This is a genomic window from Ruegeria sp. SAZD013, from assembly GCF_059612525.1.
Map to the genome: position 1 here is coordinate 54,265 of NZ_JBXWQT010000021.1, position 52,917 is coordinate 107,181.

Annotated in this window: 67 protein-coding genes (2 of these 67 cut by a window edge); 35 read left to right on the plus strand and 32 right to left on the minus strand. The window is 58.8% G+C overall.

Going from position 1 to position 52,917, the window contains the following annotated elements:
• From AC2FLU_RS11870 to AC2FLU_RS11880, 3 genes are all read right to left on the minus strand, one after another.
• Positions 1-388 carry the beginning of a chromosome segregation SMC family protein gene (locus AC2FLU_RS11870; protein WP_496811989.1) on the minus strand. Its footprint begins 3,068 nt before the window's first position, so only the first 388 of its 3,456 coding nucleotides appear in the window; its start codon is at positions 386-388; the stop codon falls past the left edge of the window.
• A gap of 140 nt (positions 389-528) precedes the next feature.
• Positions 529-954: a hypothetical protein gene (locus AC2FLU_RS11875; protein ID WP_496811990.1), complete on the minus strand. Its 426-nt coding sequence runs from the start codon at positions 952-954 to the stop codon at positions 529-531.
• A gap of 26 nt (positions 955-980) precedes the next feature.
• Positions 981-2,174 (minus strand): aminotransferase-like domain-containing protein, encoded by a 1,194-nt coding sequence (locus AC2FLU_RS11880; protein ID WP_480554740.1) that lies wholly within the window; start codon positions 2,172-2,174, stop codon positions 981-983.
• Between the two features lie 150 nt (positions 2,175-2,324).
• Between AC2FLU_RS11880 and AC2FLU_RS11885 the strand changes: the two genes are divergently transcribed.
• The gene (locus tag AC2FLU_RS11885; protein ID WP_267365974.1) at positions 2,325-3,095 is read left to right on the plus strand and encodes an FCD domain-containing protein; all 771 of its coding nucleotides are present in this window, start codon (positions 2,325-2,327) and stop codon (positions 3,093-3,095) included.
• A 30-nt stretch (positions 3,096-3,125) separates the two neighbouring features.
• Here the strand turns inward: AC2FLU_RS11885 and AC2FLU_RS11890 are convergent, their stop codons facing one another.
• The 7 genes from AC2FLU_RS11890 to AC2FLU_RS11920 form a co-directional block, all read right to left on the minus strand.
• On the minus strand, positions 3,126-3,959 hold the full coding sequence (locus tag AC2FLU_RS11890; protein ID WP_480494678.1) for a hypothetical protein: 834 nt from the start codon (positions 3,957-3,959) through the stop codon (positions 3,126-3,128).
• Positions 3,960-4,160: 201 nt separating this feature from the next.
• Positions 4,161-4,721: a F0F1 ATP synthase subunit B gene (locus tag AC2FLU_RS11895; RefSeq protein ID WP_480494680.1), complete on the minus strand. Its 561-nt coding sequence runs from the start codon at positions 4,719-4,721 to the stop codon at positions 4,161-4,163.
• Between the two features lie 5 nt (positions 4,722-4,726).
• Complete coding sequence (locus AC2FLU_RS11900; protein ID WP_496715544.1) at positions 4,727-5,278, minus strand: F0F1 ATP synthase subunit B'; 552 nt, start codon at positions 5,276-5,278, stop codon at positions 4,727-4,729.
• Between the two features lie 86 nt (positions 5,279-5,364).
• Entirely contained in the window at positions 5,365-5,589 is a 225-nt protein-coding gene (locus AC2FLU_RS11905) for a F0F1 ATP synthase subunit C (protein ID WP_005981269.1), read from the minus strand.
• A gap of 48 nt (positions 5,590-5,637) precedes the next feature.
• Positions 5,638-6,423 carry a F0F1 ATP synthase subunit A gene (locus tag AC2FLU_RS11910; protein ID WP_267366759.1) on the minus strand — a complete coding sequence of 262 codons (786 nt, stop codon included), beginning with the start codon at positions 6,421-6,423 and terminating at the stop codon, positions 5,638-5,640.
• 2 nt (positions 6,424-6,425) lie between these two features.
• Positions 6,426-6,758 carry an AtpZ/AtpI family protein gene (locus AC2FLU_RS11915; RefSeq protein WP_480473911.1) on the minus strand — a complete coding sequence of 111 codons (333 nt, stop codon included), beginning with the start codon at positions 6,756-6,758 and terminating at the stop codon, positions 6,426-6,428.
• Between the two features lie 184 nt (positions 6,759-6,942).
• Positions 6,943-7,854 (minus strand): DMT family transporter, encoded by a 912-nt coding sequence (locus tag AC2FLU_RS11920; RefSeq protein ID WP_496808209.1) that lies wholly within the window; start codon positions 7,852-7,854, stop codon positions 6,943-6,945.
• 84 nt (positions 7,855-7,938) lie between these two features.
• On the opposite strand from AC2FLU_RS11920, the gene AC2FLU_RS11925 reads away from it, so the two are divergent.
• Complete coding sequence (locus AC2FLU_RS11925) at positions 7,939-8,274, plus strand: ArsR/SmtB family transcription factor (protein WP_480473915.1); 336 nt, start codon at positions 7,939-7,941, stop codon at positions 8,272-8,274.
• On the opposite strand, the gene AC2FLU_RS11930 is transcribed toward AC2FLU_RS11925, so the two are convergent.
• The 3 genes from AC2FLU_RS11930 to AC2FLU_RS11940 all read right to left on the minus strand — a co-directional run bounded on the left by AC2FLU_RS11930 (position 8,271) and on the right by AC2FLU_RS11940 (position 10,599).
• The gene (locus AC2FLU_RS11930; RefSeq protein ID WP_480473917.1) at positions 8,271-8,684 is read right to left on the minus strand and encodes a universal stress protein; all 414 of its coding nucleotides are present in this window, start codon (positions 8,682-8,684) and stop codon (positions 8,271-8,273) included. The genes AC2FLU_RS11925 and AC2FLU_RS11930 overlap by 4 nt on opposite strands.
• A gap of 125 nt (positions 8,685-8,809) precedes the next feature.
• Entirely contained in the window at positions 8,810-9,724 is a 915-nt protein-coding gene (locus tag AC2FLU_RS11935; protein WP_480473918.1) for a DMT family transporter, read from the minus strand.
• Complete coding sequence (locus AC2FLU_RS11940; RefSeq protein WP_480494788.1) at positions 9,721-10,599, minus strand: LysR family transcriptional regulator; 879 nt, start codon at positions 10,597-10,599, stop codon at positions 9,721-9,723. Before AC2FLU_RS11940 ends, AC2FLU_RS11935 begins: the two co-directional genes overlap by 4 nt.
• 119 nt (positions 10,600-10,718) lie before the next feature.
• Between AC2FLU_RS11940 and AC2FLU_RS11945 the strand changes: the two genes are divergently transcribed.
• Entirely contained in the window at positions 10,719-11,300 is a 582-nt protein-coding gene (locus tag AC2FLU_RS11945; protein ID WP_480605942.1) for an FMN-dependent NADH-azoreductase, read from the plus strand.
• Positions 11,301-11,372: 72 nt separating this feature from the next.
• Positions 11,373-12,110 (plus strand): aspartate/glutamate racemase family protein, encoded by a 738-nt coding sequence (locus tag AC2FLU_RS11950; RefSeq protein ID WP_496808208.1) that lies wholly within the window; start codon positions 11,373-11,375, stop codon positions 12,108-12,110.
• Here the strand turns inward: AC2FLU_RS11950 and AC2FLU_RS11955 are convergent, their stop codons facing one another.
• The gene (locus AC2FLU_RS11955; RefSeq protein WP_496808207.1) at positions 12,111-12,641 is read right to left on the minus strand and encodes a prolyl-tRNA synthetase associated domain-containing protein; all 531 of its coding nucleotides are present in this window, start codon (positions 12,639-12,641) and stop codon (positions 12,111-12,113) included.
• An 87-nt stretch (positions 12,642-12,728) separates the two neighbouring features.
• On the opposite strand from AC2FLU_RS11955, the gene AC2FLU_RS11960 reads away from it, so the two are divergent.
• Positions 12,729-13,244: a hypothetical protein gene (locus AC2FLU_RS11960; protein WP_480624153.1), complete on the plus strand. Its 516-nt coding sequence runs from the start codon at positions 12,729-12,731 to the stop codon at positions 13,242-13,244.
• Between the two features lie 3 nt (positions 13,245-13,247).
• On the opposite strand, the gene AC2FLU_RS11965 is transcribed toward AC2FLU_RS11960, so the two are convergent.
• On the minus strand, positions 13,248-14,135 hold the full coding sequence (locus AC2FLU_RS11965; RefSeq protein WP_496808206.1) for a sulfotransferase domain-containing protein: 888 nt from the start codon (positions 14,133-14,135) through the stop codon (positions 13,248-13,250).
• A gap of 258 nt (positions 14,136-14,393) precedes the next feature.
• Between AC2FLU_RS11965 and ffh the strand changes: the two genes are divergently transcribed.
• From ffh to AC2FLU_RS12020, 11 genes are all read left to right on the plus strand, one after another.
• A complete protein-coding gene (gene ffh, locus AC2FLU_RS11970) occupies positions 14,394-15,902 on the plus strand; it encodes a signal recognition particle protein (protein WP_209506127.1) in 1,509 nt (502 codons plus the stop codon).
• A complete protein-coding gene (locus AC2FLU_RS11975) occupies positions 15,902-16,456 on the plus strand; it encodes a GNAT family N-acetyltransferase (protein ID WP_496808205.1) in 555 nt (184 codons plus the stop codon). The genes ffh and AC2FLU_RS11975 overlap by 1 nt, the downstream gene beginning before the upstream one ends.
• Entirely contained in the window at positions 16,453-16,995 is a 543-nt protein-coding gene (locus tag AC2FLU_RS11980) for a GNAT family N-acetyltransferase (RefSeq protein WP_496808204.1), read from the plus strand. Before AC2FLU_RS11975 ends, AC2FLU_RS11980 begins: the two co-directional genes overlap by 4 nt.
• Entirely contained in the window at positions 16,992-17,288 is a 297-nt protein-coding gene (locus AC2FLU_RS11985; RefSeq protein ID WP_209506121.1) for a chorismate mutase, read from the plus strand. Before AC2FLU_RS11980 ends, AC2FLU_RS11985 begins: the two co-directional genes overlap by 4 nt.
• Positions 17,289-17,410: 122 nt before the next feature.
• Complete coding sequence (rpsP, locus tag AC2FLU_RS11990) at positions 17,411-17,800, plus strand: 30S ribosomal protein S16 (protein WP_496808203.1); 390 nt, start codon at positions 17,411-17,413, stop codon at positions 17,798-17,800.
• Between the two features lie 12 nt (positions 17,801-17,812).
• On the plus strand, positions 17,813-18,448 hold the full coding sequence (bluB, locus tag AC2FLU_RS11995; RefSeq protein WP_496808202.1) for a 5,6-dimethylbenzimidazole synthase: 636 nt from the start codon (positions 17,813-17,815) through the stop codon (positions 18,446-18,448).
• Between the two features lie 6 nt (positions 18,449-18,454).
• A complete protein-coding gene (locus tag AC2FLU_RS12000) occupies positions 18,455-18,604 on the plus strand; it encodes a hypothetical protein (protein ID WP_209506115.1) in 150 nt (49 codons plus the stop codon).
• Positions 18,597-19,100, plus strand: a complete 504-nt coding sequence (gene rimM / locus AC2FLU_RS12005; protein ID WP_496715097.1) for a ribosome maturation factor RimM — start codon at positions 18,597-18,599, stop codon at positions 19,098-19,100. The genes AC2FLU_RS12000 and rimM overlap by 8 nt, the downstream gene beginning before the upstream one ends.
• Positions 19,100-19,915 carry a hypothetical protein gene (locus tag AC2FLU_RS12010; RefSeq protein ID WP_480519413.1) on the plus strand — a complete coding sequence of 272 codons (816 nt, stop codon included), beginning with the start codon at positions 19,100-19,102 and terminating at the stop codon, positions 19,913-19,915. Before rimM ends, AC2FLU_RS12010 begins: the two co-directional genes overlap by 1 nt.
• Complete coding sequence (trmD, locus tag AC2FLU_RS12015; RefSeq protein WP_496808201.1) at positions 19,912-20,721, plus strand: tRNA (guanosine(37)-N1)-methyltransferase TrmD; 810 nt, start codon at positions 19,912-19,914, stop codon at positions 20,719-20,721. Before AC2FLU_RS12010 ends, trmD begins: the two co-directional genes overlap by 4 nt.
• 134 nt (positions 20,722-20,855) lie before the next feature.
• Positions 20,856-21,281 (plus strand): hypothetical protein, encoded by a 426-nt coding sequence (locus tag AC2FLU_RS12020; protein WP_496808200.1) that lies wholly within the window; start codon positions 20,856-20,858, stop codon positions 21,279-21,281.
• Here AC2FLU_RS12020 and AC2FLU_RS12025 read toward each other — a convergent pair.
• Positions 21,278-22,078: a glycoside hydrolase family 25 protein gene (locus AC2FLU_RS12025; protein WP_480473934.1), complete on the minus strand. Its 801-nt coding sequence runs from the start codon at positions 22,076-22,078 to the stop codon at positions 21,278-21,280. The two genes, AC2FLU_RS12020 and AC2FLU_RS12025, sit on opposite strands and share 4 nt — an antisense overlap.
• A 379-nt stretch (positions 22,079-22,457) precedes the next feature.
• On the opposite strand from AC2FLU_RS12025, the gene rplS reads away from it, so the two are divergent.
• Positions 22,458-22,841 (plus strand): 50S ribosomal protein L19, encoded by a 384-nt coding sequence (gene rplS, locus AC2FLU_RS12030; RefSeq protein WP_480473935.1) that lies wholly within the window; start codon positions 22,458-22,460, stop codon positions 22,839-22,841.
• Between the two features lie 11 nt (positions 22,842-22,852).
• On the plus strand, positions 22,853-23,074 hold the full coding sequence (rpmE, locus tag AC2FLU_RS12035; RefSeq protein ID WP_480473936.1) for a 50S ribosomal protein L31: 222 nt from the start codon (positions 22,853-22,855) through the stop codon (positions 23,072-23,074).
• Positions 23,075-23,128: 54 nt separating this feature from the next.
• Here the strand turns inward: rpmE and AC2FLU_RS12040 are convergent, their stop codons facing one another.
• The gene (locus AC2FLU_RS12040; protein WP_496808199.1) at positions 23,129-24,739 is read right to left on the minus strand and encodes an MFS transporter; all 1,611 of its coding nucleotides are present in this window, start codon (positions 24,737-24,739) and stop codon (positions 23,129-23,131) included.
• 486 nt (positions 24,740-25,225) lie between these two features.
• Between AC2FLU_RS12040 and AC2FLU_RS12045 the strand changes: the two genes are divergently transcribed.
• Complete coding sequence (locus AC2FLU_RS12045; RefSeq protein WP_267367261.1) at positions 25,226-26,035, plus strand: division plane positioning ATPase MipZ; 810 nt, start codon at positions 25,226-25,228, stop codon at positions 26,033-26,035.
• A 73-nt stretch (positions 26,036-26,108) separates the two neighbouring features.
• Here the strand turns inward: AC2FLU_RS12045 and AC2FLU_RS12050 are convergent, their stop codons facing one another.
• From AC2FLU_RS12050 to AC2FLU_RS12060, 3 genes are all read right to left on the minus strand, one after another.
• Positions 26,109-26,714, minus strand: coding sequence for a PIN domain-containing protein (locus tag AC2FLU_RS12050; RefSeq protein WP_480483796.1), 606 nt, complete (start codon positions 26,712-26,714; stop codon positions 26,109-26,111).
• A gap of 237 nt (positions 26,715-26,951) precedes the next feature.
• Complete coding sequence (locus AC2FLU_RS12055; protein ID WP_496811991.1) at positions 26,952-28,202, minus strand: adenylate/guanylate cyclase domain-containing protein; 1,251 nt, start codon at positions 28,200-28,202, stop codon at positions 26,952-26,954.
• 60 nt (positions 28,203-28,262) lie between these two features.
• Positions 28,263-28,715 carry a MarR family winged helix-turn-helix transcriptional regulator gene (locus AC2FLU_RS12060; RefSeq protein WP_480554755.1) on the minus strand — a complete coding sequence of 151 codons (453 nt, stop codon included), beginning with the start codon at positions 28,713-28,715 and terminating at the stop codon, positions 28,263-28,265.
• A gap of 57 nt (positions 28,716-28,772) precedes the next feature.
• Between AC2FLU_RS12060 and hmgA the strand changes: the two genes are divergently transcribed.
• The 8 genes from hmgA (at position 28,773) to AC2FLU_RS12100 (ending at position 35,658) form a co-directional block, all read left to right on the plus strand.
• A complete protein-coding gene (gene hmgA, locus AC2FLU_RS12065) occupies positions 28,773-30,128 on the plus strand; it encodes a homogentisate 1,2-dioxygenase (RefSeq protein ID WP_267365046.1) in 1,356 nt (451 codons plus the stop codon).
• Positions 30,129-30,164: 36 nt separating this feature from the next.
• Complete coding sequence (locus AC2FLU_RS12070; RefSeq protein ID WP_480473942.1) at positions 30,165-30,299, plus strand: hypothetical protein; 135 nt, start codon at positions 30,165-30,167, stop codon at positions 30,297-30,299.
• Between the two features lie 44 nt (positions 30,300-30,343).
• Positions 30,344-31,600 (plus strand): fumarylacetoacetase, encoded by a 1,257-nt coding sequence (fahA, locus tag AC2FLU_RS12075; RefSeq protein ID WP_496808197.1) that lies wholly within the window; start codon positions 30,344-30,346, stop codon positions 31,598-31,600.
• Between the two features lie 87 nt (positions 31,601-31,687).
• Positions 31,688-32,638, plus strand: coding sequence for an MBL fold metallo-hydrolase (locus AC2FLU_RS12080; protein ID WP_480554757.1), 951 nt, complete (start codon positions 31,688-31,690; stop codon positions 32,636-32,638).
• A gap of 134 nt (positions 32,639-32,772) precedes the next feature.
• Positions 32,773-34,383, plus strand: coding sequence for an FAD-dependent oxidoreductase (locus tag AC2FLU_RS12085; RefSeq protein WP_496715106.1), 1,611 nt, complete (start codon positions 32,773-32,775; stop codon positions 34,381-34,383).
• 5 nt (positions 34,384-34,388) lie between these two features.
• Positions 34,389-34,586, plus strand: coding sequence for a DUF2783 domain-containing protein (locus AC2FLU_RS12090; RefSeq protein WP_480519396.1), 198 nt, complete (start codon positions 34,389-34,391; stop codon positions 34,584-34,586).
• An 11-nt stretch (positions 34,587-34,597) separates the two neighbouring features.
• On the plus strand, positions 34,598-35,236 hold the full coding sequence (gene maiA / locus AC2FLU_RS12095; protein WP_480519394.1) for a maleylacetoacetate isomerase: 639 nt from the start codon (positions 34,598-34,600) through the stop codon (positions 35,234-35,236).
• A gap of 86 nt (positions 35,237-35,322) precedes the next feature.
• The gene (locus AC2FLU_RS12100) at positions 35,323-35,658 is read left to right on the plus strand and encodes a DOPA 4,5-dioxygenase family protein (protein WP_480519392.1); all 336 of its coding nucleotides are present in this window, start codon (positions 35,323-35,325) and stop codon (positions 35,656-35,658) included.
• On the opposite strand, the gene AC2FLU_RS12105 is transcribed toward AC2FLU_RS12100, so the two are convergent.
• Positions 35,655-37,283 (minus strand): acyl-CoA synthetase, encoded by a 1,629-nt coding sequence (locus tag AC2FLU_RS12105; RefSeq protein ID WP_496808196.1) that lies wholly within the window; start codon positions 37,281-37,283, stop codon positions 35,655-35,657. The genes AC2FLU_RS12100 and AC2FLU_RS12105 overlap by 4 nt on opposite strands.
• 221 nt (positions 37,284-37,504) lie before the next feature.
• Between AC2FLU_RS12105 and AC2FLU_RS12110 the strand changes: the two genes are divergently transcribed.
• Complete coding sequence (locus tag AC2FLU_RS12110; protein ID WP_209506068.1) at positions 37,505-38,896, plus strand: aminotransferase family protein; 1,392 nt, start codon at positions 37,505-37,507, stop codon at positions 38,894-38,896.
• An 89-nt stretch (positions 38,897-38,985) separates the two neighbouring features.
• On the opposite strand, the gene AC2FLU_RS12115 is transcribed toward AC2FLU_RS12110, so the two are convergent.
• The 5 genes from AC2FLU_RS12115 to AC2FLU_RS12135 form a co-directional block, all read right to left on the minus strand.
• The gene (locus AC2FLU_RS12115; RefSeq protein WP_480623529.1) at positions 38,986-39,795 is read right to left on the minus strand and encodes a hypothetical protein; all 810 of its coding nucleotides are present in this window, start codon (positions 39,793-39,795) and stop codon (positions 38,986-38,988) included.
• Positions 39,796-39,863: 68 nt separating this feature from the next.
• A complete protein-coding gene (rplT, locus tag AC2FLU_RS12120; RefSeq protein ID WP_039523695.1) occupies positions 39,864-40,229 on the minus strand; it encodes a 50S ribosomal protein L20 in 366 nt (121 codons plus the stop codon).
• A gap of 15 nt (positions 40,230-40,244) precedes the next feature.
• A complete protein-coding gene (gene rpmI / locus AC2FLU_RS12125; protein WP_010443552.1) occupies positions 40,245-40,445 on the minus strand; it encodes a 50S ribosomal protein L35 in 201 nt (66 codons plus the stop codon).
• 183 nt (positions 40,446-40,628) lie between these two features.
• Positions 40,629-42,179 carry an alanine/glycine:cation symporter family protein gene (locus AC2FLU_RS12130; protein ID WP_480519384.1) on the minus strand — a complete coding sequence of 517 codons (1,551 nt, stop codon included), beginning with the start codon at positions 42,177-42,179 and terminating at the stop codon, positions 40,629-40,631.
• Between the two features lie 13 nt (positions 42,180-42,192).
• Positions 42,193-42,630: a universal stress protein gene (locus AC2FLU_RS12135; RefSeq protein WP_480473950.1), complete on the minus strand. Its 438-nt coding sequence runs from the start codon at positions 42,628-42,630 to the stop codon at positions 42,193-42,195.
• A gap of 208 nt (positions 42,631-42,838) precedes the next feature.
• Between AC2FLU_RS12135 and AC2FLU_RS12140 the strand changes: the two genes are divergently transcribed.
• Positions 42,839-43,273: an Lrp/AsnC ligand binding domain-containing protein gene (locus tag AC2FLU_RS12140; RefSeq protein WP_480476823.1), complete on the plus strand. Its 435-nt coding sequence runs from the start codon at positions 42,839-42,841 to the stop codon at positions 43,271-43,273.
• 32 nt (positions 43,274-43,305) lie between these two features.
• On the opposite strand, the gene pyk is transcribed toward AC2FLU_RS12140, so the two are convergent.
• Positions 43,306-44,751: a pyruvate kinase gene (gene pyk / locus AC2FLU_RS12145; protein ID WP_480623530.1), complete on the minus strand. Its 1,446-nt coding sequence runs from the start codon at positions 44,749-44,751 to the stop codon at positions 43,306-43,308.
• A gap of 143 nt (positions 44,752-44,894) precedes the next feature.
• Here pyk and AC2FLU_RS12150 point away from each other — a divergent pair, with 143 nt between their 5' ends.
• From AC2FLU_RS12150 to AC2FLU_RS12160, 3 genes are all read left to right on the plus strand, one after another.
• Complete coding sequence (locus tag AC2FLU_RS12150; RefSeq protein WP_480554762.1) at positions 44,895-45,632, plus strand: N-formylglutamate amidohydrolase; 738 nt, start codon at positions 44,895-44,897, stop codon at positions 45,630-45,632.
• Positions 45,633-45,718: 86 nt separating this feature from the next.
• Complete coding sequence (locus AC2FLU_RS12155) at positions 45,719-45,958, plus strand: DUF6868 family protein (protein WP_480554763.1); 240 nt, start codon at positions 45,719-45,721, stop codon at positions 45,956-45,958.
• An 88-nt stretch (positions 45,959-46,046) separates the two neighbouring features.
• Positions 46,047-46,361, plus strand: coding sequence for a DUF1244 domain-containing protein (locus AC2FLU_RS12160; RefSeq protein ID WP_267365127.1), 315 nt, complete (start codon positions 46,047-46,049; stop codon positions 46,359-46,361).
• Between the two features lie 43 nt (positions 46,362-46,404).
• Here AC2FLU_RS12160 and AC2FLU_RS12165 read toward each other — a convergent pair whose 3' ends face one another.
• The 3 genes from AC2FLU_RS12165 to dgcN form a co-directional block, all read right to left on the minus strand.
• Positions 46,405-47,265: a D-amino-acid transaminase gene (locus AC2FLU_RS12165; protein WP_480559591.1), complete on the minus strand. Its 861-nt coding sequence runs from the start codon at positions 47,263-47,265 to the stop codon at positions 46,405-46,407.
• A 10-nt stretch (positions 47,266-47,275) separates the two neighbouring features.
• The gene (gene dgcA / locus AC2FLU_RS12170) at positions 47,276-48,241 is read right to left on the minus strand and encodes an N-acetyl-D-Glu racemase DgcA (RefSeq protein ID WP_480623533.1); all 966 of its coding nucleotides are present in this window, start codon (positions 48,239-48,241) and stop codon (positions 47,276-47,278) included.
• 74 nt (positions 48,242-48,315) lie between these two features.
• Positions 48,316-49,317 (minus strand): N-acetyltransferase DgcN, encoded by a 1,002-nt coding sequence (dgcN, locus tag AC2FLU_RS12175; RefSeq protein ID WP_480473957.1) that lies wholly within the window; start codon positions 49,315-49,317, stop codon positions 48,316-48,318.
• A 295-nt stretch (positions 49,318-49,612) separates the two neighbouring features.
• Here dgcN and AC2FLU_RS12180 point away from each other — a divergent pair, with 295 nt between their 5' ends.
• Positions 49,613-50,575, plus strand: coding sequence for an L-malyl-CoA/beta-methylmalyl-CoA lyase (locus tag AC2FLU_RS12180; RefSeq protein ID WP_496808195.1), 963 nt, complete (start codon positions 49,613-49,615; stop codon positions 50,573-50,575).
• Positions 50,576-50,629: 54 nt separating this feature from the next.
• On the opposite strand, the gene AC2FLU_RS12185 is transcribed toward AC2FLU_RS12180, so the two are convergent.
• Together AC2FLU_RS12185 and AC2FLU_RS12190 are read right to left on the minus strand one after the other, a co-directional pair.
• Positions 50,630-51,208: a PA14 domain-containing protein gene (locus AC2FLU_RS12185; RefSeq protein WP_480473959.1), complete on the minus strand. Its 579-nt coding sequence runs from the start codon at positions 51,206-51,208 to the stop codon at positions 50,630-50,632.
• A gap of 119 nt (positions 51,209-51,327) precedes the next feature.
• A complete protein-coding gene (locus AC2FLU_RS12190; protein ID WP_480473960.1) occupies positions 51,328-51,780 on the minus strand; it encodes an Lrp/AsnC family transcriptional regulator in 453 nt (150 codons plus the stop codon).
• A gap of 73 nt (positions 51,781-51,853) precedes the next feature.
• Between AC2FLU_RS12190 and AC2FLU_RS12195 the strand changes: the two genes are divergently transcribed.
• Together AC2FLU_RS12195 and AC2FLU_RS12200 are read left to right on the plus strand one after the other, a co-directional pair.
• The gene (locus tag AC2FLU_RS12195) at positions 51,854-52,450 is read left to right on the plus strand and encodes a LysE family translocator (protein ID WP_496811992.1); all 597 of its coding nucleotides are present in this window, start codon (positions 51,854-51,856) and stop codon (positions 52,448-52,450) included.
• A 185-nt stretch (positions 52,451-52,635) separates the two neighbouring features.
• Positions 52,636-52,917 carry the 5' portion of an acetyl-CoA carboxylase carboxyltransferase subunit alpha gene (locus tag AC2FLU_RS12200; protein ID WP_480473962.1) on the plus strand. Its footprint extends 681 nt past the window's final position, so the window shows 282 of its 963 coding nt (coding positions 1-282); its start codon is at positions 52,636-52,638; the stop codon falls past the right edge of the window.

Below are 52,917 nucleotides of genomic sequence, written 5' to 3' on the forward strand. Positions count from 1 at the left end.
GCATCTGCACATCGCGCGCGCGCACATCCTTGCCGTTGGTCTTGTAGGCGCTGCCGACATCGCGGGTGATCCGGCGCACGATTTCAAGCTGGTCGGTGTCATTGAACCCCGCGGGTGCCAGACGTTCGGAATTGTCCATGGTCAGGACAACTTCGGCGAAATTGCGGGCGGGCCGTGTGGCGGCACCGGCAAAGATCACATCCTCCATCGCGCCGCCGCGCATGGATTTGGGGCGGTTTTCCCCCATCACCCAGCGCAAGGCTTCAAGAAGGTTGGACTTGCCACAGCCATTCGGACCCACCACACCGGTCAATCCGTCCGCGATGATCAGATCGGTCGGATCAACAAAGCTTTTGAAGCCGGTCAGTTTGAGCTTGCTGAAACGCAATGGCCGCGTGTCCCGTGATTCCTATGAATTGAAAGTCTGCGCAAGGGATGGGGTCCGAGTCAACGCAGTTGCGCAGGATATGGGATATCAGTGCAAGTTATCCACAACATCTTGCCGAAATGCGCAGGAACACGCGTATGTCAGTATGGGCTGCATTCAAAGACCTGATAGCCGCTGTCGCCTCCGACATTTTCGTAGATACCATAGTCGATACATTCATATCTGGGCGTCGAGACGGCAGTCAGCAGCAGCCGTTCCCCCGCCTCGCGGTCACAACCCAGAACACCAACCGTGACAGCCGCGTCGCCCAGCACGTCGAGGATCGGGCAGCCCGAAATCTGCGCCATGGCCAGCGCGGCGCGATCCCGAACAGGGCCAAGCCGCGGGGCGTATTGCGCGTTGATCCGCACCGCCTCGGCCAGATCGCCGCGCACGCGCACGTCGAACACACTGCCGTTCACCGCCACGCGGGTGGCAGGAACCTCGCGGAAATGCGGGGTTCCGGCGGCGCAGGCGGCCAGCAGAAGAGGTGCGAGAAACCGGATCATGCCGCAGAGTTGCAGCATATTGGTTAACAGAACATTTCCGGACGTCAGGCGCGCAGAACCTCGCCCAACCGGCGGATGCCTTCGCGGATCGTCGCCTCGTCCGAGTTCGAGAAGCTGAGCCGGATCGTGTTTGCCCCGCTGCCGTCTGGGAAAAACGCCTGCCCCGGCACAAAGGCCACTTTCACCGTATCCAGCGCATGCGCCAGCAGGTCAGACCCGCTGATCCCCGCCGGGAGTGTCACCCAGACGAACATACCGCCTTCGGGGCGCGTCCACGCCACCCCGTCGGGCATGTGCTGTTGCAGCGCATCCAGCATCGCATCACGGCGCGCGCGGTAAGTGTCGCGCACTTTCGGGATATGGGTGTCAAAGCACGCTTCCGCGACCTGATGCACGGCCATCTGGTTGATGGTCGCCGAATGCAGATCCGCCGCCTGTTTCAGCAGAACCATCTGCGAGATGATCGGCTTGGCCGCAACGACCCACCCCATGCGCAGACCCGGTGACAGGGTTTTCGAGAAGCTGCCACAGTATATCGTCCGGCAGTTTTCGATCGACCCCTTGCGCGCCTGTTCCAGAGCCAGGATCGGCGGGATCGGATCACCGTCATAGCGCAGCGCCTGATAGGCACCGTCTTCGATCAACGCGCAGTCCAGTTCGTCTGTCAGGTCCAGCAAGGCCTCACGGCCCGGGCGGGTCAGGGTTTCGCCTGTCGGGTTGGCAAAATCGGGCGACAGATAGGCGAATTTCACGGCGCCATTCCCTGCCGCAGCCCTGAATTCATCGGCCCCCTTGTTGCCATTGAGCCGGTCAAAGCGCGGCTCATATGCGTTGAACGCGGCAAGAGCGCCCAGATAGGTGGGCCACCCGACCAAGGCCGTGTCGCCGGGGGACAAGAACAGCTTGCCCAGATAATCCAGCGCCTGCTGCGAGCCCGAGGTGATCAGGACGTTATCCATGTCACATTCCACCCCGATCTCGCGCATGTGCTGCACCAGCCACCGGCGCAGGGGCGCATAGCCTTCGCTGACCGAATACTGCAGCGCCTGCGCCTGCATGTCCGGCCCCAATGCCTGCTGAAACGCCTGCGCGAAAGCCTCAGCCGGGAAAAGCGCGGGGTCCGGAATGCCACCGGCAAACGAAATGATACCGGGCTGATCGAGCAGTTTCAGCAGCTCGCGGATTTCTGACGCCTTCATCCGGGAGGCCCGGGTGGCAAACAATGGGTGTTGGGACATGAGGCTCCTCCGATCTCATTTCGGCGCAGCCTATGCTTTATCAAATTAAAGTCAACACTTCTGACCTAATATTTCAGCGGATTTGACCGGGTATTCTTGAACAGCCCCCCTGTCCATGGTCAAATGAGTTGACCAATTTCGGAACGAACCATGCCTTTTCAGAAAGTTCAGACGGAAAAACTGTCGCTTGCGGTCGTTCGCCAGATCGAGCTGTTGATCCTGCGCGGCATCCTGCGCCCCGGTGAGCGTCTGCCGCCCGAGCGTGAGTTGGCCGAACGGATGGGCGTGTCGCGCCCGTCCCTGCGCGATGCGGTGTCCGAGCTTCAGGAACAGGGGTTGCTGACAACAAAAGCCGGGTCCGGGATCTATGTGGCCGAGGTTTTGGGGTCGGCCTTTTCGCCAGCGCTGATCCGGTTATTCAGCAGCCATGACGAGGCCGTATTCGATTACCTGTCCTTTCGCCGCGACATGGAGGGGCTGGCGGCAGAACGGGCCGCGCGGCTGGGATCAGAGAGCGACCTGAAGGTTGTTCAGGCGATCTATGACAAGATGCGGGCGGCCCATGACCGGAACGCCGCGGACCAAGAGGCGCAGCTGGATGCCGAGTTTCACATGGCCATCATCGAAGCCAGCCACAATGTGGTGATGCTGCACATGATGCGGTCAATGTATGACCTGCTGGTGCAGGGAGTGTTCTATAACCGACGGACAATGTTCCGGCAGCGCGCGACCCGCGAGGCCATTCTGGACCAGCACAGCACTATCAACGCAGCCCTTCAGGCCCGCGATCCGGCAGCCGCACGTCAGGCCGTCGAAACGCATTTGAGCTTTGTCGAGCGCTGCATGATCGATCAGCAGAAGGCAGAGCGGAACGAGGCCGTTGCGCAGCAAAGGTTGCAGCACGAAACCCGTCAGGCCTAGCGCTTTCCGAAGGCCTTCCGGGAGCGGAGCTCAGGCGGCCCCGGTCTCGGCCTGGATCAGGTGTGACGGGAAGGGTGTGCCACTGCCTTCGCCCAGATCGTCATTCGGGGCGATGGTTGTCAGGGCCGGGTCGATGAACAGCCGCGCGCCCCGGTCCCTGAGGTGTTTATGCAGCATCACATGTTCGCACACGAGGTCGCCCTTTTCATCCCGGCAGGAATAGCGCAGGCCACGCAGGGCGCGTGTCTTGTACAATCCTGCGCCGCCAAAGGCGCTATCGACCGGTATCAGGGGCATATCGGACGGAATGTGATACTGGCGGTCGAAAACCGCTGATTTCAGCAGAACTTTCCGCCATTTGCGGCGCCCGAACAGGGGCTTGCGCGTTGTCCGAATTCTTTGCCAGACGTCTTCGTCGCACCAGCCTGCGCAGCGCAGGGCATAGATATCGTAATAGGCCGGTTTGGAATTGGCGAAGACACCTTCCCAGCGTGGTACGGAACGTTGTGCGGCCGTCAGAACCGTCTGAGCGTCCAGACAGACATTCGGCCCGTTCAGATCCAGCACCAAGGTCAGGTCGTGACCGCTGTCGCGTTCTTCCAGCCTGTTGAGGACAGCGTTTCTGGCCGCCGTGATGCGCTCGACCCGGTCTGGCAGTCTGGACGCCAGACCGTCCATGCGGACAAGGTCCACATTCGGGTCGCGGCGCGCGAATTCGGACAGAACCCGATCCGTACGATCGGTGTTGTCGTTTGTCGCAATGGTCACGGAATAGCGGTGCAAGCGGGTGGTCAGGTCTTCGATCCTGTTGATGCTTTCGATCAGCGCGGCCCCGCCGTTCCTGACCACTCCAACAATATTCATCGAAACGTCTTCGCCTGCCACGGCCCGTCTTTCCCTGTTCTTTTTGCACCCGTCGATCCCGAAGGGGACCTTCAGACCCTCAGAAGGGTACAGAATCCGGGTGATGTTGCGGTCAATACAATCAGCCCCGCCCCCAAAACAAAAGACCCGACAGCGCAATGCTCTCGGGTCATCTGCGTTTTTTACCTGTCGGTGTCCCCGTCAGTGCAGCTTGGCGCCCACATCTGCGATCGAGACCTCGATCAGCTTGTTCGCCTGCGCGGCTGTCATCTGCTTGGCCAGAACCGAGCCGGCAGCGGCAATCGCAACCGAAACGGCCTGATCGCGCACGTCTTTCACAGCCGAGGCTTCGGCCGAGGCAATCTGGTCCTGCGCAGCAGCCAGACGGCGTTCGATCGACTTTTCGAGATCGACCTTCGCCTGGTCCGCAGCCAGAGCCGCGTCCTGTTTGGCCGCCTCGACAATCGCGTCGGCCTGTGCCTGCACTTCACGCTGCTTGCGCTCGTACGAGGCCAGCAGGCTGCGTGCTTCTTCATGCAGGGCGCGGGCTTCGTCCAGCTCGGCCTTGATGCCTTCGGCACGGTTGTCCAGCGCACCGCCGATCATGCCCGGCACCTTGAAGTAGAACAGGACCGCGATGAAAACGATGAAGCCCAGAAGGACCACAAAGTCGGTGTTGCCAAGCGAGAAGAACGGGCCGCTTGCAGCCAGCGCGGGGCTGGCGGCACCAACGATCAGGATAAGGGCAAGAGTGTTCCGCATGTCACTTATCCTTTCATCTGCGTGTCAATGGCACTGTCGATGGCTTTGGCATCCGCCTCGCCGCCCAGCGCGGTGACCAGTTCAGCCGCCGTATCCTTGGCGACCACTTGAATGCTTTCCAGCGCACCGGCACGGATTTCGGCAATTGCCTTTTCCGATTCAGCCGCCTTTGCAGCGATTTCCGCATCCGCCCTGGCAATCGCGTCATCCAGACCAGCCTGGATTTCAGCACGGGCTTCGGCCGCGATACGCTGCGCTTCGGCACGGGCTTCGGCCAGCGCCTTGTTATAGGCCTCTTCGGCCTCGACCGCTTTGGCCTTCAGATCTTCGGCCGCAGCCAGGTCATTTGTAATGGTCCCCCGGCGCTCGGCCAGGATCGCCGCGATGCGGGGCAGAGCCACGCGAGACAGGACCAGAAAGATGACGACCAGCGTAATGACCAGCCAGAAAATCTGGTTGGGGAACCAATCGAAGCAGAGCTGCGGCATCCCGATGGCAGAGCCATGCGAGTCGACGCACGCGCCAACTACTTCTTCGCTAATGGGTTCAGTCGCCATGATGTCCTCCGTCGGAACGTTGTCTTTACAACAGGTGGGCCGCTATGGCTTGGACCCACCTGCGCGTAAGGATCAGGTTCCGCAGATTAGACGGCGAACATCAGCAGCAGCGAGACCAGGAATGCGAAGATCCCCAGGGCTTCTGCGAATGCGATACCGATGAACAGGGTTGCGGTCTGCGAAGCAGCCGCCGAAGGGTTGCGCAGGGCGCCGGCAAGGAAGTTGCCTGCAACGTTGCCCACCCCGATTGCGGCTGCGCCGGAACCGATTGCTGCCAGGCCTGCGCCGATGTGTGCGAGATCGCCTTCCATGATGTTTCTCCTTACGAATTGGAAGTTTCGATGTTGGGTTGTCGGACCTTAGTGCGAAGGATGCAGCGCATCTTTCAGATAAACACAGGTCAGAATGGTGAATACGTAGGCCTGAATGAAGGCCACAAGGACCTCGAGACCATACATTGCGGTGATCGCCAGAACTGACACAGGCGAAATCAGGGAAATTGCGGCAAAGCCTGCAAACACCTTGATCACCGCGTGGCCTGCCATGACGTTACCGGCAAGACGAATGGAGTGGCTGACGGGGCGTACGAAGTACGAGATCAGCTCGATGATCGCCAGGATCGGGCGCAGCGCCAGCGGCGCGCTGGAGACCCAGAACAGGCCCAGGAACGCGGCACCGTTCTTGACGAAACCCAGAATGGTCACGGTCAGGAACACGGCCAGCGCCAGCGGGATTGTCACGGCGAAATGCGATGTGGTGGTGAACGAGGTTGGGATCAGACCCAGGAAGTTCGCGGTCACAATGAACATGAACAGGGTCATGACATAGGGGAAGAACTTGACGCCGTCCTTGCCGCAGATGTCTTCCAGCATCTTGTAGATGAAGCCATAGGCCAGTTCCGCAATCGACTGCATCCGGGTCGGGACGATGGCGCGCTTTGACGTGCTGAGAACCAGCAGGCCAAAGATCGCCACGATGGCCAGGAACAGCCACAGGGTCACGTTGGTGGGCGTGTACCAGGCAATCTCGCCACCGAACAGCGGCTTGACGATGAACTGGTCCATCGGGTGAAACACCAGGCTGCTGGCTTCTGCTGCGTGGTCTGCGCCTTCGGCGCCGTGTGCTGCGGTGGTCTCGCTTGCCACGTTCAGTCCCTCTCGTCCTTTTCGGCCTGCATATCGGCCGCTTGTTTATCTTGAACCTCTTGCGCGCTGCGGAGCATAACCTTCACGCCCGCGACAAGGCCCAGCAATGTGAACAGCACCAGAAAGATCGGGATCGTCCCGAGCAGGCTGTCCAGCCCGTATCCGATGCCAAATCCGATCCCAAGACCGGAAACCATTTCGATGACCATCCTCCAGGCAAGCTCGCCCCCGGATATGTCACTGTCAGCGCGGGCAGCCGGTTTTCTGGCCTTTTTCGCCGCCTCGATCTTGGCCTCTAGCTGCGCCATACGCTGCTTTTGGTCGTCATCGGTCACGGACGGAATCCTCGCGCTGTCTTGCGCATGGTGCTAAGGCGCGAAACGCGCAGAGTCAACGGCGTTGATGGTGTGAAATGATGCAGGCTAATAAATTGTTTTTAAACAGTTATTTTTGGCTTGCTCGCCCGATCGAATTGCCTGCCTTTGGCCTGAGCGGCAGTAATCGCCCCAAAACCCATATTCAACCTTTTGGTTGATCTTTGCGCGCTAGCTGCGGCCACAGGCGTCGAACGAGGCGTCCGTCGATCAGCAAGAGCCCGGCAAAAATCGCCGCCATGCCCATCAAATGTTCGGGTTGCAGAGTTTCCCCCAAAACCCAGGTTCCAAGTATCAGGGCGGAAACCGGTGCGATCAGCGTGACGGTCGAAATGTTGGTTGGCCCGACTCTGGGCAGCAACCAGTAGAAGGCAATGAAAGCGGCCGAGGTCAGCACAAATCCGATCATCAACAACGAAAGCCATGTTTCAGTGCGCTCGATCACCGGCAGGCCTTCACGCCAAAGTGACAAGGGTAAAATTGCCAAGGCCGCCCCGGTCAGGGCCAGGGCGACCAGCACCACCGGCTGCATGTCGCGGAAGGCCCGCGCAATGTTGACAGAAAACGCGTAACAGATGGGTGCGCACAGGGTCAGCAGAACCGCCCAGAACTGAGATGTTTCGCCATTGTGCAAAATGGGGACGGACAACACGACAATCCCAATGAAGCCGCACACGACGCCAAGGGATTTCAACAGCGTCGCACGCTCGCTTCCCGGCCAGAAATGCGAAACGATAACGGCAAAGGCCGGTGTTGTCGCATTCACGATCCCTGCCACGCCGGACGCGATATGCTGCTGCCCAAGCGCATAGAACGCAAATGGTGCAGCATAGCTGAGCGCCCCGAACCCCAGCAGTCCAATGGCGCGCCCGAGTGTCAGGTGAACCGGCATACGGGCGGCAATCACATAGATCCAACAGCCCAGAGCCCCAAATGCAACCCGTCCCAACGATACGGATAACGGCCCAAGTTCGCGCAGCAATATGGCGTTGAACATGAAAGACATGCCCCACCCGATGCCAAGGACGCAGATCACCAGCCAGTATTTCAGCGCCATTGCCGCCCCCTTTGTGCATCACCGCTGCACAGTGACGTGATAGGGTAAATTGTCAAACGGGTTCTCGCCCATTAGGAAAGACCCATGTCCAACGATCTCGACACCGTGTTCGCGGCCCTTGCCGACCCCACCCGCCGCGCCATTCTGGCGATGCTGCTGGAGGACGATATGGCCGTGACGGATGTCGCCGAGCCGTTCGAGATGTCGCTGGCGGCGATCTCGAAACATCTGGTCATCCTGACTAAAGCCGGGCTGATATCACAGGAAAAGCGCGGCCGGGTGAAGTGGTGCAAGCTGGAACCCGACGCGTTGCGCACTGCTTCGGTCTGGATGCAGGGGTTCGGCCAGTTCGAACCCATCAACCTGGATGCGTTCGAACGGTTTCTGGAAGTCGAGCTTCCGATCTCGGATGAGGCCTAGCGCACGACGAAAACCGACATGCTGGCATGTTTGGCCAGATATCCGGCGTGGCTGGAAAAGATGTAGTCGGTGATCCGGGGCGCGTGGGTGCCCACGATGATCAGGTCTGCACCAATCTCTTCCGCCGCGCGGGTCAGGTCGCTGTCCACTTCGGCAGCAACATCAACCGAGTGTATCTTGCGCACCGCGACCTCGCCCGCGCCTTCTGATACAAGCTGTTCGGTGAAGTCGGCCAGTTGCTTGTCTATCTCGGCCTCGGTTTCCGAGGATGCACCCATATGGGCCCCGCTGACACTGACCAGAGTGATCTTGGCGCCTTGCCATTTTGCCACCTGCGCGGCGACATCTGCGGCCTTGCGAACCTCGGGCGGCAGGTGGCGGTCAATCGGCAGCATGATATGTTTGAACATAATCTCCTCCTTTTGTCCGCCTTCCAAGGTAGTCCTGAGACCAAGGGCCTGCCTTGATCTGGCTCAACAGATTCTGCTTTTGGAATTCGTGGGCAATCTGTACCGGTTTCAGACCGGGAGCGGCGTTACTCAGCTGCCCGGCGTTGGGGAATGGAGCGCGGGGCCTCTTCTTTCAGCAGCATCAGCAGCGCAATGACCGTCAGCGCCACACCGCCCAGGATCAATCCCGTCGGGACAGGTTTGCCCAGCGCGATTTCCCACAGGATCACCCAGCTTGGCACCAGATAGGTATAGGCCATGACCTTGGCCGACGGCAGCCGGAGCGAGGAGAATTGCACCAGAACGAAACTGGCCGCTGTTGCGAAGAACGAGATATAGAACAACCCGATCCAGACGATGGCGGGAAGAGCTGCCCAATCGGTTGCCTTCAGGTCAGACCAGCCGAACAGGACCAATAACAGGCACCCGGCAACCAGCGTACCGAACGTAAACACGACGGCAGGTTCTCCGCGGTTCAGTCTGCGGATCATGGGGGTGTAAATCGCGTGCGCGACGCATCCCCAGAAATAGATGACCTCGCCCTCGCCGATCTGGAAGGCGCGGAACATCTGCCAGTCGGCCCGAAAGATCACCCACAGCGCCCCAATCGCACCGATGGACAGGGCTATTGCCATGCGCGGCGTGGTGATCTGGCGCAGCAGGACCCAGCCCGCAATGGCCGAGACAACGGGGGTCAGGGTGAAAACCGCGGCAGCGCTGACCGGCGGGGCGGTTTGCAGCCCGTAAAACATCAGGACAAAGTAGGTGGCGAACAACCCGCCCAGCACCAGATACCGCCAGGGCGCCTGCGCGGCACTGCGGGGCAGACCGGTTGTTGCCAAGGCCGCCACACCAATCACCACAGCCGCGAAGGCAAAGCGCACCGCATTCAAGGCAGCAGGGGCAATTTCGTTGGCAATCATCGACCCAAGCGAGAAACTGCCTGCAACAAGTGCCGAAAAAGTCAGCATGGCCAGATGGCCGCGCATCTGCGGATTCATGGGCACCAGCCTTTGGAGGCCTCTTTCAGAAAACTCAGGAACGTTTGCACCTTGGTGGTTCGGTGCAGGTCCACATGGGTCACCAGCCACAGGTTGCCGAACCATTCCGGAAGCGGGTCGATCACTTCGACCAGACTTTCATGACGGGCGGCCTCCCAACGGGCCATGAAGCCGATACCGGCCCCAGCCAGAACGGCCTCGCGCATACAGAAATTGTTGGTGCAGCGAAAGGTAATGCGGTCGGCGGATACCGTGTTGCGCAGCCACCGGGTGAACGGCGCTCGGCTGCCTTCATCGTCAGAGCTGACGAAGTGGTGGTTCCCGAAATCCTCGATGCCCGAAGGTTTGCCGTGCCGTTCGATATAAGAGGTGCTGGCATAGAGGCCGACTTCTTCCTGCCGGAAGGGTTGCACAACGTTGTCGGGCTGATCCGGGGCTGATCCCGCGCGGATTGCAACATGCGCCTCGCCATATTCCAACCGGAACAGGCGGTCTCCGGTCAGGTAGCGCACGATCAGCTCGGGGTGCATCTTTTGAAACTCGGTCAGCGTCGGCACCACCAAAGGCGCGATGGAGCCCAGCGACGTCACCACCAGTTCACCCGATACATCGTCACCGCGCCCCTTCATCCGGCCGACAAGCTGGTTGAACTGGTCTTCGGTGGCCTGCGCCACGCGCAGCAAATCGTCGCCCGCTTCGGTCGGGGTATATCCCCGCGCGTGGCGCTGGAACAGTTTGACACCCAACCGGGCCTCGATCGCGTCGATGTGGCGGATCACTGTGGCGTGGTGCACGCCCAGAACCTCGGCCGCGCCGCTGACGGTTCCCATGCGCGCCACCTGATAGGCGGTCCGCACCTCATCCCAATTGTCCATCGTCACACCGTTCTGTGCAATTTCTAACAATAGCTGTTGATGTATCCGAGTTTTGTTCGCAAACGCAACAGCCATATTGGGATCAGAACAAGATTTCCCTGACCTAAAGGACCCGAAAAATGGCTAAAACCATCCTGCATATAGACGCCTCTGCCCGCCGCGCGGGTTCGACCACCCGCGACCTGTCTGACCGCATTGTCCGGCAGTTGGGTGCCGCCCGCATCGTCCGCCGAGATCTGGCCACCCCCCTGCCCCTGCTGACCGAAGACTGGATCGCCGCCAACTTTACTCCGGCCGAGCAGCGCGACGACCTGCAACGCGACCGGCTGGCCCTTTCGGACGCGCTGGTGACCGAATTGCAAGAGGCTGATACCATCGTTATCGGCCTGCCGATCTACAACTTCTCGGTCCCCGCTGCATTCAAGGCCTGGGTCGACCTGGTCGCCCGCGCGGGCCTGACCTTTTCCTATTCGGAGAACGGCCCAAAAGGGTTGCTGGAGGGTAAACGCGCCATTCTGGCAATCGCGTCGGGCGGTACTGCTGTCGGATCCGAAATCGACTTTGCCACCAACTATGTGCGTCACGTTCTGGGCTTTATCGGCATCCATGATGTAGCGGTCATCGCCGCGGATCAGATGGCGGTGAACCCCGAAGCCGCGCTGGAAAGCGCCAAAAAGGCGGTAACAGAACTGGCGGCCTGATCGCCACTGGTCAATGATCTCTGAAACGTCCAGTCTGCTGGTCAGATGGAACTGGCGGACCGGATGGCGCGCATGAAGAAGATCGGAATTCTGGGCGGTGTGGGCTGGGCCTCGACCGTGGACTATTACAGGGCCATTGCCGAGGGTGCCGGGCGTTACTTTGCGGCGCGCGGCCACGGCGCGCCCCTGCCGATCCCTGCCTTGACCATCGAATCTGTCACACAGGCCAGGACCCGCGCCCTGCGGGGTGTCGCAGGGGACGAAGCCAGCTGGGCGGCGTTTGATGCGGTGTTTCGCGACGCGCTGCTGACGCTGGAGCGCGCAGGCTGCGATTTTGGCATCATAGCGTCCAACACCCCGCACGCGCGGTTGCACGCGATCAGACAGGGTGTTTCCATGCCCATTCTCAGCATTTTCGACGCGACGGCAGAGGCCACGGCCAACACAGGCGTGTCAAACGCATTGGTGCTGGGAACAACCGTGACGATGCAGGCCACCAACTATGCGGATCGTCTGGCGGCCGAGGGCATCACCGCGAATGCGCGGCTGCCCGACCCCGAGATTTCCGAGATGCAGGCCATGATCGACAGTGATTTCTACGGTGGTGCCTCTGATGCGGCCCGTGCAAGACTGCTGGCCTTTTGCGACAAACACGCCCGTCCCGGAACCGCCATTCTGCTGGCCTGTACCGAGTTGCCGCTTGCCTTTCCAAACCATCTGGATGACCCGGTATTCGAGGCCGACGGGCACCTGTTCATCAACCCGTCCGCCGCGCATGTCGCCGCCGCGCTGAAACTGGCGCTTGAGTGATCAGGGCAGCCACGTAATGGTGCAACCGACGCGATCGAAGAACGCCATCACGTCGGATTGTTTCATCACAACGGTACGGTCATTGACCAACGGGTGCATATAAATCACCTCGGCCCCTTGGGCAGCGGCGTCCATGAAGAACTGGACATCGTTCTGCACACCGTTGATCATCGCCAGCGGGCTGACCGCGCCGGGGCGAATACCAAGGTTCTGCAACAGCCGGTCTGCCGAACCGAAAGACAGGGTGCCGACACCCAGTTCTGCGCCCAGCGCCTTGAGGTCAATCTCGCGGCTTTGTTCCAGCGTCACCAGGTAGTTGCGCTTTTTCTTGTCGCGCAGGTACAGGTTCTTGACCCGCAACGCGTTCTCGCCCGGCACCATGAACTGGCCTTCTACGGCCTTGGAGTCCTCGACCGTGCGCAAGGGAACATGGGTATGCAGGCGGTAGGGCAGCCCCCAATCATCCAGCTGCGCCAACAGCGCGTCAGAACTGAGCGGCAATGTATCCTGAAATGTGGATGATGCGTCCATGGGGCCCTCCTGTTTGTAGCGCTCATCGCGCAACATGGCGGCGAATTCAAGCTGGGGCAGAGCAGAAAACGGTGCTAGCGTGCCGCCATGAAAGTCACTCGAAACACTCCGACCCAACTGATCCTTGCCGACACGCCCTGGTTCATCGGGATCATGCTGGTCTTTTTCATACTGGCCTTTGTCGGCGCAGGGCTGGTCATGGTCAGTGACGGCGGCGAGAATATCTGGTTCGGGCTGTTCTTTGCTCTAATCGGCGGCGGGCTAGGTGTCGGGGCGTTCTGCGTTTTCGTGCGGCGGGTTCAGGTCATTCTGGACCGCACAAAGAACCGCATTCTGATCCGCAGGCAGTCTGTCTTTGGCTATGAAGCGGTCGAGCATCAGCTGTCCAGCCTGTCCCATGCCGAAGTTGAAAGCTCGACTTTCCACAGCGACAGCAGCAGTTCGACGCTGTATCGCCCGGTTCTGGTGCTGGACAAGGGAATGAGCGAAGGGCGTCATCCGATTGTCGATGCGTTCTCGAACGGGCGCGGCGCGCATAAACTGGTTGACGCGGTCAACGCATGGCTGCCCGCGCAGCAGGAAGACACGAAGGAACAGGCCTGACGATTACAGGACTTGTCCATGCTCCAGCCAGGCTCGATCGGCCGGTGTCACCATTTCGGACAGGCGCGCGTCGTATCGGGCCATGTCATCGGTGGTCAGCTTGCCCTCCCATTTGTTGCTGGTCCCGGACGAGAAGAACTGCGCGTAATCCTGAAATGCGCTTTTGAAACCGGGCTGCTGCGAAGCGCGCCGGGCGTTTTCCTTCATTGAACCAAAGCTTGCGGCCTCAGCGATATCGTCGATCATTTCTGGTGCGATCTCGGTCCCCAAGATGTTTGCGATCCGCGCCACCTGCCCCGGCAAATCGCGGCTGAGTTCGGCGTAATGCAGGAAATGGATGTTTGGCAGATGCCGGAACGCGCAGAATGAACGGTAATGGTGGACGTATGAGGCCAGCGTCAGATCGTCGGTGCCCTTTGACGAGGCGGGCCGGTCCAGAAACATCGCGAAGGCTTCGGAAAGATCATCGGGAAACAGGTAGTCCAGCCAGTCGTCTTTCATGTTTTCCACATGGCGGCGCAGCGAGAAATGCACGTCAACCGGATGACGATGCACCACCAGATAGGTCGCATCCGGGGAATAGGTGATCCCGTCCAAAGGTGTGTGGGTCTTGATGCACCGTCTGTGCGTCTGTGCGGCAAGTATTCTGTCCTGCTCCTCACGATCTCTGAACCCGCAATCGAGCCAGGGTGAGACCGCGTTGTTGTACACGGCTGGATCCGCGGTTTTGGTGATCAGCATTCGTACCAGCGTCTGCGTCCACGTGGTGCCGCATTTGGGAGGCGTGCAGACAAAGATGTCATCGGGACGGATTACGAAGTCGGACCAGATATCGGTATTTGTGACTTCACCGACATAATCCTTGGTGCGCTGCGGCAATGGTTGACTCATGACCAAACTCCAAAACTGACCCCGACCTTTGGACGCTACACCAAGTGGCCAGATGCTCAAAGCGTTTGCCTTGACTCGCAGCGCCCAGAGGCGTAGATGACCGCCAAACATCCGGAAGCGTCTTGATCTTCCGGTCCCTTGAGTCGTTCAGGGATCGCCCCCCACCAGCGAGTTTCGCCCGTGGGGGCGTTTGTGCATTTAACCGACGCATCCTATCTAGGGCGCGCCATCAGATAACCGGCTAAGGAGGCCGAAGGCATGTTTGAAAATCTATCCGAACGCCTTTCCGGCGTCTTTGACCGGCTGACCAAACAGGGTGCCCTGTCTGAAGAAGACGTCAAGACCGCCCTGCGCGAGGTCCGTGTTGCCCTGCTTGAGGCCGACGTCTCGCTGCCGGTGGCGCGTGAATTTGTCAAGAAGGTGCAGGACCAGGCGACCGGTCAGGCGGTGACCAAGTCGATCACCCCTGGTCAGCAGGTCGTCAAGATCGTGCATGACGCGCTGGTCGATACCCTGCGCGGCGAGGAAGACCCCGGCAAGCTGAAGATCGACAACCCGCCTGCCCCGATCCTGATGGTCGGTTTGCAGGGTTCGGGTAAGACCACCACCACCGGTAAGCTTGCCAAGCGCCTGAAAGAGAAAGAGGGCAAGAAGGTCCTGATGGCCTCTCTCGACGTTTATCGCCCGGCGGCGATGGACCAGCTGGCGGTTCTGGGCGCGCAGGTCGGCGTTGATACGCTGCCGATTGTACCGGGCCAGAAACCCGTCGACATCGCCAAGCGCGCCAAGCAGCAAGCCACTTTGGGCGGCTATGACGTCTATATGCTGGATACCGCCGGTCGCCTGCATATCGACGAAGTGCTGATGGACGAGGTCGAGCAGGTCCGCAATGCGGTTGACCCGCGCGAGACCCTGCTGGTGGTTGACGGCCTGACCGGTCAGGTCGCCGTTGAAGTGGCCGAAGAATTCGACGCCAAGGTCGGCATCTCGGGCGTGGTCCTGACCCGGATGGACGGGGATGGGCGCGGTGGTGCGGCGCTGTCGATGCGCGCAGTGACTGGCAAGCCTATTCGCTTTGTCGGTCTGGGCGAGAAGATGGACGCGCTGGAGACCTTCGAGCCGGACCGGATCGCCGGACGTATTCTGGGCATGGGCGACATCGTTGCCCTGGTCGAAAAGGCCCAGGAAACGATGGAGATGGAACAGACCGAGCGCATGATGAAGCGCATGGTCAAAGGTCAGTTCAATATGAACGACCTGAAGATGCAGCTGGAACAGATGATCCAGATGGGTGGCATGCAGGGCATGATGGGCATGATGCCGGGCATGGGTAAAATGGCCAAGCAGATGGATCAGGCGGGTCTGGACGACAAGATCCTGCGCCAGCAGATCGCCTTGATCCAGTCCATGACCAAACGCGAGCGCGCCAACCCGCAGCTGCTGCAAGCCAGCCGCAAGAAACGGATTGCAGCCGGTTCGGGGATGGAGGTCAGCGACCTCAACAAGCTGCTCAAGATGCACCGGCAGATGTCGGACATGATGAAAAAGATGGGCAAGATGGGCAAGGGCAAGATGCTGAAACAGGCCATGAAAGGCATGTTCGGCAAAGGCGGCCCCAGCCCCGAAGACATGGCAGCCGGCATGGACCCCAAGGCACTGGAACAGGCGGCCAAGGCGATGGGCGGCAAGATGCCAGGCGGTCTGCCCGGCCTGGGCGGCGGCATGGGGCTGCCTCAGGGCCTGAGCGGGTTTGGCAAGAAGAAGTAATGAACGCCATCGCCCAACATATCCCCCGGCTTGAAACCGAGCGCCTGATCCTGCGCGCGCCGTCCGAGGCTGATCTGGACGCCGATACCGCGTTTTTCGCCAGCGATGCGGCGAAGTTCGTCGGCGGGCCACTGCGCCGGGATGAGGTCTGGCGACTGATCGCTTCGCTGCTGGGCCACTGGTCCCTGCGCGGTTACGGGTTCTGGAGCGCCGAGGAAAAAGCCTCAGGCACTTATGTCGGGCGGATCGGGCTTTGGTGCCCCGAAGGCTGGCCCGAACCCGAGATCGGCTGGACCCTGATGAACCACGCGACCGGCAAGGGTTACGCGACCGAGGCGGCACTGGCCGCACGGTCTTATGCGTATGATGTTCTGGGGTGGGAAACGGCGATCTCGCTGATTGATCTGGACAATCATGCCAGCAAGGCCGTGGCGAAACGGCTGGGCGCGCAGCTCGAGTATCACTATGAGCACCCCAAATTCGGCAAGTCCGAGATTTGGCGGCACCCCGCGCCTGCGGATCTGGTGAATGGCGGGATGGAGGCCTACGCATGACCGCGTTCACCATCCCCACCGTTGAAACCGAACGTCTGATCCTGCGCGCGCCGCATCTGGATGATCTGCCTGCGCTGACCGCATTCTTTGCAACCGAGCGCAGCCATATGGTAGGCGGACCCCGGGACGCGCTGGAAAGCTGGGGCATGTTGGCCAGACGCCTTGGGCACTGGGCGTTGAAAGGATTTGGCCTTTGGCACCTGACCGAGAAATCCAGCGGTCGGTTCGCAGGCAACGTCGGCCTGATTGACGCCCCCGGCTGGGACGAGCCTGAACTGGGCTGGACCGTGATGGAAGATTTCGAAGGCAAAGGCTTTGCCTACGAGGCGGCGCATGCCGCCCGGTCCTATGCGGCGCGGCATCAGGGCCTGAACGGGGTGATTTCGTATATCGCCCACGAAAACGACCGTTCGCGCGCTTTGGCCGAGCGGTTGGGTGCAACGCTGGAGCGTGACAATGCCGAACTGCTGGGCCAGCCCTGCCAGGTGTGGCGGCACCCCAAGATTGACGTTTCGACAGCCGAAAGGACCGGCCAATGAACAACCCCGTGACACGCGCGGCTGCATTGCTGAAAGAGCATCGCGAAAGCATCGACCGGCTGGACGCGATCCTTGTCTATACGCTGGGCGAGCGGTTCAAACACACACAGGCCGTTGGCAAGCTCAAGGCCGAACACAACCTTCCCCCGTCCGATCCCTCGCGTGAGGCCACGCAGATCGCACGGCTTGAAGACCTGGCGAAAGAGGCCGATCTGGACCCCGATTTCGCCAAGGCTTTTCTGAATTTCATCATTCAGGAAGTCATCCGACACCACAGGAAACACCAAGGGTGAACCAGAGGTTCAGCAAGTTAATAGTGAACCAGAGGTTCAACAAACACCAGAATTAACCGGAAAAGACACCGGCCAATCAAATACACGCCTCCGGCGTGATGCCATTCAAAGGAGATACCACCATGGCAATGAAAATTCGTCTCGCCCGCGCAGGCTCGAAAAAACGTCCGTTTTACCGCATCGTAGCGGCTGACAGCCGGATGCCGCGCGACGGCCGTTTCATCGAGAAACTGGGCACCTACAACCCGCTGCTGCCGAAAGACAGCGAAGAGCGTGTGAAAATGGACATGGAACGCGTTCAGCACTGGCTGGATCAGGGCGCCCAGCCCACCGACCGTATCGCACGTATGCTGGAAGCAGCCGGCACCCGTGACAAAGCCGAGCGCAACAACCCCAACAAGGGTACCCCGGGCAAGAAAGCTCAGGAACGAGCGGAAGAGAAAGCTGCAAAGGCTGCGGAAGCTGCCGAAGCGGCTGCTGCACCGGCTGAAGAAGCGGCTGTAGAAGAATAAGCAGGCCGAAGCGTGCGGGATCAGACCTTTACTGACGCATTTCGCACGCAGTTCGATCTGTTGTTGCGGCTCCGGCGCGATGTGCGACGGTTCCGCGGCGACGCGGTAGACGAGGCAGTGCTTGCGCGCTGCCTCGACGCGTTTCGGCTGGCCCCCTCCGTGGGGCTAAGCGAGCCGTGGCGCGTGATCCGCGTCGAAAGCGCGGCGGCCCGGGCTGCGGCGCTAAGGAATTTCCAAACCGCCAATGATGACGCCCTGGCGGGATATTCCGGCGACAGGGCGCAGCTTTACAGCCGCCTGAAACTGTCGGGAATGCAGGAAGCGCCGGTGCAACTGGCCGTCTTCTGCGACGACAGCACCGACAAGGGGATGGGTCTTGGCGCGGGCTCGATGCCCGAGATGCGGCGTTATTCCGTGGTCTCTGCGATCACCCTGTTCTGGCTGGCCCTGCGGGCCGAGGGGCTGGGGCTGGGCTGGGTATCCATTCTGGACCCCGAACAGATGGCGCGCGATCTGGATGTGCCGGGCAACTGGCGTCTGATCGGGTATTTCTGTGTCGGATGGCCGGAACAGATATCTGACACCCCCGAACTTGAGCAGGTTGGCTGGGAAAACCGGGCCGACAGCCTGAAGATCGAAACAAGGTAGGGCCGCATGTTCGGATTGATACGCCTTCCCATTCTGCTGCTGATCGCCTTTATTGTGGGCGTGTTCTTTGAGCGCAACAATCAGCGCGAAGCCTGCGAAGGGCTTGGCGAATGGAGAAACGGGATCTGCTTGACGACGGGGGCTGCCAATGAGTGATCTGATCTGCGTCGGCAGCGTCTCTGGGTCTTATGGTGTACGCGGTGAAGTGCGCCTGAAAAGCTTCTGCGCCGTTCCCGAAGATATCGAGGCGTATTCGCCACTGACGGATGAAACCGGCAAGGAACGCTATCCGGTGGTTCTGACGCGTACGATCAAGAACGGTTTTGCCGCCCGTCTTGGCGGGGTTGAAACCAAAGAACAGGCGGATGCGCTGAACGGTTTGCGCCTGTTTGCGCGGCGCGATCAGTTGCCCTCGTTGCCCGACGACGAATTCTATCACACAGACCTGATCGGGCTTGAGGTCTATGACACCGGCGGCACCCTGCTGGGCAAGGTCAAATCCGTGCAGAACCACGGGGCCACGGACCTGCTGGAACTACACGGGCCGGGCCTGAAGGCGACGGTTCTGCTGCCGTTCACGATGCAGGTGGTGCCAACCGTCGATCTGGAACAGGGCCGCATCGTGGCCGACCCGCCCGAAGGCCTGATCTGATGCGACGTGTTCTGCTGCATCTGGGTTTTCACAAGACCGGTATGACGGCAGCACAGTCCTTTCTGCACGAAAACCGCGAGCTGATCTGGCCGCATTTCGCTCTGGTTCTTCCCTATAAGACCCGCAAGGCCGGGTTGAACGAAGCGGCCACGCGCCATTCGATCTATCGTCTGGATGACACGCTGGCAGGGTTTGGCGGTCAGCTGCACACGTTTTTCGACGGTCTGGATTTCGGAGCACGCCGGGGATTGATCCTGAGCGAAGAGAATTTTCTGGGCCTGCGCCCCAGCAGGAACAAAAGCGAAGGATACGGAGCCGCACCCGAACTGGCGGAAACGGTTGTCAGCGTGCTGCGCCGCCGTCTGGTGGGCGAAGAAACCGACATCACCGTCTACCTGTCGTTGCGCAATCGCGATGCGTGGTTGCGCAGCCTTTGGGCCCACGATCTTCACCTGTCGCGCATGGTTCAGGACCTGGACGGCTTTTGCGCCGATCTTGCGCATCTGCCATCGCTACAGGACACGGCGGACCGGATTATGGACCGGTTGCCAACTGTCACGGTACGGACCGCGTGGATGGAAGCGCTGAAAGGTCACCACCTTGGACTGGGCGCACCGTTTGCCGAATTTCTTGGCCTGCCACACGCGAAATCGGCGCGGCTAGTGAAGCCCGCGCATGAAAGCCCTCAGCTTTCCGACGACGTTCTGAGGGAACTGCTGGCCCTGAACCGATCATCGCTGGACGAAACGGCGTTGATCACTCAGAAAAAGGCCCTGATTCGAACCGCCCAATATGAACTGGCCCGCCAGAAATGACTGACAAACCCGGCAAATCCCATGGTCGCAAGGCGATCCGGCCCACGCTGAAACCGCGTGAGTTGATAACACCCACCCCGGACTTGCACGGCGTCTGGAAAGCCAAGATCATCACCCTGTTTCCAACCGCCTTTCCAGGCGTTCTGGGAGAAAGCCTGACCGGCAAGGCCCTGCAGGAGGGGTTGTGGCAGCTGGAAACCATAGACTTGCGGCAATTCGGCGTCGGCAGGCATCGCAACGTGGATGACACGCCTGCCGGGGGCGGCGCGGGTATGGTTTTGCGGCCCGATGTGTTGGGCGAAGCCATCGAGCACACCATGGCGGGCATTCAGGGCAACTGGCCGCTGATTTACCTCAGCCCGCGCGGGCGGCGCATGGACCAGCGCATGATGCAGAACCTTGCGCGCTGCGATGGCATGACCCTGCTGTGTGGCCGGTTCGAAGGCGTGGATGAGCGCGTGCTGGAGCATTACGGTGTGCAGGAGGTCTCGTTGGGGGATTTCGTGATGACCGGCGGTGAGATTGCGGCGCAGGCCCTGATCGATGCCACGGTGCGCCTGATCCCCGGCGTTCTGGGCAATCAGGCCTCGACCGAAGAGGAAAGCTTTTCCTCGGGCCTGCTGGAACATCCGCAATACACCCGCCCGGCAGATTGGAAAGGCCGCCCGATACCCGAGGTTCTGATGTCGGGCCACCACGGCCGCATCGCCGAATGGCGTCACAAGATGGCTGAGGATATAACCCGCGAGCGGCGCCCGGATATCTGGGCCGACTATGCAAAATCCCGGTCGGATTCGTCTGAGTGACAGACCGAATTGTTGCAGACATGCCGCAGGTTCTGTGTTTGCCAGAATTCTATTTACAGTTGATCATCTTCCAAAATATGCACGTTTGAAAGCCCTGCGTTTTCAGGGCCTTAAAACGAAAGACTAATTGCATTATGAAGAAGTTTTTGCTTGGCGCTTTTCTGGTTGCCTCTGCCTGTACGACCAAACCACTGGGGATGTCCGTTCCAACGCAAGCCGGTCACAATCTGCATTCGGCGCGGGTAGCGGTCGATTCCTGTTCTCTGGAAGCTGACGAAGGCGGAAACAGCGCCGTCATCGGGGGATATGCAACGAATATCCTTTTATGGGGTATCCTCATCGGCCCTGCGATTACCGCCCCGATCCAGGACGAACTGCGCACGCAGGGCGAAATCGATCAGGTGGACCGCTGCCTGCAAGAGCGCGGTTTCGAACGCCGGGAACTGAGCGCAGGTGAATCGTTCTGGGTGCGCAACGCCTTTGGGGAAGAGCGTGAGCGCCGGTTGGACCATCTGGTTAGCGGCGGCACCATTGAAACCTACGGCGCACCAAAGACCTAACCCCCGGCCTTCCATCTGGCCCAGACGTCTGGCGTGCCATTGAAAGTGTTGATGTCCACCCGGCCCTGAACGCCCGGCACCAGACCAGTGCCGGTATATTGCCAGAATCGCCAGACCGCGCGGGGATAGACAGTGCGTGGGTGGCCTGCGACCGATCTCAGCCAGAACTCGGTCTTGGGCAGGCGCCCGATATCGGTGTCTTCATAGAAATCCACCGTGGTATAGACGATCGGGCGGCGGCCATAATGTCGTTCGAGAATGTCCAGAAAATGCTGCGCCTCGGCCCGGACGGTTCTGCCATCGGGGCGCAGCGTGCAGGTCTTGGAATGCGGCGTCCATTCCATATCCAGCACATGCGGCAGGTCTGCCCCTTTGGGCACGTTCTGGATGAACCAGCGGGCCTGTTCCCGGGCCGAACGGCAGAAATAATAATAGTGGTAGGCGCCCCAAGGCACACCGGCCGACTGCGCGCCGCGGCGGTGATCGTCGAACAGGGGATCTGCCACGTCGCCGCCTTCGGTCGCTTTCAGAAACACAAAGCTGACACCTGATGCCCGGGCCGTGCGCCAGTCAATCGGCCCCTGCCAGCGTGACACGTCAAGGCCATGGATCGGGTATTGTCCGGGGTGGCTCCCTTCCCAGTCATGGGGATCCGCGTCGCCAAAATCGGGGTAGATCACAAGCGGTGCTGTCCTGTCCACGCCCGGAACGGGTTCGACTGCCTGAGGTTTCGGGCCGCCTCGACCGCAAGACATCAGCGCAACGGCCGTTATGGCCAGCATGAATGCCAATCGCATCATAGGGTCCTGTCTGAAATATCTGCTCATATTATTTGCCTCAGAATGCCTGATCTGGCCCGCTTGGCAACGCCTTAGTTTCAGGCTGGCGGATTCCTACCGGCCTGTTGGGCAAGTCAGGGCGTTTTTCCCTTGATCCCTGCCTGCAATACCCTTAAACGACCGCAATCCGGTGCCGCGTTCTGCGACGCCGGTGTTTTGGTTTGCACCATGGCGTGACGTCCCGTTTTCTTCGGCAGGGATGCGCCGGGTCAGGCCAGACCAAAGGAACATTCGATCTGACCTCTGGCGGGCTGTACGCAGGACCCGGTGAAGACCAAGAGCTCTCAGGCCGTGCCCAACTTCGTGGACCAACCACGAGCAGATAGGAGAAACTGCGATGGACCTGATCGCACAGCTTGAGGCGGAACAGATTGCCGCCCTGGGGAAAGACATCCCTGATTTCAAAGCCGGTGACACTATCCGTGTCGGCTATAAGGTGACCGAAGGGTCGCGCACCCGTGTGCAGAACTACGAAGGCGTCTGCATCGCGCGCAACAACGGCAGCGGCATTGCCGGTTCGTTCACCGTTCGCAAGATTTCGTTTGGCGAAGGCGTGGAGCGTGTATTCCCGCTGTATTCGACCAATATCGACAGCATCACCGTTGTCCGCCGCGGCCGCGTTCGTCGCGCCAAACTGTACTATCTGCGCACCCGTCGCGGTAAATCCGCGCGTATCGCAGAGGTTTCCAACTACAAGCCCAAAGCTGGCGCCGAAGCGTAAGGAGCGGAAAGATGAAAAAAGACATCCATCCCGATTATCACGTCATCGACGTCAAGATGACCGATGGCACCATCGTTCAGATGAAATCCACCTGGGGCAGCGAAGGCGACCAGCTGGCACTGGAGATCGACCCTTCGGTACACCCTGCATGGACCGGTGGTTCGTCGCGCCTGTTGGACGCTGGCGGCCGCGTGTCGAAGTTCAAGAAGAAATACGAAGGTCTGGGTTTCTAAACCTTTGCCAAAGTCTTTCAAAGGAAGGTCGCCAACGGGCGGCCTTCTTTCGTTTCAGGCCCCTTTTTTCCCCGGTTTCTGATCCTTTGGTTTTGTAAGTTCAGCCGCGTCGTGCAATGGCGGAACCGGACCGCGCAACAGCAGCAGCGCGATCACCAGCCCTATACCGGCGGCGATCGCGGCCATGAGCATCGCCGCATCAAAGGCATTATCCCGCAGATCACGCAGCGCCCCGGCCAGCGCTGAACCAGTTGACGGGTCAAGCCCGGCAATCAGCTGTTCCACCTGTGTTGCCGTGCCATGTGTCAGGGCGCGCGCAAGGTCGTCGCGCTGCGTCGATCCGGCGGGCAGCGCGGTGATGACTTCTGACAGGCCCGAGCGGATGGTCAGAGCTTCGGCCAGACCGCCGACAACCGATCCCATCGTGGCCCCGAAATACAGGAATGCGTTGATCACCCCGGACCCCTGTCCGACATGTTCGTCGGGCAGCAAGCGAAGCCCAAGACGGGGCAGCAACGAAAAACAGATGCCGATGCCAACCCCCACAATGATCAGTTTCCACCAGATTTCAGCATAGCTGTCGATATTCGAGGTTGTTGTCAAAAGCAGGAAGCCGCAGGCCATCAACCCCATTGCAGCACTCACCGGCCATTGGAAACTGTATGGCGCAAGCAGGCGCGGCGCGGTGACAGAAATGACAAACATGCTCAGGCTCAGGGGCAGGATTGCCACGCCCGCCTCAACCGGTGAATAGCCGAACGCATCCGGGGACTGGACGAACACGTTGAAGTAGACAAAGAAACAGAACAACGCAAATCCCGCAAAGAACATCCCCGTTGCCGCCATAAGATAGCGCGGGTGCCGGAAGTACCGGAACTCGACCAGCGGATCGTCGCTGCGCCGCGAGGTGTAGACCAGACCGACAACTGCCAAAGCGGCGACACCCAAAGGAACGATGGTCAGGGCATTGTCCCATCCGTGTGCCTCACCGTTGCTGAGCGCGAAAGACAATGGGCCCAGCAGCAAGACAATGGCAATCGCCCCTGCGGTATCGAATTTTGCACCCTGAAGGCGCGTATCCGGGACATAGTTTTTCCTGCTGACCTGCAGGCCGATCACAAACGCAATGGCAAGCAGCACAAGGTCTGTGGCGAATACCCCGCGCCAGCTTAGAAAGTTGGCAAAGCTTCCTCCGACTATGGGCCCGACGCCTATCGCAAGGCCCACGATTGCGCCCCACACACCGGTCACACTGGCCCGTTGTTCCTCGGGCGTTGCGGCGGTCAGCAGGGACAATGAGGTGCCGAACAGGGCCGCAGCCCCTGCCCCTTGCGCGCCACGCCCGATCAGCAGCATCGCCGCGTTCTGTGAAAACAGCACCGAAGCCGAGCCACAGGCAAACACGATCATGCCAAAGAAAAAGACACCCATCTTGCCCGTGATATCCCCAAGCCGGCTTACAATCGTCACAAGGGCCGCACTGGCCACCGTATAGATCGCCATCACCCATTGCAGACCCGAGGGCGTCAGATCGAACTCGGCCTTCAGATATGGAAGGATGGTCGCAACAGCAGTTGTGTTGAAGCCAACGACCATCATGCAAATGGCCGTCATTGCAAGAACAACGCGTGAACCGCCTGAACTGTCCGCAGCAGTGTCCGGCATGCCTATGCCCCTTTCACCTGCTTTGAAGATGAACCGAAGAGGACCCGTGCAAAGCCTGCAAGGTTATTCGGTGTAAATCTGTTTGGTATTTAACCAAATTTTCCGCCCCCCGCATAGTTTTCACGATCCGGACCAAGCGGCGTCACCGCGAAAGGACCCTTTGGGAGCGCGATCTGTACATGTGTGAATCAGGCAAACGGCGCGATTGATTCCAGTGCGGATCGTTGCAGGCAGCGGTTGTTCAAGATGTTCGGGACTAGGCGCCGACACGGCGATATCGCTGCCAAGACCGTGATCGGATAGCCGATCAAGGCAGATCACCAGACTGGTGCCTTCCCGTAACCCGCGCACTGCGCTGTGTTTTCCAAAATAGAGTCCGATAATGCCCAAAAGCGCCGCTTGAGGTTCTTTTCATCGCAGGCGACACAACATATAGTGGGTGCCAACAACGTGTAGTCAAACACGGCAAGACTTGGGAATACAAGCATGGCACATATCATTGTGGTCGGGAACGAAAAAGGCGGCGCTGGCAAATCGACCGTGTCGATGCATGTGGCAACCGCATTGGCCCGACTGGGTCACAAGGTCAGCACGCTTGATCTGGACCTGCGGCAACGCAGCCTTGGACGGTATTTCGAGAACCGGAACAACTTTCTGAAAAGCGCGGGCCTGACGCTGCCCGGCCCCCGCCATCACGACCTGCCCGAGATCGATGCCAGCACGCTGAAGCCGGGCGAGAATATCTACGACCACCGCCTGTCTGCTGCCGTGTCGCAACTGGAAAGCGACAGTGACTTTATCCTGATCGACTGCCCCGGCTCCCATACTCGCCTGAGCCAAGTGGCCCATTCGCTGGCCGACACGCTGATCACCCCTTTGAACGACAGTTTCATCGATTTTGACCTGCTGGCGCGGATTGATTCAAAGGGTGAGAAAATCCTCGGCCCGTCCGTCTATTCCGAGATGGTCTGGAATGCCCGGCAATTGCGGGCGCAGGCCGGGCTGAAGCCCATCGACTGGGTCGTTGTGCGCAACCGCGTCGGTACCCAGCGCATGGTCAACAAGGAAAAGATGCAGCGCGCGATCGAAATGCTGTCGCAGCGCATCGGCTTCCGCGTCGCTTCGGGCTTTTCCGAACGGGTGATCTTTCGCGAACTGTTTCCGCGCGGCCTGACCCTGCTGGATCTCAAGGATATTGGCGTCAAACAGCTGAATATCTCGAACATCGCAGCACGGCAGGAACTGCGCGACATGATGCGAGAGCTGAACCTGCCGGGTGTCGAAATCGATTTCTGATCAGCTGTATTGGAGGCTGGTCTGCGCGGCAAACGGGCAATTCAAAACGCGAAATTCTCAGCCCCTAAGCCAGTCAGTGCTGGGTAATGTCGGGGCCATAACTGACTGATTGATCCGAAAAGACTACGTGACCACGTCTTTTCAACTCATCAACCAGCCTTTCCAGCTCTTCCTGCTCCAAGGTCTTTAAAAAAAGGGCGTTCATCGTTCCCTTAAGGGTTTTGATCTTCCTAGGACGCGAAGTTCCTCTAGACTTCAAGCTGTCAACAATCGCATCAATTTTTTGATCCAGCGAGCTTGCATTCGAGATTTTGACGAATGGGATCTCGGATAGGTCTGCATGACGGAAAGCGGGGAGCTTCCTTTGTCGCAGATGTGCAATCAATGGGTCGAAGCCTTTGTCACGAGAAATAACATGAAAACACGCATTGGCGTCTTTGGTAGAGAGTTCTCCTAAGTAGAACGCAATATGAAAGTCCAAGGCGTTCGAGCCATTCCCTGCTATCTTCTGATAAACAGCATTTTCTCCCAAGCTTTGCAGTGCTTGTGCAAAGTCATAGGGTATGCTTTTTTGATTGGCTCCTACGAAAACAATCAAGGTGCAAACATGTCCCCGAAGGAGTTCGAGGTTCTTGGGTTGAACATTTTCAAAGTCGATTAGTATGTAGTTGTTTTTCAAAGGCCGCACTCCAATTCGAGCTCAATGCAAATACAGGACGCCGGATCAGGTCAATATGAAGGTTTCCCTGATTACCCTGCTTAAAACCGCATTGTCGGCAATGGCCTCAAACCCGCCATTCGTACAAATCCTCACCATTCTCGAACATTCGCTCCAACCCGCCGCTCGTACCCAGCTAAACAAAGGTGTTCCTTCACGACTTTCAGTTTCGGAATCGCTGAAGGAATAGCCTCGGTTTCACTTGGAATCTGATGGCCCGCCGGGACTGTATACCGTGAACAGCTCTTTGGGTTCGTTCACCCCGCGCAGCATGTAGCGCCCGACCGAGATGAGGTCTTGTGCGCAGGGGCGTGCCGCGACCGCGACGTCGTCCGAGATCAGGATTCGCTGACCCAGCGACCGGTGCATTCCCGAAATCCGGGCGGCCTGATTGACGGCGGGGCCGATCACTGTGAAATCCAGCCGTGTTTCGGAGCCGATATTGCCATACAGGATTTCGCCGGAATGCAGGGCCAGCGTGAAATTCGCAACCGGCAGCCCCTGCGCCTGACGTCTGGCGTTCAATTCATCCATACGGGCTTGCAGCAAGGGCACCGCGCTGAGCGCGGCACGGGCGTCCTCGTCGATTTCGCCGACATCGAACATGGCCATCAGCCCATCGCCCATGAATTTCAGGATATTCCCACCCTTGTCGTGCACAACGCCCACGGCCACGGCCAGGTAATCATTGAGCATGTCGATGATCTCGTGACCCGGCAGATCTTCAGACAGGTTGGTGAACCCTTCCAGATCGAAATTCCAGATCACCGCATCGATCTGCTGCAATGATCCGCGACGAATCTCACCCGACAGGACGCGGCGCCCGGCATCACGACCCAGATAGACCCGCATCAGGTCTTCGGTCAGGTTCTGGTTCTTGGCGGATTTAAGCGCCAGCCCCAAATGCGGCAATACCGCATGAATGTGCCTGAGATCGCTGTCATCAAACCCGGACGGCGCATCGCTGGCCCAGGACATAAGGACGCCATCACTGACTTTTTTGGTACCGTCGGGGCGCATCTTCCCCGACCCCTCATACGAGATGCCGGTGGCATAATAATCGGTCGCCCCAACCTCTCTCAGGTCGTTCAACAATGGAAAGCGGCTGGGTTCATTATGGTCGACAAGTTTGACCCGGATTTCATCCAGATCCTCGTTTAGCAGCGCATAAAGCGGGCTTTGTTGCCACATTTCGCTGGGCGTATCCGTGTTTTCAAACTTCTCGGATTCACCGCCGGTGCTTTTGTACCAGCTATATCCGGTTCCGCCATAAACCGGGTGCAAGGTTGACTGCGCCGCATGAAACCGCATCAGCGGAATGCCCATATCGACCAGACTGGTGCAGAACCCTTCCAGCAACTCTTCCTGCCCGGCACCCTCAAGCCCCTTTTGGACCAACCAGTCGATCAGGGTGTGTGTGGATACCTTGGCAGGTTCAAATGACGTCATTTCAAATTCCGTATCAAGCATGACACACATCTGGGGACGGCAGGCGCCAATTACCAGTGGTCAATCCACGCCAGCCAACCGTCGCAACATCTGGCGCAGCAAGGCGGCATCTTTTTCGCTGAACAGACCCGACAGCCTGGCGTCATAGCTTGCGGCCACCCCGTACAAGTCGCGATACACGGCTTGCCCGGCTGGTGTCAGCGTCAGCCATTCCGCCCGCCGATCAGCCTCGTCCCGTGTGCGTTTCAGGTACCGGCGCTCCTCGAGCTTGGCAACTGCACGGCTGATCTTGGTTTTGTGCATTCCGGCCCGTTCACCAATTTCCTTGGCGGTCATTTCGCCAAACAGCCCCAGATGGAACAGCACCCGCCATTCGGTTCTGAGCATTCCGTACCGTCCCTTGTAGACAGCCTGAAATTCCAACGAGGCGCGCTCGGCTGCCTGGTTCAGCAGAAACGGCAGAAAATTCTGCAGGAAAAAGTCATCATTTTTTTCAGATTCGTCGTGTGTCATGCTTGTTAGTTACAAAATCAACTATTAACCGACAAGCAGCAAACGGAGGAATACGTAATGAACCGTCCGACGGATCCGCATTCATTGACGCAAGCAGCAACGCCTGTTGGTACCCATGCCGGTTACATGCCCGGCTTTGGCAACGACTTTGAAACCGAGGCGCTGCCCGATGCGCTGCCGCAGGGGATGAACAGCCCGCAAAGGTGCAACTACGGACTTTACGGTGAACAGCTGAGCGGCACGGCCTTTACCGCCAACCCGCCTGAACGCACCTGGTGCTATCGTATTCGCCCGTCGGTAAAGCATTCGCACCGTTACGAAAAGATCGACTTGCCCTATTGGAAATCGGCCCCGTGCATCGACCCGGACGTGATCAGCCTGGGCCAGTATCGCTGGGACCCGGTGCCGCATTCCGATGAAGGTCTGAACTGGATGACCGGGATGCGGACCATGACGACGGCCGGGGATGTGAACACCCAGGTTGGCATGGCCTGCCACATTTATCTGGTTACCGAATCCATGGTCGACGACTATTTCTTCTCGGCTGATTCCGAGTTGCTGGTGGTGCCACAGGAAGGGCGACTGCGCTTTGCGACTGAACTGGGAATCATTGACCTTGAGCCCAAGGAAATCGCGATCATCCCGCGTGGACTGCTGTACCGGGTTGAAGTTCTGGAAGGCCCGGCACGTGGCTTTGTGTGCGAGAATTACGGCCAGAAGTTTGAACTGCCGGGTCGCGGCCCGATCGGGGCCAACTGCATGGCCAACCCGCGCGATTTCAAAGCTCCGGTCGCTGCCTATGAGGATCGTGAAACCCCTTCGACCGTGACGATCAAATGGTGCGGCCAGTTTCACACCACGAAAATCGGACACAGCCCGCTGGATGTGGTGGCGTGGCACGGCAATTATGCACCCTACAAATACGATCTGCGCAATTATTGCCCGGTCGGCGCCATCCTGTTTGACCATCCCGACCCGTCGATCTTTACCGTTCTGACGGCGCCTTCCGGCCAGCCTGGTACTGCAAATATTGACTTTGTCCTGTTCCGCGAACGCTGGATGGTGATGGAAGACACGTTCCGCCCACCGTGGTATCACAAGAACATCATGTCGGAACTGATGGGCAACATCTACGGTCAATATGATGCGAAACCGCAGGGCTTCGTTCCCGGTGGCACCAGTCTGCACAACATGATGATCCCGCATGGCCCCGACAGGGAAGCCTTTGACAAAGCATCCTATTCCAATCTGGGGCCGGAAAAGCTGGACCAGACGATGTCGTTCATGTTCGAAACCCGGTTCCCCCAGCACCTGACGCCGTTTGCCGCCAATGAGGCACCGTTGCAGGACGACTATATCGATTGCTGGACATCGCTAGAGAAGAAGTTCGACGGCACACCGGGCAAGAAGTGACCCTCAGACTGGGTTACCCGGACAGCACCCGTCCTGATGGCGATGAACATACCTATTCCGGTTGCAGGCGTACTGTCGCTGCAACCGGAAAACAAAGACGGGGCCTTGGCAGCCGACCTGCCGCAACCGCGCCCGTTCTGGGCTTTGGCGCCTGTCTTTCAGGGGTTATGATCGTTTCGAACCACGTACCAAGTACAACAAAATAGGGGCAAAATATGCCTTTGATGAAATCCTGGGTGGCCTCGGCCAACGACGCGGCGCATCCGTTTCCACTGAACAACCTGCCTTACGGTGTCTTCTCGACTGAAGGCGATGATCCACGCTGCGGTGTGGCCATTGGCGACATGATCCTGGACGTTACCGCCGCCGAAGCCGAAGGCCTGATCACCCTGACCGATGAACCGCTGTTCGATCTGCCGTTCTGGAACCCCCTGATGGAGGAAGGCCCCGCTGTCTGGACCGCCCTGCGTGAGCGGCTGATCAGCCTTCTGGCGGACGGCTCGGACGAACAAAGCAAGGTCGAACCGCTGCTTGTACCACAGGCCGAAGCCGAGATGCACTTGCCCTTCGCGGTCAGCGAATACACCGATTTCTATGCCGGGCGGAACCATGCCTTCAACGTGGGCACCATGTTTCGTGGCCCGGAAAACGCGCTGCCGCCGAACTGGTTGCACATTCCGATTGGTTATAACGGACGGGCGTCCTCGGTCGTGGTGTCCGGCACGGATATCCGCCGCCCTTGGGGACAGCTGAAATCCCCCGATCAGGACCTGCCCGCCTTCCTGCCCAGCCGCCGCTTTGATATCGAGTTGGAGATGGGCGCGATTGTCGGCACGCCCTCGGATGGCCCGATCACGGTTCAGGAAGCTGACGACCACATCTTCGGCTACGTTCTGCTGAACGACTGGTCGGCACGTGATATACAGGCCTGGGAATACCAGCCGCTGGGTCCGTTTCAGGCCAAGGCAACCGCAACCTCGATCAGCCCTTGGATCGTGACCAAGGCAGCCCTCGAGCCGTTCCGCTGTGATACGCCAGCCCGCGAGTTCGCGCTGCTGGACCACCTCAAGGATTGCGGCCCGATGCTTTATGACATCGATCTGGCCGTCACCATGGCACCCGAAGGCAAAGACGCCACGACCATCGCGCGGACCAACTACAACCAGATGTATTATTCCGCCGCGCAACAATTGGCCCACCACACCACATCGGGATGCCCGATGAACACCGGCGACCTGCTGGGGTCAGGCACCATATCCGGACCAACCAAGCCCGAACGCGGATCGTTGCTGGAACTCAGCTGGGGTGCGAAAGAGCCGCTGACGCTGAACACAGGTGAAACCCGCAGCTTCATCGAAGACGGCGACACGATGACCCTGACCGGCGCGGCCAGGGGCGACGGCTATACGATCGGGTTCGGCGACTGCACCGGCACCGTTCTGCCTGCACTCAATTCCCCATTCGAGCGATGACGCACTGAGCTTCATCTTTTCCCAAATACTCCCGCCGGAGGCATCCAATCCCTGCCTTCCGCGCAACCGCAAAAGGACAAAACCAAGATGGCCAAAGCATTCGCGTCCCAGGGGGACATGTCGGAAAAGAGAATCTCGTTCACCGAAGTGGGCGAGGGGCTCTATGCTTTCACCGCCGAGGGTGACCCGAACTCGGGCGTGATCATCGGCGATGACAGCGTGATGATCGTCGAGGCGCAGGCGACCCCGCGCCTGGCCAACAAGGTGATCGAATGCGTGCGGTCTGTGACCGACAAGCCGATCACCCACGTGGCGCTGACCCATTATCACGCGGTGCGGGTTTTGGGTGCCAGCGCTTTTGGCGCACAACAGATCCTGATGTCCGACATGGCCCGCGCCATGGTGGTTGAACGCGGTCAGGAAGACTGGGACAGCGAATTCCAGCGCTTCCCGCGCCTGTTCGAAGGGCATGAAAGCATCCCCGGTCTGACCTGGCCCACAACCACATTCAGCGACACGATGACCGTTTATCTGGGCAACCGCCGGATCGACCTGATGCATCTGGGGCGCGCCCATACCGCCGGTGATATCGTCATCCATGTGCCTGACCAGAACGTGATGTTCACCGGCGACATCGTCGAATATCACTCGGCCTGCTATTGCGGCGACGGGCATTTCAGCGACTGGGGCGACACGCTGGACGAGATCAAGTGGTTCGATGTCGACGCCATCGCACCGGGACGCGGCGACGCGCTGGTTGGCAAGGACATGGTCAATGCCGCCATCGAAAACACCCGCGATTTCGTCGAAAGCACCTACCGCCCCGCAGCCAAGGTTGCGGCGCGCGGTGGCAGCCTGAAAGAGGCTTGGGACGCAGTCCGCGCCGAATGTGACCCTAAATTCGCCAGTTACGCGATCTACGAACACTGCCTGCCGTTCAACGTCGCCCGCGCCTATGACGAAGCCCGCGGTATCGACACGCCTCGCATCTGGACCGCCCAACGCGATCTTGAGATGTGGGAGGCCCTGCAGGGGTAAGGAAAAACGGCCCAGTTTGATCCAGATCGTTTTAGGCGGCGGGATTCAGTGAAACCATATGCCAAAGGCTTCGGCACGTGCTGCCGGGGCACAGGACATGCAGCACTTTGGCGCATCTGCTTGGGGGGAAGCCCATGAACAAGATCTTTGAAACTCCGCTTTACGGCTATGAACGCAGCCCCGATCAGGACAGCCCGACGCCGGTTCGGCACAAGGTTATCGTGATCGGCGCGGGTCCGGTTGGTCTGGCCGCCGCGATTGATCTGGCGCAGCAAGGGGTCGACGTCGTGGTTCTGGACGAGAATGACAAGGTCAGTTTCGGCAGCCGCGCCATCTGTTTCTCGCAACGCACGCTGGAAATTGCCGACCGGCTGGGATGCGGACGCCGACTGGTCGACAAGGGCGTCCTGTGGGATCGGGGCAAGGTGTTCTTCGATGACCGACAGGTCTATGACTTCAACCTGCAACCGGAACAAGGTTATGCCAACCCTGCCTTCATCAACCTTCAGCAATACCATTTTGAGAACTATTTCGTTGAACGGGTCCGCGAGTTGCAGGCAGAAGGCGCACCGATTGAGATACGCGGGCGCAACAAGGTCGAGGCGATTGGCACGCATGACGATCACGTGCGGCTGGAGGTCGGGACGCCCGAAGGACCTTACACAATCGAAGCCGATTGGCTGATTGCCTGTGATGGCGCGACCTCCCCCGCCCGGCGGATGTTGGGCATTGATTTCGAAGGACGGATTTTCGAAGACAACTTCCTGATTGCAGACGTGATCATGGATGCCGATTTTCCGTCTGAACGCTGGTTCTGGTTCGATCCGCCGTTCAATCGCGGGCAATCCGCATTGTTGCATAAACAGCCCGACAATGTATGGCGCATCGACTTGCAGCTGGGTTGGGATATCGACAAGGAACGCGAAAAGCGCCCCGAGAACGTGATCCCCCGCCTCAAGGCGATGCTGGGCGATGATGTCGAGTTTGAGCTAGAATGGGTCTCGATCTATACGTTCCAGTGCCGTCGCATGGAAAGCTTCCGCAAGGGCCGTGTCCTGTTTGCGGGCGACAGCGCGCATCAGGTCAGCCCCTTTGGCGCGCGCGGGGCCAATTCCGGCCTTCAGGACACCGACAACCTGTGTTGGAAACTGAAGCTGGTTCTGGACGGGAAAGCACCTGAAACTCTGCTGGACAGCTACAACGCCGAACGCGTGTACGGGGCCGACGAGAACATCCTGAATTCCAGCCGGTCGACCGATTTCATCACCCCGAAATCCCAGATGTCGCGGATCCTGCGCGATGCGGTACTGGACCTGAGCGAGCATTATGACTTCGCGCGCCCGCTGGTGAATTCTGGCCGCCTGAGCCAGCCCTGCACCTATGATGGATCTTCGCTGAATTCTGCGGACGCGCTGAACGGCCCCGCCGGAACGCGACCGGGCTCGGCCTGTCCCGACGCTCCGCTTGGTGACGAGTTTCTGCTGCCCAAGCTTGCAGGCAAGTTCACGCTTCTGACCGTCGATGCAGACGCCCCTGATGCCCTGGAAGAAGACGGGATCGAGGTCACGCGACTGGCGCTGTCGGTCAAGGATGACATGACGCTGGCCCTCAAACGCCGCTATCTGGGCGACGCGACCAGCGCAGTCTATCTGATCCGCCCGGACCAGCATGTGGCCGCCCGGCGTGACAGTTACGAAGAAAACACCTTCCGGCACGCGATCCGCAGAGCCTGCGGTAAGGAGTAAGCCCTATGTCAGACCTGATCCTAACCCCGAACATCAAAGACGCCGATGACTTCTATGCCGAACTTCTGGCCGCACATGAGGGCCTGGAAAAAGCCGATAGCGACGCGCTGAATGCGCGGCTGGTGCTGGTGCTGGCCAACCACATCGGTGACAGTGCAGTGCTGACGGACGCCCTTCGCGCTGCCGCTTTGACTGACAATTGACAGGCCCGGACGTGAGCGACGTCGTCCTTTATGACTATTGGCGGTCCTCGGCCAGTTACCGGGTGCGGATCGCCCTGAATCTGGCCGGGATCGCGTATCGCCCGGTTGTTGTCGATCTGGTCGGCGGCGCACAAAAGAGCGATGAACATATCGCTCGAAACCCGCAGGGCTTTGTGCCGGTTCTGGATATTGACGGGCTGCGGTTGACGCAATCGCTGGCCATCCTCGACTATCTGGACCGGACCCGGCAGTTGAACCTTCTGCCTGATGATCCGGCGGAACGTGCGCGTGTTCAGGCACTGGCTTATGCGATTGCGGTCGACATCCACCCAGTCTGCAACCTGTCGGTTGCGCGCTATGCTACGACCCTAAGCCATAATGCCCCCGACATGCCCGGCGACTGGATGCGGCATTTCATCAAACCCGGGTTGCAGGCGTTTGAAACCATGCTGGGGGATTTCGAACAGGCCCCCTACTGTGTTGGGTCAAAGCCCGGTCTCGCCGACCTCTGCCTGATCCCGCAGATCTATAACGCGCGCCGGTGGCAGGTTGATCTGTCGGATATGCCCCGCCTGCTGCGGGTTGAAGAGGCCTGCGCCAATCACCCGGCCTTTGTCGCGGCACATCCCGACGCACATGCGCAGGGTTAACATTGCACAGACCCTGTGTGCATGCGCAGCTAGGTTTTTTTCCTTTTAGGCCTTAGCTTTGAGCCAACAAAGCAGACGAGGTTCCTATGCCCGAGATCACCGGCTATCACGCCCATGTCTATTTCGACGCCGACACGCAGGACACCGCGCGACAGGTCTGTGAAGAGGCGGCCCGCCTGTTCCCTGTTCAAATGGGCCGGATGCACGCCCGAAACGTCGGCCCCCATTCGCGCTGGAGCTGCCAGCTGGGCTTTGCTGCCAGCGCATTCGACCAAGTCATCCCATGGCTGATGCTGAACCGGCAGGGCCTGACGGTCTTCACGCACCCGGAAACCGGTGAACATCTGGAGGATCACCGCGACCGCGCGATCTGGATGGGTGAGATGCTGGCGTTGGACCTGTCGATCTTCGACAACCTTTAACCCAGCGCCCGTGCCTGATCCCGCAGAACGAATTTCTGCACCTTGCCGGTTGATGTCTTGGGCAGGGTGCCGAACACAACCGTTTTGGGTGCCTTGAAATGGGCCATCCGGTCGCGACAGAAGGCGATAAGCTCTGCCTCGGTTGCGGCTGCGCCGGGTTTCAACTCGACAAAGGCGCAGGGCGTTTCGCCCCATTTCTCATCGGGACGGGCCACCACTGCAGCCTCCATCACCGCCGGATGCTTGTAGAGGATACCTTCGACCTCGACAGATGAGATATTCTCGCCGCCCGAGATGATGATGTCCTTTGAACGGTCCTTGAGCGCGATATAGCCATCGGGGTGCATGACGCCCAGATCACCGGACGCGAACCAGCCACCGTGAAAGGCCTTGTCGGTAGCGTCGGGATTCTTGAGGTATCCTTTCATCACCACGTTGCCCTGCATGAATATCTCACCCATGGTTTCGCCATCAGCCGGAACCGGTTCCAGCGTTTCCGGGTCGGCCACCATCAGGCCAGACAACGCGGTATAGCGCACCCCTTGCCGAACCTTGAGGGCCGCGCGGTCTTCAGGCCCTTTGCTGTTCCATTCGTCTTTCCATGCGCAGACAACCGAAGGCCCATAGGTTTCGGTCAGGCCATAGACATGCGTGACCTCGACACCCATCGCCTCCATCGCTTCGATCACGGCCGCAGGCGGTGGGGCACCTGCCGTCATCACCTTGATCTGGTGGTCAAAGTCCTTCAACTCATCCGGAGCGTGGGCCAGCATATTCAGAACGATCGGCGCACCGCAGAAGTGGGTCACTTTCTCGTCCCGGAAAGCAGCATAGATCGGTTCGGCCCGCACCGCGCGCAAGCAAACGGAAACACCTGCATTGGCTGCCATGGCCCACGGGAAGCACCAGCCGTTGCAGTGGAACATCGGCAGAGTCCACAAATAGACCGAATGCTTGGGCATATCCCAGTCCAGCAAATCCGACTGCGCATTCAGGGTCGCGCCGCGGTGATGGTAGACCACGCCCTTGGGGTTGCCCGTGGTGCCCGAGGTATAATTCAGTGTGATCGCGTCCCATTCGTCCGCTGGCAGTGACCAGTCAAACGCGGGGTCACCTTCGGCCAGCAGGTCTTCATAGGTCAGGCGGCCCAGCTTTTCACCGCCGTCGAAGGTGGGGTCTTCGATATCGATGACCAGAATGTCATGATCGACCTGTTGCAGCGCATCTTTCACCACATCCGAAAACTCGGGGTCGACCAGCAGCGCCTTGGCTTCGGCATGGTTCAGGATGAATGCGACAATCGGCGCATCCAGCCGCGTGTTGATTGCGTTCAGAACAGCGCCCGTCATGGGCACGCCAAAATGCGCCTCGTACATTTCCGGGATGTTGGCCGCGATTATCGAAACGGTATCGCCCCGTCCAATCCCACGCGCTGTCAACGCACTCGCCAGACGCCGGCAACGGGCATAGGTTTCAGCCCAGGAATACCGGCGATCCCCATAAACCACGGATGGATAATCCGGGTAGACCTGCGCCGTCCGTTCAATGAACGTAAGGGGCGACAGGGGTGTGTAATTTGCCCGGCATTTGTCCAAATGACGCTCGTAGATATGTGTCGCTGCCATCCGCTGTCCTCCCGAAACGCAGTTTGGGCGAATTGAGCACAAAGTTCGCGTTCTGACAAACCCGTAGAAATACGGCGGCAAAACTGACTGGCGATACGGGATGATACGATCTGGCCCTATCTACATCCGGGCTTTCGCGGTGATCTGAAGCATCTTAAACACATGCCGGGATGAGGCATTTCCATATCCCGTGCACCGCTTCCTCACTGAAAGGACATGTCATGGACGGCACGTTCAACGAAAACGATCTTTCCCGCGTGGTCGAGGCCGACCGCGCCCATATCTGGCACCATCTGATCCAGCATAAACCCTTTGAAACCAATGACCCACGCATCATTGTCGAGGGCAAGGGCATGCGTGTCTGGGACCAGAAAGGCAAAGAGCATCTGGATGCGGTTTCCGGCGGCGTCTGGACCGTCAACGTCGGCTATGGCCGCGAATCGATCTGCAAGGCGGTTTACGACCAGCTGATGAAGCTGTGCTATTTCGCCAATTCGGCCGGTTCGATCCCGGGTGCGCTGTTTGCCGAGCAACTGATCGACAAGATGCCGGGCATGAGCCGCGTCTATTACACCAACTCAGGTTCCGAGGCGAACGAGAAGGCGTTCAAGATGGTGCGCCAGATCGCGCACAAGAAATACGGCGGCAAGAAAACCAAGATCCTGTACCGCGACCGGGACTATCACGGCTCGACGCTGGCGACCATGTCGGCAGGCGGTCAGGACGAGCGCACAGCGCAATACGGCCCCTTCGCCCCTGATTTCGTGCGCGTGCCGCATTGCATGGAATATCGCAAACACGAGCTAGACGGCGCACCCGAAGAGAATTTTGGCGAATGGGCCGCAGATCAGATTGAAGCCGTCATTCTGCGCGAAGGCCCCGATACAGTAGGTGCCCTGTGCCTTGAGCCTGTGACAGCAGGCGGCGGTGTGATCGAAGCGCCCGAGGGTTACTGGCAGCGCGTGCAGGAGATCTGCAAGAAATACGACGTGCTGCTGCATATCGACGAGGTTGTCTGTGGCGTGGGCCGCACCGGCACGTGGTTCGGGTACCAGCAATACGGTATCAAGCCCGATTTCGTGACCATGGCCAAGGGCGTTGCATCGGGCTATGCCGCGATTGCCTGCATGGTCACCACCGAGGAAGTCTTTGACTTGTTCAAAGACGATGCCGCGGACCCAATGAACTATTTCCGCGATATCTCGACCTTTGGTGGGTGCACCGCTGGTCCGGCAGCGGCCATCGAGAACATGCGCATCATTCAGGATGAAAACCTGTTGCAGAACTGCACGGACATGGGCGCGCGCATGACGAACAACCTTCTGGCGCTGATGGACAAGCACAAGGTCATCGGCGATGTGCGCGGCAAGGGCCTGTTCCTGGGGGCCGAACTGGTTGTGGATCGCGGCACCAAAGAGCCGGTGGACGAGAAACTGGCGCAGGCCGTTACTGCCGACTGTATGGCACAGGGCGTGATCATCGGCGTGACCAACCGCTCGATCCCCGGTCGCAACAACACACTGTGCTTCTCGCCTGCGCTGATTGCTACGGCCGATGACATCGACCAGATCACCGACGCGGTTGACGGCGCGCTGGGGCGTGTTTTTGGATGATCCAAGCCGACTAACCGCTGATCTTAGAATCTCCAATTCTCTGAACCGGCGCGCTCTGCGCCGGTTCATTCAAGCGCAGAAGTCCAGTCTCAGTTCACCCTCTTGATTTCGACTTCGTCAAATTCAAACCTGCCGGTTCCGAATGCTGCGAGGCCAATTCCCGCGCGACCGTCCGCGCCCGAGGACGTTCGTTTTGAAAACAGCGTTTGAATGACCTTTGTTCCGTTGACATAGAAGACAACATGCGCGCCTCGCACCTTAAAGGACAACTTGTTCGGAGACTCGAGCAAAATCGCGTCATGAGTGCCCGCATGCACGACGCGCAACTGACGTCCGTCTTTTTGCAGAACGTGGAAGCGCCCCTTGCCGTCCACGGCAAATACCACATATTTTCCCGCTTTCCCGCTGCCAACCAGAATGCCAACCCCGCTTTTTCCGGAAAACTCTCCGCCCACAACGGCAGATATCACCATGTCTTGCGTACTCTCCAACGAGTCCGATCCTGGAAAATTTACCCATGCCACATCGTTGAACTGAAGACTGCGGGTATCCTGCCTATTTTCCATCACAAGCTTGCCATCGGCCACATAAAACGCCCACGGCGACTTGACCGACTGAAAGTCAATCTGCCCGCCCAGCATGAGCGTCTGGTCTTCTCCGTCAAAGGTTTCAACCAACACGTCCGGAGTATCGGGCTCTGTGATAGCGTCCTGCGACCGCGCTTCATCAGAGTAACCGACTAACGTGGCAGTCAGAACAATAAGAGCTTGTATTAATTTTAGGCAAAAAGGCATTCTGGTAATTCCATTCAATCTAAAAGAGAAGTTGATTATATAATTACAGCAATTACGTGCATTATCCAGAATGGAATACCATACTTGGTTGATGCGGAAATCCACGGGTTTCTGCCAAAGAAAAAGACCGCCCCAAGGGGACGGCCTTTCTTTCACTGTCTCTTTTCAGAGGTTCAGGCAGCCAGAGCAGCCTGAGCTTTGGCGACGATCGCGCCGAACGCTTCCGGTTCGTGCACGGCCAGGTCGGCCAGAACTTTGCGGTCCACTTCGATACCGGCCAGGTTGAGACCGTTGATGAAGCGGGAATATGTCAGAGCCTCGTCATGGCTGCGCACAGCAGCGTTGATCCGCTGGATCCACAGCGCGCGGAAGTTGCGCTTGCGGTTCTTGCGGTCACGGGTCGCGTACTGGTTGGCCTTGTCGACGGCCTGAGTTGCGACTTTGAAGTTGCTCTTGCGACGACCATAATAGCCTTTTGCGGCCTTGATGATCTTCTTGTGACGGGCGTGAGTTACGGTTCCACCTTTAACGCGGGACATCTCTTACATCTCCTCTTAGCGGTCGTAGGGCATGTAGCCCTTGACGATCTTTGCGTCGGGGGCGGACAGGGTGGTGTTGCCACGGGCATCGCGGATGAATTTCTTGGTCCGCTTGATCATGCCGTGCCGTTTGCCGGCCTGGCCAGCAAGGACCTTACCGGTCGCAGTCACCTTGAAGCGCTTCTTGGCGCTTGATTTGGTCTTCATCTTAGGCATTTCCGTCTCCTTTTTCGGGTTCGGTTTCAGACGCGACTCGGCATGCCATCTCGGCCGGTCACGCGATCAGAAGCGCCGTTTACGCAAGTTCGGTCATACTGGCAAGGGGGTTTGGACCAGAATCTACGCTTTTTGCAGGCTGGTCAGGCACCGGGGCGACACAGGCCGCCCCGGTGATTGGATTTAGTGTTCGAATTTGCGGATTTCACCGCTTTTCAGCCTTGCGGAGTAGGACGCCAGTTCCTGCCGCACCACTTTCATCAGGAAGTAGAGGGCAAAGACGTTCACAACCGCCATCGCAAAGATCGCCGCATCCGAGAAGTCGATAACCGGACCGAGGTTGGCTGCAGCGCCGATCACCACGAAGACGCAGAAGATGATCTTGAAGATCAGCTCTTTTGTGTGACCTTCTCCGAACAGGTAGGTCCAGGCCTTCAGGCCATAGTAGGACCAGCTGATCATTGTCGAGAAGGCAAACAGGATCACCGCGATCGCAAGGATGTACGGGAACCAGCTGAACGCGCTGGCAAAGGCGGCAGAGGTCAGGCTGACGCCGGAATTGCCATCCACTGTTGCGATGGCGGAACCCGCCTCGTTCAGCATGTAGTTGCCGGTTTCAGGGTCGATGATCAGCTGTTGCGTGATGATGATCACCAGTGCCGTCATGGTACAGATCACGACGGTATCGATGAACGGTTCAAGCAGCGATACAAAACCCTCGGTTATCGGTTCCTTGGTCCGAACCGCCGAGTGCGCAATCGCCGCCGAGCCAACGCCCGCCTCGTTCGAGAATGCCGCGCGCTTGAAGCCCTGGATCAGCGCGCCGACCATGCCCCCTGCTACGCCCAGCCCCGTGAAGGCACCGGCAAAGATCTGACCAAAGGCCCAGCCGATCATGTCCGCATTCATCGCGATGATGACCAGTGCGGTGGCGACATACAGCACACCCATGAACGGCACGACCTTTTCAGTCACCCGAGCGATGGATTTCAGACCGCCAACAATGACCATGAACACGACCGCGGCAAAAACAATACCGGTAATCCAGCCCGGATAGTCGCCAACGATACCGGCGATCTGCTGATGCGCCTGGTTAGCCTGGAACATGTTCCCGCCGCCCAACGCGCCCAGAATACAGAAGATCGAGAACAGCACCGCCAGGATCTTACCACCGGGCAGGCCCAGCTCGTCGAAGCCCTTGGACATGTAATACATCGGGCCACCTGAAACGGTGCCGTCTTCGTATTCATTGCGGTATTTCACGCCCAGCGTACATTCGGTGAACTTCGATGCCATGCCCAGAAGACCCGCAAGGATCATCCAGAAGGTTGCGCCTGGCCCACCGATGCCAATGGCAACGGCCACGCCCGCGATGTTCCCCAGGCCCACAGTGCCGGACAGCGCCGTGGCCAATGCCTGAAAGTGGCTGACCTCGCCCGCGTCGTTGGGATCGGAATAGTCACCTTTGACAAGGCTGATCGCGTGACCAAAAAACCGCAACTGCACAAGCGCGAAATACAGCGTGAAAACCGATGCAGCGATGACCAGCCACATAACGATCCACGGAAAGCTGGTTCCGGGCAGCGGTGCAAATATGAAGCTGACAAACGGCCCGGTCAGGTTTGCAAAGGCCTGATTGATTTTTTCGTCCAGTCCCGGCGCCTCTTGCGCAAGGGCAGGGCTGGCGGCAATGGTGGCGGCCGTTACGGCGCCAAGTGTTTTTAGCGTTCTCATTTTAGCCCTCCCCTCAGTTCACGACCGTAACCGGAACGTCGGCATGCATCACCAGATATTGCGTCGAACTGCCGAACAGGCGTTTCTTGATCCCGTCCGCAGATGCCCGGCCCACGACGATTTGCGAGCCTCCGTTTTCGACAGTGATGGCGTTCAGCGTTTCCGCCACATCGCCATGGCGCACAATGCCCTGCGCCTCGAAACCCGCTGCCCTGAGGGCCTCTACGGCTGGTGTCACGACACGCGACAACGCCAGATCAACCTCTTCTTCGCGGCGCTTGTGGCGCTGGGCGTTTTCTTCAGGTGTCTGGAATGTGTAAGGTGACCATTCGATCACATAAGCGACCAGCAAATCGCACGTTCCGATCAGCTTTGCCAAATCCTTGGCAAAGGCAATCGCACGCTCGCCGGTTTCAGTCCCGTCGAGTCCTATGACAATCTTTGTTGTCATTTCGTTCCTCCGTTTTTGTTGTTAAGGCCGGGGCCCACGCCCCCGGCAGGGCGGCCGGAACTTGGAACTTTTCAACAAGACCGCCCTTTGGTAAGTATTAGGAAATTTCACTAGGAATTGGAGATTTTTTTGGGCCATTTTCAGTGTAATTTATCGAATTGCGCCAAAAATACAGGGAATTTTACTGATTAGCAGAGATTTAGACAATATCGATCAACGCATCCTGTACGAGCTGGAGGCCAATGGCCGGCTCTCGATAGTTGAGTTGGCGGCGCGCGTAAACCTTACCAATACGCCCTGTTCCGAGCGTGTAAAACGACTTGAGAAGAATGGTTATATCAAAGGGTACAGAGCCGTCGTCGACAAGGAAAGGATGGGGCTGGCGCTGCTGACCGTGGTGCAGGTATCCTTGGTCGCAACTGCGGAACAATCCCTTGTGAAATTCAATGAGGCTGTTCGGAATGTGTCGGAAATCGAAAGCTGCCTGATGGTGGCGGGATCGTTTGATTATCTCTTGACCGTTCGAACGCGCGATATTGCACATTTCCGGCTGGTTCTGGGCGAGAAGATCAACAAGCTACCGGGGATACATCAGACCAGCTCTTTTACAGTTATGGAGATTGTAAAAGAGCCGGTTGGCTGACATGACACTCGGGCCCGAGTGTCGGAGTGCGGTTATTCCGGATCCGTGCTGTAGATCAGCCGTTCATCACAAGGGGCCACCCGCAAAATGTTGGTGGTGCCAGGAACGTTGAAGGGGACACCGGCCGTAACCACGATCTGGTCGGTTTCGGTTGCAAACCCCCCTGCCCGCGCCGCGCGGGCCGCGTTGACCACGGCGCTTTTGAACCGCTGAAGTTCGGGTGTCATGACGCAGTTGCACCCCCAGCTCAGGCAAAGCCTGCGCGCGGTCCCCATCAACGATGTCATCGCGATGATCGGAACACCGGGACGTTCGCGGGCTGTCAATGAGGCGGTCGTTCCGCTTTGCGTAAAGCAGCAGATGGCTTTGATATCGGTCTTTTCAGCAATCTCGCGGGCAGCCGCGACGATGGCATCGGCCACAGTGCTTCCTTTTGCCGTCCGGGACGCAGCGATGATCTGGGAATAGGTCGGGTCGGCCTCGACCTCGATGGCGACCTCATTCATGGTCTGCACAGCCTCAACCGGATAAGCACCTGCCGCCGATTCCGCACTGAGCATAATGGCGTCCGTGCCCTCATAGATCGCGGTGGCCACATCCGACACTTCGGCACGGGTGGGCATCGGGCTTTCGATCATGCTTTCCAGCATCTGGGTGGCGACAATGACCGGCTTGGCGGCACTACGGCACTTGCGGACCAGCCTTTTTTGAATGGGCGGCACCGCGGATACCGGCAGTTCCACACCCAGATCGCCCCGTGCCACCATGATACCGTCCGAGGCATCAAGGATGTCGTCGAACGCCTCGACCGCGGCGGGTTTTTCGATCTTCGACAGGATCGCGGCGCGTCCATCAGCCAGCGCGCGGGCCTCGAACACATCTTTCGCACGCTGAACAAAGCTCAACGCCAGCCAATCGACACCCAGTTGGCACACAAACTCCAGATCATCACGGTCCTTCGCCGACAAGGCCGCCAGCGGCAGCACCACATCCGGGACGTTCACGCCCTTGCGGTTCGAGATCGTACCGCCGACTTCGACCGTGCAATTGGCAAAGTCTTGGCCGCAATCCTGAACGATCAGACGGATCTTGCCGTCATTGACCAGAAGGCGCGCGCCCGGTTCAAGGGCTGCAAAAATCTCGGGATGCGGCAGGCACACGCGGGTGATGTCACCGGGGGCTGAATCAAGGTCCAGACGGAACGCCGCGCCCTCTTCCAGCTCCTCCGTATCATTTGCAAAAACACCAACCCGCAGCTTGGGGCCCTGAAGATCGGCCAGAATGGCAATTGGGCTGTCCAGATCCTTTTCAACCCGCCGAATGATCCTGTGGCGTTCACGTATCTCATCATGGCTGCCGTGGCTCATGTTCAGACGGAACACATCCGCCCCGGCCTCGTGCAGGGCGCGAATGGTGTCATAGTCACTGGACGCCGGTCCCAGCGTCGCCACGATTTTTACATTTCTCAGGCGTCGCATTGGTCTTGACCTCCTCATGCCGGTTCAGATTGCGCAGATCAGCTTTTGCAAAATGTTACCGCAAACACTGCTGTGGCGCTTATTGCGCAATTCCCTTTTTAAAGCAACTGCCCTACACCTGCGACAAACTAGATGACAGGCTTATGACTTACACCCCGTTTTTTGTTCACGGCGCGGATCGCCCGTCCCGATGGCTGATCACATGCGACCACGCAACCAACATCGTTCCCCCCGAGGTCAATGACGGAGACCTTGGCCTGCCGCGCGAGGATATGGAGCGCCATATCGCCTATGATGTCGGCGCGTATGAGGTATCAAAGCATCTGGGCGAGATTCTGAACGCGCCGGTGATCGCCGCCAATTTCTCGCGCCTTGTAATCGACCCGAACCGAGGGGAAGATGACCCCACGCTGTTGATGAAACTGTATGACGGGTCGATCATTCCCGGCAACCGCCATGCCGATGCCGCCGAGCGCGAACGCCGCCTGAACATGTGTTATCGCCCCTACCACACAGCGTTGGCTGAGATGGCGGCACTGCCACATGCGGTAATTGTGTCGATGCATTCCTTCACGCGTCAGCTGCGTGGACGTGATCCGCGTCCGTGGCACATTGGTGTTCTGCACACGCCGGACGAGCGGTTCTCGCGTCCTTTGATCGAACGGCTGCAACAGGAAGATGACCTGTGCGTTGGTGTCAATGAACCCTATACCGGCGTTTTGCCGGGTGATGCGATTGACAAGCACTGCACCGCTTTTGGCCGTCCCAATGCATTGATCGAGCTACGCAATGATCTGATCGCCGATCATGCCGGGCAACGGCATTGGGCCGAGCAGTTGGCGATAATCCTGCAAGAAGCGTTGGACGCCAGCGACCTTTGACCGCAAGGTTTGCAGGGACGTTCCACCCCTCACGCCATTGTGAGCAATGCCTCTGATCCCCATATAATGCGGGAAAGGGGATCGTCATGACACATGAGTTTCTGACAACGTTTTTCGGTTGGATGGCCACGCTTAATATCGCGGTTTTGCTGTTCACCACCGTCATGATTCTGCTTTTGCAGGACTGGATCGCTGGCATTCACGGCAGGATGTTTCAGATGGATCGCGCCGACGTGAAACGTGCCTATTTCAGATACCTTGCCAACTACAAGATTCTGACACTGATCTTTTGCATCGTGCCCTGGCTGGCCTTGAAACTGATGTAGGTAGCGCTGACCACAAGCGCCGTTGTTGTAACGACACGGCAGGATTGTTAGGTCAAACGCAACACACACTGCCTTCCGGAGCCACATTATGGACAAGCAAACCGAAATCGAACTTCAGGCTGCCGCCTTTCGTCGGCTGCAAAAGCACCTGATGGAAGACCGCACCGATGTGCAGAACATCGACATGATGAATCTGGCCGGGTTCTGCCGAAACTGCCTGTCACGGTGGTATCAGGAAGCGGCCAATGAAAAGGGGATCGAGATGGGCAAGGACGAGGCCCGAGAACTTTTCTACGGCATGACCATGGATGAATGGAAAGCCAATTATCAAACCGAGGCCAGCGCTGAAAAACAGGCCGCCTTCAAGGTCGCGTTTGAAGAGAATGTAACGAAAAAGGGCTAGGCCCAATACGAAATAGGCCCGCCAGATTGGCGGGCCTATTTCTTTAGATCGCTGCCTTGCGGCTTTCGTCCAGATAAATCTCGCGCAAGCGTTTTGCAATCGGCCCCGGCGTACCGTCACCTAGCGCAACTCCGTCGATTTCAACCACCGGCATCACAAAGGCACTGGCCGAGGTGGTGAATGCTTCGTCCGCCTCTTTGGCTTCGTCGATGGTGAACAGACGCTCTTCGATTTCCATCTGCGCCTCAGCCGCCATGCGCAGCACGGCCTTTCGGGTGATGCCGTGCAGGATATCGTTGGACAGCGGGCGGGTGACAATCTTGCCGTTTTTGACGAAATAGGCGTTGTTGCTGGTGCCCTCGGTCACAAAGCCGTCCTCGACCAGCCATGCGTCGTCGCAACCTGCCTTCTTGGCCATCATCTTGCCCATCGACGGGTAGAGCAATTGCACCGTTTTGATGTCGCGGCGGCCCCAGCGGATGTCTTCGATCGAGATGATCTTGGCGCCTTTCCTTGCCGCCGGACTGTCAGCCAGCCCCGGCTTATTCTGCGTGAACAGAACGAGGCTGGGCTGGGTATCTGCCGACGGAAACACGAAATCCCGGTCGCCATCGCTGCCGCGCGAAACCTGCAGATAGACCAAACCTTCCTCGATACCGTTCAGCTCAATCAGCTTACGGTGGATTTCCAACAGTTCATCCTTGGTGCAGGGCTCGGCCATCTCCAGCTCGTTCAGCGAGCGCTTCAGACGGACTGAGTGACCTTCGAAGTCGATCAGCTTGCCGTCCAGCACACTGGTGACTTCGTAGACCGCGTCCGCAAACAGGAAGCCACGGTCAAAAATGGAAACCTTGGCCTCGGTCTCCGGCAGATATTCGCCATTTACGTAAACGGTGCGGGTCATATTCGTCTCCTCAACCCCAAAGTGCGGCCGCAGGCGGGTGCACTCCGGCGTCGTCAAAATCCAGCGGGGTGTCGCGGTCTTCGGCCAACAGAAGCGGGCCGTCAAGGTCCGTTACCATCGCACCCTGCGCCAGCAATGTCGCAGGTGCCATGGCAAGCGAGCTGCCGACCATGCATCCCACCATAATGTCATAACCTTCGGCAATCGCTGCCTTGCGCAACTCCAGCGCCTCGGTCAGGCCCCCGGTCTTGTCGAGCTTGATGTTGATGACATCATATTTACCCTTCAACTTGGGCAGGCTGGAACGGTCATGGCAGGATTCGTCAGCGCAGACTGGCACCGGGCGCTTCATCCCGATCAATGCATCGTCATCTCCTGCGGGCAAAGGCTGTTCCACCAATGCCACGCCCAGCCGCACCAGATGCGGGGCGAGGTCGGCGTAAACCTCGGCAGACCAGCCTTCGTTTGCATCCACAATGATCTTGGAATTCGGAGCACCAGCGCGCACCGCCTCAAGCCGGGGCATATCATCGGGCGTGCCCAGCTTGATCTTCAGAAGCGGGCGATGCGCGTTCCCGGCGGCCTGCGCCTGCATCGCCTCGGGCGTGTCCAGCGACAATGTATAGGCGGTGATCTCGGGGCCGGGCTTTGGCAGACCTGCCAGGTCCCAGGCGCGCTTGCCAACACGTTTGCACTCCAGATCCCACAAGGCACAATCCACGGCGTTCCGCGCGGCGCCTGCGGGCAGCAGATCCGTCAGCGACTGGCGGGTGACATCTGCGGGAAGACCGGCAATCTCAGCCTCAACAGACTCGAGCGTTTCGTCATAACGCGCGTAAGGAACGCATTCGCCCCAGCCGTGATGGCTTCCGTCCGAAACCCGAACCGTCAGCACCTTTGCTTCGGTCCGCGACCCGCGCGAGATGGTGAAGACCTGCGCCAGCCGGAACACATCGCGAGAAACCTCAATCTGCACGCACCCGCTCCTTCATCTTTTCCCAAATACTCACGCCGGAGGCGGAACAGTCCGCCACCGGCGCGTTGTTCAGATCATATTGCGGCCAGCGCGTCCACCAGCTTGCCCGAACCAAAACGGAACGGGTCGGTCGCAGGCAAGCCCATATCCTCTTCGATCTTGGCCAGATAGGCGGTCGCGTCTGCCTCGGACATGTGCTGGGTGTTGACCGAAACGCCAACAACTTGACAATCCGGGTTTGCCACCTTGGCCAGCGCCAGCGCGGTGTCGCGCAGGGCTTCCAATGTTGGCAGTTGATAGGTTGGCAAGCCGCGCATATGCGCACGGGTCGGTTCATGGCTCAGGATCAGGGCGTCCGGCTGGCCGCCATGGATCAGTGCCATGGTCACGCCGGAATAGGATACGTGGAACAATGACCCCTGCCCTTCGATCAGGTCCCAGTGATCATCGTCATTGTCCGGTGTCAGCCATTCGACCGAACCCGCCATGAAGTCAGCAATGACTGCATCCAGCGGCACACCGTCACCGGTGATCAGGATGCCGGTTTGGCCGGTCGCGCGGAAGGTCGATTTCATCCCGCGCTCACGCATCTCGGCGTCCATCGCCAGCGCGGTGTACATCTTGCCAACCGAACAGTCTGTTCCGACGGCCAGACACCGCTTGCCCTTGCGCTTGATCCCGTTTGCAATCGGATAATTGATTTCAGGCACCCGCACGTCGTGCAGTTTCCGTCCTGTTGCTTCGGCAACCGCTACCAGGTCCGGCTCATCCCGCAGCAGGTTATGCAACCCCGAGGCCAGGTCGAACCCTTCCTCAAGCGCCATGACCAGAACCTTTTTCCAGTCCTGGCTGATCACACCGCCGCGGTTTGCCACACCGATCACCAGTGTCTTGGCACCGGCTTCCTTCGCTTCGGTCAGGGTCATGTCAGCCAAGCCCAGATCGGCCTTGCAGCCGTCCATTCGATACTGGCCCACGGCGTTTTCCGGACGCCAGTCCTTGATCCCAACAGCCACTTTGGCCGCCAATTGGTCGGGCGCATCGCCCAGGAACAGCAGGTACGGTGTCTCGATCATTGCGGTCACTCCTTTGATTCCGGGGCAGGCTAGAGAAGCGGTAAAACGAGCGCTTCGCGTTTTGGCCCGTCAACCACGGCCTATGCGCGAGTTTCTTGCGCAGTGTTCTCGATGTGCGCAAAAATCTTCGAAGTTTTTAAAGTGATTAAACTTTAATCACCCCACTCGGGCAGTTTTGAAGCTGCTTTCTGCAACCGCATTGCCGCATGTGCACAATCGCCCTTGCGCCGCACCGCGCAATTTAATACCTCATTGAGCAGGAAAATCGTAATTTCATTACTCAGACGAGGTCCAGATGAGCTTTCGCATCCAACCTGCCGCACCGGCGCGTCCCAATCGCTGTCAGCTGTTTGGCCCGGGGTCGAACACCAAACTGTTCCCGAAGATGGCAGCATCCGCTGCGGATGTGATCAACCTCGATCTTGAAGACTCGGTTGCGCCTTCGGACAAGGATACGGCCCGCGCCAATGTCATCGAAGCACTGAACACCGTGGACTGGTGCAACAAATACATGTCCGTTCGCATCAACGGACTGGATACCCCGTACTGGTATCGCGACGTTGTCGATGTACTGGAACAGGCGGGCGACCGTCTGGATCAGATCATGATCCCCAAAGTCGGCTGCGCGGCAGATGTCTATGCGGTGGACGCACTGGTCACCGCCATCGAACGCACCAAAGGTCGCCCCAAACCAATCAGCTTTGAGGTTATCATCGAATCTTCCGCCGGCATCGCCCATGTCGAAGAAATCGCAGCCTCCTCGCCCCGTTTGCAGGCTATGAGCCTTGGCGCGGCTGATTTTGCCGCTTCGATGGGGATGCAAACCACCGGCATCGGCGGCACGCAGGAAAACTATTACATGCTGCACGAGGGTGCGAAACACTGGTCCGATCCATGGCACTGGGCACAGGCCGCCATCGTTGCCGCATGCCGCACCCATGGCGTGCTGCCAGTCGACGGGCCCTTCGGTGACTTCAGCGATGACGAGGGGTACATTGCGCAGGCCAAACGTTCGGCCACGCTGGGCATGGTGGGCAAATGGGCCATCCATCCCAAGCAGATCGCGCTGGCCAATCAGGTGTTCACCCCCTCGGAAGAAGCCGTGTCAGAGGCCCGCGAAATCCTCGCCGCGATGGAGCAAGCCAAAGCCAATGGCGAAGGTGCGACGGTTTACAAAGGACGTCTGGTCGACATCGCTTCGATCAAGCAGGCCGAGGTGATCGTGGCACAGGCCGAGTTGATTGCGGCCAACGGCTGATGCACAATAAAAAAGGCGCCCGACCCGGCGCCTTTTTCCAACTTTGTTCTGGTATCACCGCCCAAAAACAGCATTCGGCGTCCAGGTGAACCTTTCGCCCTTTTTACCCGACTTCATCATCAGGCAGGATGTTCCAAGCTTTTGGAAATAGATGATCTTGAGCGGGTACCACCCTGCCTTGGGCACTTCGACTTCGGTCCGCTGGTTGGCCTCACAACCCTGAATACCCGTGACATAGCCTATATTTTGGCCTCCGACGAATGCTTCTATCCCGTCATTCGACCAGGTTTCCAACTCGTAAACCCCAGGCGAGTCGAACCGCATATATCCCGTAATCTCGGCAGCAACATTGTAAGCGCCGTCGAATGTCATGACATTGTCACCCTGACTGGTGTCCCTGTAATCCAGTCCCTGCAGCGGTTGCCCAGGCTGCGCTTTGGACAGCATGCTTTTTGCCTGACTCAGATCGCGGATCTTCTTGTGTTGATTGCCTGTGCCAATGTACTTCACATTCAGCCCCGCCTTCGGAGAAGGCTGCGGGTTGGCAGGTTGCAGTTTCAGCGGGGCAGACAAGGCGGCCCCGGCAACCACTGACAAGGCAACTGCGGCCGCCACTGTTCGAACGCGTTTCATCGTAATCTCCCTGTTTGCGTGCCGTTCTGGCTGGGCGTATCCCAAGGCAACGTCATTTCCATGACTTTAGGCTGTGAGTTTTCGACCTGCAAGAGAGTGTGCCTTCACAATTCAAGGCGTCACGCCCGCAAATTCTTGGGTGAATCCATAACCACATAGGATGTGATCGATGTGACATGCGGCAAGGTCCCCAACACCTCGGTATGGAAGGTCTTGTAAGACGGCAGGTCTGCACATTCGACCCGCAGCAGGTATTCGATTGTTCCCGTGATGTTGTGGCATTCGACAACTTCCGGCGCTAGTTGGAGCGCGCGTTCAAACCCCTCCTGCGCGGCCTTTGTATGCTCGCCCAGCCCTACACCGATGTAAGCGACAAAGCCGATACCCATCGCCGCCGGGTCCAGAACCGCGCGATAGCCTGTGATCACCCCGGCCCTTTCAAGCTCTTGCACGCGGCGCAGGCAGGCCGAAGGGGAAAGGCCCACACGCTCAGCCAGATCCAGATTGCTGATCCGTCCGTCACGGGTCAGCTCCTGCAATATCTGGCGGTTTATTCTGTCATTTTTCATCATTGATTGCACAACTACAGGAAACACGCACAAAAAAGCAATTTCATTTGCCGCAGAGCGGACAATACTTCGCGCCATGACTTATGACATCCTGATGGCCCTGATCGCCTTTGCCTTCGTAACCTCGATCACACCGGGGCCGAACAACCTGATGCTGATGGCTTCGGGGGCAAATTTCGGCTTTCGACGTTCGATTCCGCATATGCTGGGCATTGGGCTTGGCTTTACCTTCATGGTGCTGCTCGTCGGATCTGGTCTGGTGCAGGTCTTTGATCGGTATCCCGTCAGCTATTCGGTGCTGAAAATCCTGTCGGTGATTTATCTGCTCTATCTGGCCTGGAAGATTGCACATGCCGCGCCGGCAAGCAGCGCCGAGGTGACCGGAGTGCCGATGACATTCCTGCAAGCCGCTGCGTTTCAATGGGTAAACCCAAAAGCCTGGGCCATGGCCCTGACCGCCACCACGGCCTATACACCGGATCGGACGATGTATGCGATTGCCGTCGTGGCGCTTGTCTTCGGAGCCGTCAACTTACCGTCGGTCAGCACATGGACCGTTCTGGGACAGCAGATGGCGCGGATGCTGACAAACCCGCGCCGATTGGTTGTCTTCAACTGGACAATGGCTGTGCTGCTTGTGGTTTCGCTCTACCCAGTGCTTTGGCCGGAGTGAGTTTCCCCATTAGTCGATTTCAGCGATTGTTCTGCTGGGCATGTCGGGAATGTGCTGGCAAGCAAACGAATCTCTTAATCTGATCAACGGCTTTTGACATGAACGATGCCGCTTCAGTGTCATCTAGTTGCATCTGAGGCCAGCCAGCGGCATATAGCTAGGAAATTTCACGCAGATGAGGCGTCATGACCCAGTATCTGGATTTCGAAAAACCGCTGGCCGAGATTGAAGGCAAAGCTGAAGAGCTGCGCGCGCTGGCCCGTGCCAACGAAGAAATGGATGTGGCCGAAGAAGCCGCCGCACTGGATGCCAAAGCCTCCAAGCTGCTGGATGAACTCTATCGCGACCTGACACCCTGGCGGAAGTGCCAGGTGGCGCGTCACCCGGAACGCCCGCATTGCAAGGATTACGTGGACGCTTTGTTCACCGAGTTCACCCCGCTGGCCGGTGACCGGAACTTTGCCGAC

Bases quoted from the DNA above. Each gene is read 5' to 3' on its own strand.
- AC2FLU_RS11875 (WP_496811990.1), bottom strand. From the start codon at position 954: ATGCTGCAACTCTGCGGCATGATCCGGTTTCTCGCACCTCTTCTGCTG.
- AC2FLU_RS11880 (WP_480554740.1), bottom strand. From the start codon at position 2,174: ATGTCCCAACACCCATTGTTTGCCACCCGGGCCTCCCGGATGAAGGCG.
- AC2FLU_RS11885 (WP_267365974.1), top strand. From the start codon at position 2,325: ATGCCTTTTCAGAAAGTTCAGACGGAAAAACTGTCGCTTGCGGTCGTT.
- AC2FLU_RS11890 (WP_480494678.1), bottom strand. From the start codon at position 3,959: ATGAATATTGTTGGAGTGGTCAGGAACGGCGGGGCCGCGCTGATCGAA.
- AC2FLU_RS11895 (WP_480494680.1), bottom strand. From the start codon at position 4,721: ATGCGGAACACTCTTGCCCTTATCCTGATCGTTGGTGCCGCCAGCCCC.
- AC2FLU_RS11900 (WP_496715544.1), bottom strand. From the start codon at position 5,278: ATGGCGACTGAACCCATTAGCGAAGAAGTAGTTGGCGCGTGCGTCGAC.
- AC2FLU_RS11905 (WP_005981269.1), bottom strand. From the start codon at position 5,589: ATGGAAGGCGATCTCGCACACATCGGCGCAGGCCTGGCAGCAATCGGT.
- AC2FLU_RS11920 (WP_496808209.1), bottom strand. From the start codon at position 7,854: ATGGCGCTGAAATACTGGCTGGTGATCTGCGTCCTTGGCATCGGGTGG.
- AC2FLU_RS11925 (WP_480473915.1), top strand. From the start codon at position 7,939: ATGTCCAACGATCTCGACACCGTGTTCGCGGCCCTTGCCGACCCCACC.
- AC2FLU_RS11930 (WP_480473917.1), bottom strand. From the start codon at position 8,684: ATGTTCAAACATATCATGCTGCCGATTGACCGCCACCTGCCGCCCGAG.
- AC2FLU_RS11935 (WP_480473918.1), bottom strand. From the start codon at position 9,724: ATGAATCCGCAGATGCGCGGCCATCTGGCCATGCTGACTTTTTCGGCA.
- AC2FLU_RS11940 (WP_480494788.1), bottom strand. From the start codon at position 10,599: ATGGACAATTGGGATGAGGTGCGGACCGCCTATCAGGTGGCGCGCATG.
- AC2FLU_RS11945 (WP_480605942.1), top strand. From the start codon at position 10,719: ATGGCTAAAACCATCCTGCATATAGACGCCTCTGCCCGCCGCGCGGGT.
- AC2FLU_RS11950 (WP_496808208.1), top strand. From the start codon at position 11,373: ATGAAGAAGATCGGAATTCTGGGCGGTGTGGGCTGGGCCTCGACCGTG.
- AC2FLU_RS11955 (WP_496808207.1), bottom strand. From the start codon at position 12,641: ATGGACGCATCATCCACATTTCAGGATACATTGCCGCTCAGTTCTGAC.
- AC2FLU_RS11960 (WP_480624153.1), top strand. From the start codon at position 12,729: ATGAAAGTCACTCGAAACACTCCGACCCAACTGATCCTTGCCGACACG.
- AC2FLU_RS11965 (WP_496808206.1), bottom strand. From the start codon at position 14,135: ATGAGTCAACCATTGCCGCAGCGCACCAAGGATTATGTCGGTGAAGTC.
- ffh (WP_209506127.1), top strand. From the start codon at position 14,394: ATGTTTGAAAATCTATCCGAACGCCTTTCCGGCGTCTTTGACCGGCTG.
- AC2FLU_RS11975 (WP_496808205.1), top strand. From the start codon at position 15,902: ATGAACGCCATCGCCCAACATATCCCCCGGCTTGAAACCGAGCGCCTG.
- AC2FLU_RS11980 (WP_496808204.1), top strand. From the start codon at position 16,453: ATGACCGCGTTCACCATCCCCACCGTTGAAACCGAACGTCTGATCCTG.
- AC2FLU_RS11985 (WP_209506121.1), top strand. From the start codon at position 16,992: ATGAACAACCCCGTGACACGCGCGGCTGCATTGCTGAAAGAGCATCGC.
- rpsP (WP_496808203.1), top strand. From the start codon at position 17,411: ATGGCAATGAAAATTCGTCTCGCCCGCGCAGGCTCGAAAAAACGTCCG.
- AC2FLU_RS12000 (WP_209506115.1), top strand. From the start codon at position 18,455: ATGTTCGGATTGATACGCCTTCCCATTCTGCTGCTGATCGCCTTTATT.
- rimM (WP_496715097.1), top strand. From the start codon at position 18,597: ATGAGTGATCTGATCTGCGTCGGCAGCGTCTCTGGGTCTTATGGTGTA.
- AC2FLU_RS12010 (WP_480519413.1), top strand. From the start codon at position 19,100: ATGCGACGTGTTCTGCTGCATCTGGGTTTTCACAAGACCGGTATGACG.
- trmD (WP_496808201.1), top strand. From the start codon at position 19,912: ATGACTGACAAACCCGGCAAATCCCATGGTCGCAAGGCGATCCGGCCC.
- AC2FLU_RS12020 (WP_496808200.1), top strand. From the start codon at position 20,856: ATGAAGAAGTTTTTGCTTGGCGCTTTTCTGGTTGCCTCTGCCTGTACG.
- AC2FLU_RS12025 (WP_480473934.1), bottom strand. From the start codon at position 22,078: ATGCGATTGGCATTCATGCTGGCCATAACGGCCGTTGCGCTGATGTCT.
- rplS (WP_480473935.1), top strand. From the start codon at position 22,458: ATGGACCTGATCGCACAGCTTGAGGCGGAACAGATTGCCGCCCTGGGG.
- rpmE (WP_480473936.1), top strand. From the start codon at position 22,853: ATGAAAAAAGACATCCATCCCGATTATCACGTCATCGACGTCAAGATG.
- AC2FLU_RS12040 (WP_496808199.1), bottom strand. From the start codon at position 24,739: ATGCCGGACACTGCTGCGGACAGTTCAGGCGGTTCACGCGTTGTTCTT.
- AC2FLU_RS12045 (WP_267367261.1), top strand. From the start codon at position 25,226: ATGGCACATATCATTGTGGTCGGGAACGAAAAAGGCGGCGCTGGCAAA.
- AC2FLU_RS12055 (WP_496811991.1), bottom strand. From the start codon at position 28,202: ATGACGTCATTTGAACCTGCCAAGGTATCCACACACACCCTGATCGAC.
- AC2FLU_RS12060 (WP_480554755.1), bottom strand. From the start codon at position 28,715: ATGACACACGACGAATCTGAAAAAAATGATGACTTTTTCCTGCAGAAT.
- hmgA (WP_267365046.1), top strand. From the start codon at position 28,773: ATGAACCGTCCGACGGATCCGCATTCATTGACGCAAGCAGCAACGCCT.
- AC2FLU_RS12070 (WP_480473942.1), top strand. From the start codon at position 30,165: ATGGCGATGAACATACCTATTCCGGTTGCAGGCGTACTGTCGCTGCAA.
- fahA (WP_496808197.1), top strand. From the start codon at position 30,344: ATGCCTTTGATGAAATCCTGGGTGGCCTCGGCCAACGACGCGGCGCAT.
- AC2FLU_RS12080 (WP_480554757.1), top strand. From the start codon at position 31,688: ATGGCCAAAGCATTCGCGTCCCAGGGGGACATGTCGGAAAAGAGAATC.
- AC2FLU_RS12085 (WP_496715106.1), top strand. From the start codon at position 32,773: ATGAACAAGATCTTTGAAACTCCGCTTTACGGCTATGAACGCAGCCCC.
- AC2FLU_RS12090 (WP_480519396.1), top strand. From the start codon at position 34,389: ATGTCAGACCTGATCCTAACCCCGAACATCAAAGACGCCGATGACTTC.
- AC2FLU_RS12100 (WP_480519392.1), top strand. From the start codon at position 35,323: ATGCCCGAGATCACCGGCTATCACGCCCATGTCTATTTCGACGCCGAC.
- AC2FLU_RS12105 (WP_496808196.1), bottom strand. From the start codon at position 37,283: ATGGCAGCGACACATATCTACGAGCGTCATTTGGACAAATGCCGGGCA.
- AC2FLU_RS12110 (WP_209506068.1), top strand. From the start codon at position 37,505: ATGGACGGCACGTTCAACGAAAACGATCTTTCCCGCGTGGTCGAGGCC.
- rplT (WP_039523695.1), bottom strand. From the start codon at position 40,229: ATGTCCCGCGTTAAAGGTGGAACCGTAACTCACGCCCGTCACAAGAAG.
- rpmI (WP_010443552.1), bottom strand. From the start codon at position 40,445: ATGCCTAAGATGAAGACCAAATCAAGCGCCAAGAAGCGCTTCAAGGTG.
- AC2FLU_RS12130 (WP_480519384.1), bottom strand. From the start codon at position 42,179: ATGAGAACGCTAAAAACACTTGGCGCCGTAACGGCCGCCACCATTGCC.
- AC2FLU_RS12135 (WP_480473950.1), bottom strand. From the start codon at position 42,630: ATGACAACAAAGATTGTCATAGGACTCGACGGGACTGAAACCGGCGAG.
- pyk (WP_480623530.1), bottom strand. From the start codon at position 44,751: ATGCGACGCCTGAGAAATGTAAAAATCGTGGCGACGCTGGGACCGGCG.
- AC2FLU_RS12150 (WP_480554762.1), top strand. From the start codon at position 44,895: ATGACTTACACCCCGTTTTTTGTTCACGGCGCGGATCGCCCGTCCCGA.
- AC2FLU_RS12155 (WP_480554763.1), top strand. From the start codon at position 45,719: ATGACACATGAGTTTCTGACAACGTTTTTCGGTTGGATGGCCACGCTT.
- AC2FLU_RS12160 (WP_267365127.1), top strand. From the start codon at position 46,047: ATGGACAAGCAAACCGAAATCGAACTTCAGGCTGCCGCCTTTCGTCGG.
- AC2FLU_RS12165 (WP_480559591.1), bottom strand. From the start codon at position 47,265: ATGACCCGCACCGTTTACGTAAATGGCGAATATCTGCCGGAGACCGAG.
- dgcN (WP_480473957.1), bottom strand. From the start codon at position 49,317: ATGATCGAGACACCGTACCTGCTGTTCCTGGGCGATGCGCCCGACCAA.
- AC2FLU_RS12180 (WP_496808195.1), top strand. From the start codon at position 49,613: ATGAGCTTTCGCATCCAACCTGCCGCACCGGCGCGTCCCAATCGCTGT.
- AC2FLU_RS12185 (WP_480473959.1), bottom strand. From the start codon at position 51,208: ATGAAACGCGTTCGAACAGTGGCGGCCGCAGTTGCCTTGTCAGTGGTT.
- AC2FLU_RS12190 (WP_480473960.1), bottom strand. From the start codon at position 51,780: ATGATGAAAAATGACAGAATAAACCGCCAGATATTGCAGGAGCTGACC.
- AC2FLU_RS12195 (WP_496811992.1), top strand. From the start codon at position 51,854: ATGACTTATGACATCCTGATGGCCCTGATCGCCTTTGCCTTCGTAACC.